We start from the raw sequence: 57,157 nt of genomic DNA on the forward strand, positions 1-57,157 counted from the left end.
TGATATATATGACGAATAATGCCAGGCACCACAACGGTAGCAGCGGCGCCGGTAAAGGCCTGCGCAGCCCGTAATGCCCAAAAAAGATGGATGTCTTGGCAAAATGCCAATGCCAATGAGCACAGCGCAAATAGCCCAAGGCCAATGCGGGCAAGGCGACGACGGCCCATTTGATCGGCTATGGGGCCAAAAAACAGCATACCTAACGCATAACCACCTAAGTACACACTCAGTGAAATTTGCACTTGTGGCATGGTCGCGCCTAAATCAGCGGCAATTTGCACCATCGCCGGCAGATACATATCCACCGCAAGCGGGGTAATAGCAACAATACTGGCTAACAGCGGCAGTAATAAACGCCGACTAGGCGTTCTTATATCGTCTGTGGACATAGAATTCAGTCTTCAATTTGATAGTGTGGAGAAACCAAGGCTGGCTTGATACTTTTAACGTATTGGGGTTCAGCGCAGACGGATAAAACACCTTGGTTTGTTCACTATATCACCCGCTGCCAGTAGGTAACAGCCAAATGTTATTAAGATAATGTTAATTATACAGTTTTATACTTTTGCGTAGAGCTAGGCGAGCCCCATCACACTTTGCTATGCTAACCTCATTCGGTAAATAGGGAACAAATCATGAAACATGCTTTAATCGCGCTGGCGCTTGTCGCCGCGCTTGGTGGATGCAAAACATCGCCCACAGGGCGCACCCAAGTGGCTTTATATTCAGACAGTGAGATGAGCCAACTCGGCGGTGCTAGCTTTGAACAAATGAAAAAAGAACAGAAGATCAACAAAGATCCGGCCACCAATGCCTATGTGCAGTGTGTGGCTGATGCGGTGATCACCGTTCTACCGCAGCAATACGCGCAACAAGAGTGGGAAGTGGTGGTGTTTGATGAACCCTCGGCGAATGCCTTCGCATTACCAGGTGGCTACATTGGTGTACACACCGGGCTATTAGATGTGGCGCAGAATCAAGATCAACTCGCGACGGTGTTGGGTCATGAGGTGGGGCACGTGATTGCTGAGCATTCAAATGAACGCGTTTCGCAAAGCCAACTACTGCAAACGGGTATGCAGTTAGGTGCCGTGGCACTGGATATGAGCGAGGTGAGCTATCGCAATGAGATTATGCAGGCCTTGGGTCTAGGAGCCCAATTTGGGGTGGTGTTGCCCTTTAGTCGTACTCATGAAAGCGAAGCCGATGAAATTGGTCTTGAGTTGATGGCCAAAGCAGGCTTTGAGCCCCAACAGTCAGTGGCATTGTGGCAGAATATGGCCAAGCAAGGTGGCGCTCGTCAGCCAGAGTTTTTATCGACCCACCCGGCGCCATCAAGTCGCATTACGCAGTTGCAAAAGCAAATGACCAATGCACAAAGCTTGTATAGCAGTGCTCAAAAACAAGGCAAGCGCCCGCAATGCCGTTAGTCGCTCGGTAAGCACTTAAATGCTCAGCGCCTATAAAAAACTTAAGCAAAGGCCGCCAGTATTTATCCCACTGTTACTGGCGCTTGTGCTTATCATTGATAGTTTGATTAGCGCGCCGGTATTTGCCATACAGTGGCACAGTCCCATGCTGATGTATCGTATCGGTGTGGTGTTTAGCTCGGTTAAGTTAGTACTGGCTGGTGGTTTGAGCGCACATTTGTGGTGGGCGATAGAAAAGCGCAGCTACAGGCCTTTGGCTACTATCGCCGCGCAAGCGGTCATGCTAATGAGTGCCTTACATGGCATTTTACTGCTTGTGGGTATGCAGAGTGTGATCGATAAATCAAAGCACTATGAGCAGATTGGCCCTTATATCTTGGCGCAACAGCACAATGATAACGAGCCTGGCTACATGCAGGTGCTCTATGTATATTGCCCTAAAGCACTGGGTTTTTACCGCTTAACAGAGGTTCAGCGCCAGCCCGGGCCTCCTGCGATGTTGTTAGTCAAGCGAGATAAACAATGGTTTGTGCAAGGCACTGACCATGCACTGCCACCACCTGGAGAAATCTGTGGCCAATAATTACTTAGTGACACTATTGATAGCCGTGGCGAGTTATAGCGGCTTTAGCGATGCCAAGGGCAGTGATAGCGCTTTGCATCTAGACCCTAGTTTGCCAACAAGCTTAGCGCTGGCTTTTGCCAACGATAACAATATTGAGCCGGATATCAGTGCTTTCAAAGTATTAAATGTGGTGCCTATGAGCAGTCGCTCTGGGCGTCGTGTGGCGATGCTGACCATTGAAAACACCGAAAGCGGCCAACGCAGTTTGAATCATCAGCAGGTCATGGGGCTTTTTGCAGATGGTATGCGGCGCTCACCAGAGGCTTTTAAGCAATTATTTACGGGGCGACAACGTTTGTCTATTACCGTTGATTTTGCGCAGTATGACCACCCGCTGCTTCAGGTGTATACACGTAACGAATAGCCAGTGTGAAACGCAGTATGATGCTTACAGCACGCTTGGTAAGGAAGAGGTAAGCGAGCGCTTACCTCTACAATAAATCAGCGCTAAGCGCGGCTGATAAACTTGCTCTCAGCGGTGTTAATTTTAATCTTATCGCCGCTGGAAATGTGTTCAGGCACTTGTACTACCAGCCCTGTACTCAAGGTTGCCGGTTTGGTGCGTGCACTGGCCGACGCCCCTTTAATGGATGGTGAGGTGTCTTCAATCACTAATTCAACGCTAGTTGGTAGGTCTATGGACACTGGGCGTCCTTCAACTAACACCACCTGTAAACCTTTGGTCGACTCGTCAATAAACAGTAGCTGTTCAGCAATGCTGTCTTTGTTGAGATGATAGGGGGTGTAGTCCTCTTCATCCATAAACACATGCTCATCACCGTCAACATACGAAAACATTGCAGCACGACGCTGTAAATCGGCAAAATTAAGCATGTCTTCGGCTTTGAACGTTTCATCCACCTTGGTGCCATCAACCACATCATACATACGCATGCGGTATAGGCTTCCACCGGCACGGCCTTGAGGCACAGAGCGCTCAATGTCGCGTACAATCATCACCCGACCTTGATACTCAATAGCCGCGTGTTTTTTTATCTCACTTGCCTTGGGCATTATTATTATTCCTCGATTATCTAAGAGCTGTAAGTTACCTGATCAAAAGGTCCAAGCCAAGTGAATTTGCGGAACCGACTCAGAGGTATTGGTGCCCAGTTTATTGTGCCAATATTGCCATTCGATACCTAGCATCAAGGTGCGTTCTTTGGCGTTAAGCGCGTGGCCCAAATCCCACTGCAGGATCGGTTGTGCTAATACCCAGTTTTGTACTTTTTCGCCAAACTCGTTAGTGCGGCCATCAATGTACTCAACGTGGCCGGTAAAGTAGAACTTTTGCTCGCCGAGGCTAAAAGGTGCGCCCCAGGCAATATCCAGCATCCAACTGTCGCTTTCGGTTGGCGCGCCACCGGCACTAACGCCATCGCTATCATCAATATAAGCCGTGACTAAGGTAGAGAAAAAGTCAAAGCCATCCACCTGCCAGTCGAGTTTCACCCCGGGTAGGTATTTCAGCGCCTTGGCATCGCCTGCGGCATTAAAGCCCATCACAAAACCGACATCCTTGAGAGGGCCGGCACTGATATTTTCGCCAGAGATTTTTGATAGGCTGAAATTCGAGTACCACTCACCGTAGAAATCACTGTCTTGGTAGCCATCATCAAGGTCATCATGAATAACATCGATAAAAAAGAAGTTATCGCCGTAATCGTAAGCCGACGCGTGTTGCAAAGACACGACGCTGGTATCTGCTTTTTGGCCTGAGAAAGGATTTTTAAAGTCGCCATAATTCACGTGCAGTTGAGTCTGACTCCAATTGGCCGCGACCGCTGGCATACTCAGCAAGCTACAGCCTGTCAATGCACAGGCGACAAGGTTACGTGTATTGATTTTCATAACAAGATGTTTCTAAAAGGAAAGTCAACGCAATTATAGCAGATGATGGCGAACAACCACCATCTGCATGGCGTTGATTTAACCGCGATGGCGCCGCAGTATGATGGTAATAATTGCCGTGACAGCCAAGATGAAGCAGTAATAAGCCGAGGTTGATACCTGCCATGGACTAATGCTAAACGTTGCACCTAGTAACAGAGCTTGGGCGCCGTAAGGCAATGAGCCTTGTAGTACACAGGCGAAAATATCCAGTAAGCTGGCCGAGCGTTTTGCTGCAATGTCGCCATCGTCTGCGAGCTTTTTAGCCACTGGGCCTGCGACAATAATGGAGACCGTGTTATTGGCAATACACAAATTCGATGTCATCACCAGCAGCGCAATACCAATTTGGTCAGCCACCTTGCGGTTGAAACGGGCAATGATTTTGGTCAACGCTTGAATTTTATTGGCAAGGTAATCCAGCCCCCCACCTCGGCGAATAAACTCCGACAGGCCACCGATGAACATGGATAACAAGAAAATCTCTTGCATGTCACTGAAACCCTGATAAACGTCTTTTACAAAGGCGGAGCCTTGGTAGTCGCCTGTAAAGCCCATTATTGCTGCGAAGATTATGCCGCTAAAGAGCACTACAAAGACATTCAGTCCCATCACCGCAAGCACAAGAATAAAGAAATACGGCAACACTAAGAGCCAGTCAAACTCCGCTACTTCTACCTGTTGTGGCGGTGGTGTGAGCATGACCAATAATGTAATAGTTAAAATGGCGGCAGGCAGGGCGATTTTTAAATTCTCACGGAATTTGTCTTTCATCTCGCAGCCTTGGGTGCGTGTAGCCGCAATGGTGGTATCAGATATGATCGATAAGTTATCGCCAAACATGGCCCCGGAGACGATAGTACCCGCCATAAGTGCAGGGTCGATGCCTGTTTTCGCCGAGACGGCAAGGGCGATTGGGCCGATGGCGCCAATGGTGCCCATAGACGTGCCCATAGCCGTCGATACTATCGCGGCTATTAGGAACAGCCCAGGTAATAGCATACTTGCAGGAATAAAAGACAGGCCGGCATTGACCACAGCATCAACGCCGCCAGTGGCTCCAGCAACAGCGGAAAATGCGCCAGCCAATAGATAAATCAAACACATGGTGATGATGTTGCTATGCCCAGCACCACGAATAAAGGTTTCCACCGAGGCATTAATACTTTGTTTTGTTATCAAAAAGGCGATAACGATGGCTGGTAGAATCGCGACTGGGGCAGGGAGTTGGTAAAACGCATAATCGACACCTTGCGATTGCAAATACAATCCAGTGCCCAAAAATAGCGCGACAAAAATAAGCAGTGGAAGCAACGACAGTTTTGCCGTTGTTGCGTTGTAAGTAGGCTGCATGAATACCTCAAAAAATGATCGCCAACAGCCAAAAGTTCTTCTTTTAGCTGTATTTCTTTCGCATGATTTGTCCATCAACCCCTGCGTGCGCCCGCAAGCCAAAGACCAAATCGGCGCGTAATTTTGGGCAGTTTATACGTATGGACGGCTAAAGTCTACGACGTTCATTGTGGTTGTTGTTATTTTACTCAGTAGTAACACAAAAAATTAACATTATCGAGCGCTTAGCCATAATTAGCGGGCTTACCCTGGGCCTAAAATGAAATCGCTCACGACATGGCCGCAGGGCATTGTTTTGAATCTTTCTCACTCGCGCACCCTGTGCATCTGCGTTAGCATAGAGGCTATCAGTATTTCATTGATTGAAGGAAAATATATGTCTGCTCGTGTAGGGGTACTCGGTGCCAATGGCCGAATGGGGCAAGTGTTATTAGCTGCAACCAATAATGATGGTGACACGCAGCTCGCAGGCGCTTATGTACGCGCGCACTCACAACTGCTCGGTGTCAACGTCAACACTGTAGTTAAAGACTTAAACGAACACGCTGAGGGCTTAGCTTTTAGCGCCTTCGATGAGCAAAGTCAGTGTGACGTGCTGATTGATTTCACCCTTCCTGCTGGCATGCTGGCTCACCTTGATATCGCCGTTGCTAAAGGCACGCCGATGGTGATTGGTACCACCGGGCTTGATGAGCAACAAATGCAGCGTTTGTATGATGCCAGCGAGCATATCCCCATTGTTTTTGCCCGTAACTTTAGCGTCGGTATTAATTTATTACTTAATTTGGTGCAAACGGCAGCGCAGAAAATGGGTGATGACGCCGACATAGAGGTTTTCGAAGCTCACCACCGCCATAAGATTGATGCGCCATCAGGGACCGCATTAGCCCTTGGTGAAGCCATTGCCGAAGCCAAACAATGGCAACATGATGACGTCGCTGTGTATGACCGCTCACAAAGTGAGCAGGCCAAATCTCAAAAGGAAATTGGCTATTCGGTGCTACGAGGTGGCGATATAGTTGGTGAACATACGGCTTACTTTGCATTAATGGGTGAAAGGCTTGAATTAACACACAAAGCAAGCTCAAGAATGACGTTCGCGCAAGGAGCAGTGAGGGCTGCGAAGTGGGTGCAAAATAAGCAACCTGGCTTTTATACTATGCAAGATGTGCTCGAACTATAGAACTTTAAGGGTGTTTTTACGAGTTTCGGGAGCTTTTCATTGAATAGGTGCTGTTTTTTATATTTACAAACTTTTAATTAGATCTTTCTCCGACTCTCGTGTAGAATATCGTCAATTTGCCAAAATTTCATAATGCGTATAACCAAGCGCTGCAAACGGGTAGTAAATCGGTCATTTTTACTCCCGTTTTTTACTGTTAGGAGGTTAACTTGACTAAATCCGCTCTGTTAGTCCTAGAAGACGGCACAGTGTTTCGCGGTACTGCGATCGGCGCTGACGGCATGTCAGTGGGTGAAGTAGTATTCAACACGTCGATGACTGGTTACCAAGAAATCTTGACTGATCCGTCATATGCCGAACAAATCGTTACCCTGACTTACCCGCATATCGGGAACACGGGTACTAACAGCGAAGACGAAGAAGCGGCACGTATCTGGGCTAAAGGCCTAGTTATCCGCGATTTGCCACTGCTAGCGAGTAATTTCCGCAACCAACAATCGCTCGACGAGTACCTAAAAGAACGTAACATTTTAGGCATCGCCGATATCGATACCCGTAAGTTGACTCGTATCCTTCGCGATAAAGGGGCGCAAAACGGGTGTATCATCGCGGGCGATGAGGTTGATGAGAATAAAGCCCTGGAAGCGGCGCAAGCCTTCCCTGGGTTGAAAGGCATGGATTTAGCCAAAGAAGTCTGTACCAGCGAGCCATTCGAGTGGCGCGAAACGAGCTGGACACTGGGCGAGGGCTTTAAAACCCTAAGCGCTGAGGATGAAAAGTTTCATGTGGTTGCCTACGACTTTGGCGTTAAGCGCAACATTCTCAGGATGTTGGTGGATAGAGGCTGTAAGCTCACGGTGGTGCCGGCACAAACCTCGGCAGAAGAGGTGTTAAAGCTTAATCCCGATGGCATTTTCCTCTCTAACGGCCCCGGCGATCCAGAACCTTGTACTTACGCCATTGACGCCATTAAAACCTTCCTTGATAAAAACATCCCTATTTTCGGCATTTGCCTTGGTCACCAACTATTAGCACTGGCTTCAGGTGCAAGCACTGCAAAAATGAAATTTGGCCACCACGGTGGTAACCACCCGGTAAAAGACCTTGACCGTGGTGTAGTGATGATCACTGCGCAAAACCATGGCTTCGCGGCGGATGAAGCAAGCTTGCCAGAGAACCTTAGAGCGACACATAAATCGTTGTTTGATGGCACCTTACAAGGTATCCACCGCACCGATAAGCCTGCGTTTAGTTTCCAAGGCCACCCAGAAGCTAGCCCAGGCCCCCATGACGCAGCCCCGTTGTTCGATCACTTTATCGAACTGATGCAAGCGCAATCTAACTAATTTAAGACCGGAGTAATAATGCCAAAACGTACTGACATAAAAAGCATTCTTATCTTAGGCGCAGGCCCGATCGTTATCGGTCAAGCTTGCGAATTTGACTACTCGGGTGCTCAAGCCTGTAAAGCGCTTAAAGAGGAGGGTTACCGGGTAATCCTTGTTAACTCTAACCCTGCTACGATTATGACCGACCCAGAAATGGCCGATGCCACCTACATCGAGCCTATTCACTGGGAAGTAGTAGAGAAAATCATCGCCAAAGAGAAGCCCGATGCGGTGCTGCCAACCATGGGCGGACAAACCGCATTGAACTGTGCACTCGAGCTGGATAAGCATGGCGTGCTTGCTAAGTATGACGTTGAGCTTATCGGTGCCACGGCGGATGCCATTGATAAAGCGGAAAACCGCGAACGCTTTGACGCTGCGATGAAAAATATTGGCCTTGAGTGTCCGCGTGCGGAAATTGCGCGCTCTATGGATGAAGCCCACGATGTGCTTTCGCGCATTGGCTTTCCATGTATTATTCGCCCGTCATTTACCATGGGCGGCACCGGCGGCGGTGTGGCTTACAACATGGAAGAGTTCGACGAAATCTGTACGCGAGGTCTTGACCTATCGCCGACCAATGAGCTGTTGATTGACGAAAGCTTACTGGGCTGGAAAGAGTACGAAATGGAAGTTGTGCGGGACAAAAATGATAACTGCATCATTGTCTGCTCAATTGAAAACTTCGACCCTATGGGCGTACACACCGGTGACTCAATCACTGTAGCGCCGGCACAAACACTGACCGACAAAGAATACCAAATCATGCGTAACGCCTCGATGGCGGTACTGCGTGAAATCGGCGTAGAAACCGGTGGCTCTAACGTACAATTCGGCGTTAATCCAGATAACGGCCGCGTGGTCATTATTGAAATGAACCCTCGAGTGTCACGCTCATCGGCATTGGCTTCAAAAGCGACTGGTTTTCCGATTGCAAAAATCGCTGCCAAATTGGCTGTGGGTTATACCCTGGACGAGCTGCAAAATGATATCACCGGTGGCAAAACTCCGGCGTCATTCGAGCCGTCTATTGACTACGTTGTTACGAAAATTCCACGCTTTAACTTTGAAAAGTTTGCCGGCTCTAATGACCGCCTAACCACACAGATGAAGTCGGTGGGTGAGGTAATGGCTATTGGTCGTAATCAGCAAGAGTCACTGCACAAGGCACTACGTGGATTAGAAGTAGGCGCGACTGGCTTTAACCCGGTATTGCCTATTGGTGAAAAAGGCGCGATTGAGAAAATCACTCGCGAGCTACGTGAGCCGGGCGCTGAGCGTATCTGGTACATCGCCGATGCGATGCGCCATGGTATGAGCGTGGAAGATGTATTTAATTTAACTAAGATTGACCGCTGGTATCTGGTGCAAATTGAAGACATCATCAAAGACGAAGAAAAAGTCAAAGAAGGCGGTCTAGCAGGTCTTACTGGCGACTTCTTACGCGCTTTAAAACGTAAAGGTTTTGCCGATGCGCGTATTGCTGAGCTTGCCGGTGTGTCGGAAAAAGAAATCCGTAAAAAGCGTCAGCAGCTGAATATTCTGCCCGTATACAAGCGCGTGGATACCTGTGCAGCTGAGTTTAGCTCAGACACTGCCTACATGTACTCAAGCTATGATGAAGAGTGTGAAGCGGCGCCTTCAGACAAAGACAAAATCATGGTTATCGGTGGCGGTCCAAACCGCATCGGTCAAGGTATCGAGTTTGACTATTGTTGTGTGCACGCAGCACTGGCGATGCGCGAAGACGGTTATGAGACCATCATGGTGAACTGTAACCCTGAGACAGTGTCAACAGACTACGACACCTCAGATCGCCTATACTTCGAGCCAATCACCCTTGAAGATGTTCTGGAAATTGCCCGTGTTGAAAAGCCAAAAGGCGTTATCGTGCAATACGGTGGACAAACGCCATTGAAACTGGCGCGCGCTCTAGAAGCGAACGGTGTACCAATCATTGGTACTTCACCGGATGCCATTGACCGTGCAGAAGACCGTGAGCGTTTCCAGCAAATGGTTGAGCGTTTGAACCTGCTGCAACCTGAAAATGCCACCGTCACGTCGCAAGAAGAGGCGATTGCCAAATCAAAAGAAATTGGCTTCCCGCTGGTGGTTCGCCCCTCTTATGTACTGGGTGGTCGAGCGATGGAAATCGTTTATGATGAAGACGACCTACGCCGCTACATGAATGAAGCGGTATCGGTGTCTAATGAAGCCCCAGTGCTTTTGGACCACTTCCTTGATGATGCCATTGAGGTTGACGTAGACGCAGTGTGTGATGGTGAAACCGTTATTATCGGCGGTATTATGGAGCACATCGAGCAAGCAGGGGTACACTCTGGTGACTCGGCATGTTCTCTACCTGCCCATACACTGAGCCAAGACATTCAAGATGTTATGCGTGAGCAAGTGCGCAACATGGCGCTTGAGCTGGGCGTAATTGGTCTTATGAATACTCAGTTCGCGGTTAAAGACGGTGAAGTGTACCTGATTGAAGTGAACCCTCGTGCCGCGCGTACAATTCCGTTCGTATCAAAGGCGACGGGCGTGCCATTAGCTAAGGTAGCGGCGCGTTGTATGGCTGGTCAAAGCCTAGCGAGCCAAGGCATCAGCAAAGAGACCATTCCACCTTATTACAGTGTTAAAGAGGTGGTGTTACCCTTTGCTAAATTCCAAGGTGTTGACCCAATTCGTGGCCCAGAGATGCGTTCTACCGGTGAAGTGATGGGCGTTGGTGATACTTTCGCCGAAGCCTTTGCAAAAGCGCAGCTTGGAGCAGGTAATGCTTTACCACGCGGTGGTCGCGCGTTACTATCAGTACGTAATGGTGACAAAGCGCGAGCTATCGAGCTTGCTAAAACCATGACTGAACTAGGCTTTGAACTAGACGCAACCTCAGGGACAGCGCAAGCGCTTGAAGATGCGGGCATCGCAGTTCGCCGTGTAAACAAGGTATTTGAGGGCCGTCCTCATATCCTTGACCGCATTAAAAACGGCGAGTACAGCTACATCGTAAACACCACCGAAGGTCGCCAAGCGATTGAGGATTCCAAAGTGTTACGTCGTGGCGCCTTGATGCACAAGACAAACTACACCACCACCTTGAATGCTGCGTTTGCCAACTGTACGGCTAACTCAGCAGACGATCGTGGCCACGTAGCGTCAGTTCAAGAGTTACACCAACGAGTAAACTAAGCGCTTGGCCGCAGTGTTGCTGCGGCCTACCGTAAGTGGGAAAACTATGCAAAAAATTCCAATGACCGCACGCGGTGCAGAGCTATTGCGTGAAGAGTTAAACGAATTAAAGACAGTAACGCGTCCAAAGATCATCGCTGATATCGCCGAAGCGCGTGAACACGGAGATTTGAAAGAGAACGCTGAGTATCACGCTGCCCGTGAGCAGCAGGGGTTCTGTGAAGGTCGTATTCAAGAAATTGAAGCGAAACTGTCGAATGCGCAAATTATCGACGTCACTAAAATGCCGAACAATGGCAAAGTGATTTTCGGCACCACGGTCACCATATTAAATGTGGATACCGACGAAGAAGTACGTTATCGCATTGTTGGTGACGACGAAGCGGATATTAAAAATAACCTGATTTCGGTTAATTCACCCATTGCTCGCGGTCTTGTCGGCAAACAGCTCGACGACAGCGTAAACATTGAAACACCTAATGGTGCGGTGGAATACGAAATTATCGAAGTTGAATACCTCTAAGCGAGCGTATTCATTCTAAAAAGCCCGCGCCTTGACGCGGGCTTTTTTATGGCAGTGATGCACTTGCGCAGGGAAACCGTGTACTGCGCATCATAGCCTGCGCAAATGACTCAACAAGGAAGCTCCCATGCGTTACCCTGCACCGTTAAAACCCGGTGATACTATCGCCGTTCCCGCGATCTCCTCAGGTGTCGATGCGCCTTTTTGGCCACGTTTGGATTATGTACTGGAGGGCCTCAAGCAACGCGGCTTTCAAGTACGAGAGGGCGACTCGCTACGAAAACAAGGGTTAGTGAGCGCCTCTCCTGAAGCGCGCGCCAATGAGCTGATGACACTGCTATTGGATGAGACGGTGGCTGCAATTATGCCGCCTTGGGGTGGGGATTTCGCTTTAGATTTATTGCCCCACGTGGATTTTGATGCCTTAGCCAATGCCGCACCTAAGTGGTTAACAGGGTTTTCCGATATCAGCACCATTAGTGCCGTATTAAGCTATCGCTGCCATTGGGCAACCATGCACTGTGCTAATTTAATGCAATTAGGCATCAATGACCGCAGTGCTCAGGTTGAGCAAGTATTTACGGCGCTGAACTTGAGCTTAGGCCAGCAATTGCAACAACGCAGTAGCCAATATTATCAGGCGACACACCCCAACTACCGCACGCATCCCAAAGCCGTTTTTAAGGGAGATACGCCAACTCACACGCGTATGTTATCAGGGTCGCACTCAGCGCAGTTTGCTGGACGTTTAATCGGTGGCTGCGCCGATACATTGTTTCCTTTGTTATGCAGCTCGCTGTTAGACCTAAAGCAGTGGCGAACACATTACAGTCAAGGTGTGATTTTGTATTTGGAAAATGCCGAGCTGAGCCCGTCACAATTTGCTCGGGGCTTATTGGCGGTGCGCGCCACTGGAGGATTAGAGAATCTCAGTGGCATTATTCTCGGGCGCTCATTGTGCCTAGAGCAGGGAGATTTTAGCTACTATGATGCCCTCGATTACGCCCTCCAAGGAGTGGCGTGTCCGGTTGTTCTCGATGCTGATATTGGTCATGTTGCGCCCAACTGGGTCATGGTGTCCATTTCCCCGTTAATGACACAGTTCTAAATTAGAATCTTCCAGTTTTGCTCGGTAAGCAGCCGGTGGCAGGTTTCCGAGACTTTCATGGGTTCTTTCTTCGTTATAATCCAATCGCCAGAACCAAGCCATATCTCGCACTTGGCTGAGATTCTCAAACAAGTAGGCATCAAGAAACTCTCTGCGGAATGAACCGTTAAAGCGTTCAACAAAGCCATTTTGCTGCGGCTTGCCAGGCTGGATATACATCAGCTCAATGTGATTGGCCTCGCACCAATCAGTCAGGGTGGCCGATATTAACTCTGGGCCATTATCTACGCGCAGCTGATTCGGTAATCCGCGCTCAGCCTTAAGCTGCTCTAACACGCGTACGACACGGCTAGCGGGCAACGAGGTATCCACTTCAATTGCAAGGCACTCTCGCGTTCCTTCGTCCACCACATTTAACGTTCTGAATCGTTTACCGCAATACAATGTGTCATGCATAAAATCGAGCGCCCATTGGTGATTGGCTTGCTCCTGCACTTCTAAGGGCTGAACAATTCGCTTGGGTAGCACACGTTTCGTTCTTCGTTTTAGGTTCAGCCCCATCTGGCAATACACGCGATAAACGCGCTTATGGTTGAAGGGAAAGCCTTTGAAGCGCATTCGGCCAAAACACTTCCAGAAGCCTGCTCGTGGCGACTTCTCAAGCTCGGCATTGATAGCATCAATGACAGCAGCATCTGCTTTACGCCAGTCTCGTTCAGGGCGATAAAAGGTCGAACGGCCAATGCCAACAAACAGACAAGCCCTTACGATACTTAGCCCCGCACCAACCATTACGCTGACGCATTCTCGTTTATCCGCTGTCACCAACCCTTTTTTGCGAAAAGCTCCTTAATCGCATGATTTTCCAAACTAACATCTGCAAACATCTTTTTAAGCTTGGCATTTTCCTCTTCAAGCTCCTTCAACCGTTTGACGTCAGAGGCTTCCATCCCACCGTATTTGGACTTCCAGTTGTAATAGGTTGCACTACTGATACCGTGCTGACGGCACACTTCCTCAACCTTCCTACCCGCATCGACTTCTTTTAATACTGCGATGATCTGAGATTCTGTATAGCGTGATTTTTTCATAGTCGTCTCCTGCATTAATCATTACAGAAAACTCTAATTATGTCTGTCTCAGTTTATGGGAAGTGGACAATGGTTAATGGTGCCGATACTGAGTGTGAATTTAAACAGGGTGAACTTAGCCTAGTGCAGCACTATCGCTAACAGCGCGATATACAAAGGTTGATATATAATTTTTAAGGAGTTAATAAATGCAAAAGGACAAAGCGATGGCGCAGTGGTGTTTAGAGGAGCAACGCCGTCAACAACAACACTTAGCCACGTTTAATAATTTGCGCCCTACATGGAAAAGCTGGGTGGCGCGTTTGCTTAGCAATTTGCTGGTGGTACTGCTATTACAAGCCATGTACCCAGAGGTGCTGAGCGAACCAGTACTCTATGTGCTGGTGATTTTGATATTCGCTCAGGGCTTTGACATGCACAATCAACACAAGCGCATTAATAAACGTATCGATGCGCTGTATTCACTGTTGTCGCACAAGGATTAAACTTTATATCGGTAATTTCATTTTGCACTAATACAATGGAAATAGGCTGGCTGGATGGTCAGCTTAGTACAAGAAGCGCACGGTAGTAACGCTTGCTGTGAACGCCAAAAAATAGCAGGCTAAACTCAGCAACGGAACAGCGCAAACCAAGCGCTTTCGTCCATTTTAAGGCGCTTATTAGGTGCGCCAGTGTTGATTATTTTAACGACGCATTTATTGATGAAAGTATGCCCGGTAAATATGTTTGGTCAATGCCAAACTCATATTTCAAACAAGAACCATATGCGGCTTCTTCAAATACGTGCCCAGTTACTGCTATATGACCTTTACCATCTCCCGCTAATCTGACAGTAAACTGATCTTCAAGAGGAAAAAGTGTTGCGACCCCTTTAAGCTTTTGAGTAAGTACGGTTAAAGAGCTTTGAAATGATTGCAACGCATATAAATCTAAATAGGCTCTTCCGCTATAAATCCATTCACTCGCACATTAACAGCAGCCTGCGCCATGCCATCAGAGGAAAACTCTGAGTTTAGCTTTATGCTAATATGTTCATTTCACTGCTGCCAATTAATATCATGCGCACCTAACGCTTGGTCAATGGGTAAAAATAGTTTGGCAGTTTTATCACTTTTAATCTCTGTTAGTTCTTATCAGAGCGCGGATTTGGATTATATGTAGCTGAATAAATAACAGACACTATTTTCCATCCATCTATGGTTTTGATCAGATCCCACGTTTCATCACCCCAGTTCATTTTATAATCCCCGATATGAAAACTGTACTTAAAGTATACCGAAGCAATTTCACCATCTGATTTTATAGTTAGATCCCAATACTTCTCTTCAATATTCTCTTCGGATGAAGCAATCCAGCCAATAAAGCCAAGGTGAGTCGCATATATAATCCCGTCGTTACTTGGTAGGTTTCCTTTTCTCTTTTCTGGGTTTACTCCAAGCCATGGTACGTTATTGCTATAAAAAAGGTTAGTAAAAGACTGCTCATCTTTATTCTTGATAGCCAACATAAACTCATCAACAACCTCAACTATCTGCTTATGACTATGTTTAGGGCTCTCGCTTGCATATAGAAAAGAGTGAAAACACACTAATAATAAAATTAATAATCTTTGGACTTTCATACAACTCCCTTTGTTAAAATTAACGCCTTAATAAGCGGCGAAAAATAGCAGGCTAAACTAAGCGAAGAATGAGCGCAAGCCTGCTGTTTTGCGTCCATTGTTTGATTAATTTGTTATATTCCCCAAACACAGACTTCAAATTGAGGGCTTTGGTTTTCGTTGAACTCAAAGATAACTCCAAAATCCAGTGACTCTCCGACCCAGGACAAATTTCTAAAACCACCATTTTCGCAAGCTAGTAATTGCATGATACCAAATAAGTTTTATTTAAAACCTTTGGCACTCATTTGATAATGCATTCCTTGAAAATCAAAACTTAGCCAACCTGTATAATGGTCAGGAATTTTCAATTTTTTGATATCTATTATCGTAGATGGGAAATCGAGATATTCAGTTCGACTCCAGCTAACTACACTCTCACGACTAGGCTTAAATTCACCGTTATTCCAACTAGAAAGAGTTAAATTTCTAACTGCCTCTTTCCTATCTGTTCTTGGGACAGACTCAAAAAATGCGCGCATCAAAGGGTCTAAACTAGAGACGAGTTTCTCATGCTCTTTCCTACAGCTAAATTCATGTATCTTCTGTTCGAGTTTGCTCATATCTATAAGGGAATATAACACCCCAATTAGGGGCACAAATACGTAGGCTAAAATCCTGAGCGAAGCGATGGGAGCCTACGTGTTTGTGTCCCAGCGAGCGCAGTGAGCGACTATATTGGTTTGTTATCTCTCACAACAGCCCAACCAGTGTACAACAGTATCTAATTGTGCAAAGTCTGAGTCTGAAAGTTGGCCAGCTCTCAGATTGTTTATTGCAGTCAGCATATTTTCTTTCCCGAACTGCTCTCTGAGGTAAAACACGACTTCTTCTGCACTTACATCCCAGTGTGGTAGAAGGCGAAAAATAGCTTCTTCGCACCGCTCTGTTGCCTTGGGGTTTATTTTCAATAGAAGGCGACCAGTAAACGTTTGAACTTTGAGCCGATCTTCTCTCATTTGAACTGCGAAAACACCCATGAGGCCTTTATAACGTTCGTGTTTGGGAGAAGAGGTGATGGCATTATACAAATACTTCAATTCGGGGCTTTTTCCCAGTCCGTGTTTTACTGCAAACTCAATTGTCGCTTTTGTGATTTCTGCTGAGTCCATAACATCCGTGAGAGATAACGCTTTACTCAGCAGCGCCGAGCATGGAGCGATTTTGTGTTAATGTTTGAGCGAAGCGAGCAACACAAAATTGCGGAATGCTGGGCGTCTGGCTGTAGTAACTTGTTATATGCCATCTTCAACCCACTTAGCTCTAAATGTCCGATCTCCCATTCTCAAGATCACGTCACTACTACCCCATCTGTTGGCAGCAATGAAAATTTCATGAACTGGTTCAGTAGGTGAGAGATCTTTGTCAGGGTAAATGGATACTTTTAATGAATCTTCTGAAACATTAGAGGGTGTTTCGCATTCAGATTCACATTGCTCTATAGTAGCTAGTGAACGCCCGATACAAGCGACCTTGTGTCCCGACTTTTCCAATTCAAATGCATTAAGATCATGAGCAGAACTCAAATCTACCTCATCTTCCCAATCACTAAAGGATTTAATGTTATCGAATTTCAACAAAGCTGATTCCTTCAGGGCATATAACAAATTATTAGTGAGACCTTGCAAGGTACACAACCTTGTAAGGTAGGAGGTGATCTATGTATAGATACACTAATAAAACTTAAAAAATAGTTAAATCACACACTAATCGAAATAGCCACACCTCACAACAGGAAGGCTTAGTTTCTCCTCAAGGTATCCCAAAACTTAGAAGGGTGATTGAAATCGCAGATTTTGGCAGTGGAAAACCTATAACGCATAAGCGGAGGGCGAGAGCCTGCACTCTTCGCGATGCAATAGTTGAACCGAACACTTTAATGCCGTGGCAGGTATTAACTTCCTAAAGGTTGGTTGTTTTATCATCAACTGTGGTAGCATTGAGATAGTCAACTAAGGTCAAGGGAATGATATGTTTTCAATACGCTTTTTAACGATAGTCATCTTTTTATCGTGCATTAACACCTATGCGTCAACTAAAAGCTCACAAGATCAGATTCAGCTCAATCACCCAAACTTCAAAGCTCCTTTAAAGTTTAATGTTGCCTTGCCGTCCGGTTATAGCAAAAACAAAGAGAAGTCTTACATATTAATGTTTGATTTCCATCCCAATGCAGATACATACCTAAGAGGTATGCATGATTGGCTCAGTCATAATGGTGAATGGCCGTGGTTACAAACAATTATTGTAACTCCAGCTCCAGGAAATAGAGCTGGGATGCTTTTTGATCCATCAGGAGAAACGACACCATTATTAGACTTTTTTGAAGCCCAGCTTCTTCCTGAAATAGATGAGAGATATAGAACCAATGGTTTTAAAATAATGAGTGGGTTTAGAGTTAACGGAACAATTACTCTATCGGCTCTAATAAACAAACCCGATATGTTCGATGCGTATATAGCCATAAGCCCAGAAATTAAAGATGACTACGCAAAAATACTGTCTACGACACAACCAAAGTTAGCGAAAATAAAAGGTGAGCCTAAGTTCCTATTATTCAGTCACGGCACGACCATAAAAGAGGAGCATCAAGCAGCGTCTTATTACCAGCTAAAAGAAATATTAGAATCACATGCTCCCAAAGCACTGGATTGGCATTACAAGCATTTTGATGAAAATTACTTTATGTCTCTTCCACTCTTGTCTGTAATAGTTGCAGTAGAAAAGATGTTCAATGATATTAATAATGGTCTAGCTCCTGAGTCTGATATATCTCAGCAAGGTATTGCTTCCATAGTTCAGCATTATGATTATTTATCGAAACAAAAGTATGGGTTTGACGTCTCTCCAAAAAGGTCGATTAACAATTTAGGTTTTTACTTGCTGGAAAGAGCACCAGAGGAAGGGCTCAAGATTTTTGCAGAAATGGTTAGACGCTATCCATTGGATGCATATAGTCACCACAATTTAGCTAGAGCTTATGCGAAAATGGGCGACTATGATACCGCAGTTAAGCATCAAGAAGATGCAGTCAAAATAGCAGACACCATGCTCACATGGCATAAAAAAAGGCATCGTAGGTTTTTAGAAAAATTTATAGCTAAAGCAAGTAATTGAAAAACCTTATACATACAATAGTAGAATATAAGCCACCATCAACGCTGAGCAAATAATATACAAAAAGAAAATTTCTTGCAGATAAACTTGAAAACAAACCCTAAGCCACAAGAGCCTGAAAAAATAAAGCCCCGCGAGTGCGAGGCTTTATTGATGAGCTATTTAGAATTCTTCAGATGGGTTTGGGGCTTCATCAAATGCATTGGCGCTGACCCTTGTAGCCAAAAACTCATCTAATCCAGAGATTTTAGCTAAGAGTTCCTGATCGTTGTTTTTTGAAAACTGTATAACGTAGTCATAAATCAAACCATCGTTACTTGCGTTCTCATGAACGTCATACTCAAGTTCTTCTAGCTCATCATCAGATATACCTAACTCCGTTGCCAATGGACTAATGGAAGTATCAAGGTTATTCGAAGTGTCATATTTTAATTCTGGATCGACCCAGTCGTCGTTAACTTTTCCACCAGCAACCACATCGAACTCATAGAACCCGCGCTTGCCAGCAATTCGAGGCAAACTAATTTGCACTTGAAAATCTATGGTATCACCAGAGAATGGCTTATCTTCTAAAGATTCGCCTTCGAGCTTAGAGGAAGCAATAATTAACAATTCATCTTGTTTATCTTCAATGCTTTCAATTTCATACCAAGGCTGGTTCCAAAACTCCGCATTGGTTTCGGCCATTACGCCTGACAATTGGTCGTCAATTAAATCTTGGCAATTTACTAATAATGTTTCTAAACAATAGGTCTCGAAAGAATCACTTAACCATACATCCGCCCCTATATGTTGACCGTTGGTTAGAAATGAAACCAGTTCCTTTGCAATATCTACGGAATTTGGCAAATTTTCCGGCAAATTGTTAAGCTTCTTTCGCCTTAACTCGATTAACTCCACATCAGGAATAAAAATGTATGCTTCTTCCAAATCATCTAGCGGATATTTTCTTTCAGCGAGTAACGCAGCATGGCTTTTATAACCAAAAAACGCAGCAACTAGCTGTATCGCGTGGCTGGCTTTAAGTTTCTCACCAGTAAGGACGTTAAAAGATTGGCGCAGGTGATCTGCACAAAGTTTTGATAATTGAGTACTCATGAGAGTGCTCTCCTTCATAAACTATGCTGGACTTTCAATATGTAGTGGAGAGTGTTTAATCACTACACTTGCCAGCAGGTTTATAAAAAAGTGCTCTGCATAAGTGGCATGGTAGTTAATTCGCTGTCTTTTTGGTCACTCTCAGCCATGGCGTTCAGCTCCATTAATAACAATAAGTCATTTTCATTCTGAACGCCACAGTTAATTCAAATAAGTAGTAAAACAAAAAAAGCCCCGCGATGCGGGGCTTTATGGTTGGGTTAGTAACAATGCTTAATTATGTTGTGCAGCCGGTTTATCACTTACTCCGGTGCCTGGCTCAGGGCGAGAGAACCATTTGCGCATCAGACGCTTGGCATCTTCCAGTGCCACATATTGGCAAGGAATGAGTACCAAGGTGATCACCGTTGCAAAGAGCACCCCGAAAGCCAAGGAAACCGCCATAGGGATCACAATCTGTGCCTGCAAGCTGGTTTCAGTGATAATCGGAATAAGGCCGATAAAGGTGGTGATTGAGGTAAGCAAAATAGCGCGAAAGCGCTTGCAACCTGCTTCGACCACCGCATCTTTTATAGAGATGCCCTGGGCACGCGCTTTGTTGACAAAGTCCACCATGACCAGCGAGTCGTTAACCACCACACCGGCCACGGCGATGATGCCAAAGAATGACAGGCTACTCATGGTCATGCCCATAAATACATGGCCATAAACCGCGCCGACCACGCCAAAGGGGATCACCGACATGATCAACAAGGGCTGGGTGTAAGAGCGCAAAGGAATCGCCAATAACGCAAAGATAATCATCAGCGATAGCACTAAATCGCGGATTTGCTCGGCAACGCTTTCCATTTCCTCTTGCACGCGTCCAGCAACCTTGCTTTGTACGCCGGGATAGTTCTTCAATAAGGCTGGCAGATACTCATCACGGATCTCTCGGGCAATGGTAAAAGGTTCAGCTTGATTGGGGTCTACCGCAGCCCACACGTTAACCGTGCGCTTGGCGTTTTCGCGACGGATGCGGTTAACACCGTCGACCAGCGTCACCTCAGCTACTTCTGCCAGCGGCACTTCTGCGCCAGCAGGCGTGATAATGCGCACATCATTGATTTCACTGATGGAGTTTCGCTGTTCAATGGGGTAGCGGATCATCACTTTTAACTCTTCGCCATCGCGAAGAATGCGCTGCGCCTCTAAACCGTAAAAGCTAAAGTTCACCTGCGATGCAACATCGGCCAAGGTCAGCCCTAAGCTGTAGGCAATAGGTTTTAAATCCAGCTGTACTTCTTCGGTGGCGCTTTGCATGGAGTCATTGATATCACCCACACCGGCCATGGTGGCAAGTTTATCTTTGAGTTTGGCGGCCACTTCTTTCAATTGTTCGTTATCTCGACCCTCTAAACGGAAGCTGATATCGCCATCATCACGACCGCCGCCATTCATGATGCTATCGTCGATGGTCATTGATTTCAGTCCCGGCAGTGGCGGCATATTTTCACGCCACAGAGCACTGAGTGCAAAGGTATCCATAGGACGCAAATGCGGTTCTACTAATACCATCATCAAGCGAGCGTTAGTGCGTCCTTGCATGTTGACAGAAATATCGCGGATCATTGGCTGGCCGTATTGCTGTTCAATTTGCTTTTCAACATCGAGCACCACTTGCTCAATTTTGCGAGCCGTAGCCAAGGTTGCGCTCTCTGAACTGGCGAGATTCATTTCGATATTAATGCCAGGGAAATCATGGGGGATTTTTGGGTTGGCGATAAACTTAATGAGTCCACCGGCGAATAGCCCCGCACTGACAATTAAAATACCCAAAAAGCCCACAATGACGGTGTAACGGTAGTGAATGCACCAGGTAACCGCAGGGCGGTATAGTGATTCAATCACGTACTTTAACCCCGCATCAAAGCGACTGCGTAAGCGATGCAACGGGTTGCGTGGGTTAACCGGGCGGTTTTTCATCGCCGCCAAGTGCGCTGGAAGGATCAGTTTTGATTCCACCAAGGAGAACAGTAAGCAGAGGATAATAACGCCGCCTATGGCCTTACTGAATGCTGCGCCAGGGCCGGAAGCGAGTGTTTGCGGTAAAAAAGCGGCCACGGTGGTGAGCACACCAAAGGTGGCGGGCACCGCGACGCGTTTTACGCCGCGTACGACGTTATCTAAACTCTGGCCATGCTTTTCTATCTCCGCATGGGCCGACTCGCCCACCACAATGGCATCGTCTACAACGATCCCCAGAACCAGAATAAAAGCGAACAGTGAGGCAAGGTTAATGGTGATGTCTAGCCCCACGGGCATCATCAGGAAAGCGCCGAGAAAGGACACCGGTAACCCCATCATCACCCAAAAGGCCAACCGAATGCGCAGGAACATGGCTAGCATCAGCATGACTAACACACCGCCCCAAATCATATTCTCGATCATCATATCGAGACGCCCTTCGAGGTAGTAGGTTAAATCGACCATAGGCGTTAATTTAACACCTGCGGGTAATTCGGTTTCTTTGCGCTTGAGGTAGTCATCCATTACCGCAGCAACGCGGGTGATATCTTGATCTTTGGAGGCTGCCACCTCGAACATCAGCGAGTTTTTACCATTGTATTTCGAATATTGTAGGCCTTCTTCAAAGCCGTCTTGAATGGTGGCCACATCCCCGAGAAAGACTTGTGCACCATCTTCAAGGGTAATTAATGGCAGCTTCTCAAATTCATTACCGCGATAGGCTTGTTTTTCCACGCGCATGGATATGTAGCCGTTATCGGAGCGGATTTGTCCGGCAGACATATTGGCCGAGAAGTTACGCACCGCCGTGGCGATATCGCGGAAGGTAAGGCCATATTCGCGCAGCTTATCGGGGCTGACTTCAATGCTTATCTCGTAATCCAAGCCGGAGTTAAATTCGACTAAGTTCACTAGCGGCAGACTGAGCATTTCATCATGCAGCTTATTCCCGAGCTCCTTAAGCTGATAATTACTCATATCGCCGTAGAGAGCCAAAATCATGACTTCCTGAGTAAACTTTTGCCGGCGAATATTAGGGCGCTCCATCTCCGCAGGGAAACTGGAAATTGCATCGACCTGCATTTTTACTTCATCGAGCACTTCTTGCGGGTCGTAAGACTCTTCGACCTCAATCCAGCTTTGTGAGTAGCCACGATTAGAGTAGGTGATCAAACGTTTGATCCCCTCCAAGCCCTGTAAAGACTCCTCAACCTTGATGGTGATCCCTTCTTCAACCTCTTGAGGGGCCGCACCGGGATAAACCGCCTGAATACTTAACCAGTTATTCTCAAACTGTGGGAACATTTGTTTGCGAATAGATAGGGCGCTAAGGATACCGCCAACAATGATGAATACCATCAATAAGTTGGCTGCCACCGGATTACGCGCAAACCAAGCGATTAAGCCTTTTTCTCTTTGCTGCGTCATCACTTAGTCCTCTTTCAGTGCCAATTGCGTGTGTGGCTTCTGGGTTGGCTCATCATTTAAGCGCAGCGCCATGCCCTCAGTAGGGTATTCAAGCGCTGAGGTAATGAGTTGCTCTCCGGTAGTCAAACCGGTGTCAACATAAGCCATACCGTCTTGTTCGCGAATAACATTAAGGGCACTGAATTCCAAAGTATTGTCGTTATTCAACAGTGCGACGCGATTTTCTTTGATTAAGTGGCTGGGGATTATTGCCGCATTTCGCAGTTGTTTGCCAGTAATAGTCGCATTGGTGTAGGCACCAAAACGCAGCGGTACGCTGTGTTGGTAAGGGGTGTTTACATAGGCGACCAGATAGGTCATGCGTGAACGTTTATCAACCACGCCTTCATTACGCACTATGGTGCCTTGCCAAGTCACCGCTTTGCCAGCAATATCGCTTTGCAAACTGACTTTCGCGCCGACGCCGCCGTCGACAAGATACTGCATATCGTGATTGGCAACCGGTAAACGCACTTTGGCAATGTCGGTGGCATCGACTTGACCCAGTTTACTACCTGGGCTGACAACACTACCTAAACTAATATTTTTTGCTGTTACTAAGGCATCAAAGGGGGCACGAATCGAGGTGCGCTCTAAATTGCGTTTGGCGCGTTTCACTTGCGCTTGTGCAGCTCTAAAGTTGGCGAGCTTTTCTGCCAGTTGCGGTTTGCGTAAATACAGCTCTGAGGGGATCACCTCATTGGCATTGTCTTTAATACGCTGCCATTCAGCTTTAGCCACATGTGCCTGTGCCTGTTCAATTTCTAGTGCTGATTGAGCTTGAGCTAGACCTGCCTGCGCCTCAATGAGCGCCGCTTCATAATCATTCGGGTCAATACGCAGCAGTTCATCGCCTTTGGCAACAAAGCCACCTTTTACAAATTGCTCAGAAACAGAGACTACCTGACCGCTTACTTGCGCCACAAGCTCCGTTTGCTCTTGCGCCATAACCTCGCCATACGAATGCACTTTTAATGTTACGTCCGTTAATTCCACTGGCGTTACCTCAACCAGAGGGGCGATATCCTGTTGTGCTTTTTGTGGTGGCGGCGACTTCATGGCGCTGAGGGCGACAAACACCCCAATGGCGCCTGCCAATACTCCTAGCGGCAAAAATATTTGTTTTTTACTAGCCACAGTGTTGCTCCCGTATATTTCGATGACAGCTTAATACTATCGTGAATGATGTTTACAGGTATGTGGAAGATGTAACAAACCATGAATTATGTGTCAGCAGCGCGAAAATAATAGGCGGCAACTTCAATGCAACGCTGTTTATTCCAGCGTTGACATCCGTTTATAGTCAACGACGACTGCGTTATGAGCATGCAGACTTTCTTGATGTTCAACCTTAAACCAATAACCGAGTAGCCTGGGTTTGTGCTGCAACGCCTGTTTTATACGCCGGGCGGCGTCTTCACAAAACAGCAGGTTTTCGGCATTGAGCTTGGCAAAGGCTTGCTCGTCCTCTCTTTTCACTGCGGTTTGCACGGCGGTGGCAATGACGGCCTCGAACTCGGTGATAAGATCACTGATATAGCCCAAGGTATGACCTTGCATCTGCATGTGAATATAGGCGAATGAACGCTGACTGTGCGGCGTGGCGATAGAGCCTTGTTCGCTACTTAGCCAGTTGAGCAATGTGTTCTTGTCGATGGCATCGTCTGTAAACTCGCAGGCAATAACGTCGCTCAGAGCTTGGCGCGATAATGCAGCGGAGCAAGGGCAGGTGCTGGAATAAGGAATAGACAAGCCGAGCTCAATAGTAAACTGGCCTTGCTGATATTCACAATGTAGCGTCACCGGGTAGCCTTGGTACCCGCTCTTATCGCTGATTAAGGCTTTTTTCTCGAGTATAAGGTCAAAACTCAACTGCAGCTTGGCACTGTGGCTTAGCCCTTGCTGTGAACTGATAAGCTCGCGAAGCAGATGCTCTAAGCGATGGGGTGTCATCGCTTTGTTGCTCAAATGCTGGTTCAGTATTTGATAAAGCCGTGACATATGAATCCCTTTTGCCTGCTTACTATCTAGGCTGACAAAAACATCCGCTTGTGCATGAGTTTGCTGTACCTGCGAGCTGGAAATTGGAATGTGTATGGGTAGGGCAATGTGCTCCATCCCGACCCATTTCAGCGTTAAAGCGGTATCTGCTGGTTGCACTGCAGTAATATCAGGTAAATGGCCCATTTTTTCCTCATTTGGTTAGTCGGTGTGGGGGTTATTAAATGCAGCTATACAGGGCTAAAAAATGCCATCGAGAGTCAGTAATAACCGTGGTTGCTGATCATGTTGTGGGGGTGAGCGATGCACCAATGCGCTGTGCTCACCGTCAGGCCAAAGTTGTCCTTTGAGCAGTGCCACATCACCTGCTTGTAATTGATGAATATGCTCAGCATGGCGATACAGCCCTGATTTTTCGTCACTGAGCCCTTGATTGCCGCTGCCAAGCTTACTGTAGTCTGCATCGGCGTGGGCTAGCCACTGCGACCCCGGGCCTTGGTAAGTGGCCACTAAGCGCACGGGCACGCGGTCAACATGAAACCGAGGGCACATGGCTTGGCTAAGCACTTTTAGCCGTAAACCAACGTGTTCACAGTCAAGCAAACAGCTGAACATATCCACTAATGTGGAGATATCGCTGAACAAGGCCTGATAATCTTGGTGGTTATCAAAGTTACTTTGCAAGGTGTGAAGTACTGACTTTGCACTCACCGTCGAAGTCAATGCGAGATTTGGCTGCGCCTGAATAAGGGTTTGGATTTGCCCGCGTATCGTTGTTGCGAGTGCGCGCTTCCAAATGACGATGTTATGAGCTGGCTGGTAAATTGAAGGTAATACATCAACATTGCTTGACGCTCTCGCTGTTTTTGGCTGATGCACGGGGGCGCATCAGGGGCATGGGACGGTGTTACTTGCATAGCATCTCTCGTTATTCGCGGTTTGTTATAACATATCATTTATGTTGTGCTCTGCATAGACAGGGTCATGGCTCGAAGCGGGCTATGGTATACTGCGAATTTGTATCATGAAGAGGTGAGCGATAGATGGATTGCCGTTTAGGGTGTGGCGCTTGCTGCATCGCACCGAGTATTTCCAGCGCCATTCCGGGTATGCCGAACGGCAAGAAAGCGGGAGAGCGTTGTGTTCAACTGGATACTAACAACTTATGTAAGTTGTTTAACCAACCTTCGCGGCCCGCTGTATGCAGTCAGTTTAGTGCCACCACGGATGTGTGTGGTCGCACTGATGCCCAAGCAATGTGGCGCATCACCCAATTGGAGGCGCTCACGTAAAGCGCCTCTGTTTGAGCTTTACTGAGCTTGAGGAGGGAAGTTGCTGAGAATATCTGCCACTGATTCACGTACCACTTCGGTGCGCTCAATCGGGGTTTGATTCTTTTTCAGGCGTCCCTCTTTAGCTGCCCGCCACACTAACTGGTTTGAAGACCTATCAACGACATCAATGACTAACGTACCTACCTCATACTCACGCGTGGTGGTTTGCACGTTGTAACCAATGCCCCAATAGTCCCAGCGAGCGCCGTAACCTGTAGAAAACGTATCGACATCGACCTTGGTATCAACGGATGCATGGTAATTAATTAACACATCTGCTTGTTGTGGGGATACCAGTTCCATGCCCTTGGCGCGAAGCTCATCATTGACCGCTTGTTGCACGCGGCGTTCCATTAGCTCACTAATTTGATAATTATTAGTGCCTTTGGTGAGGCTGGCATTGGGGATCCATGCGAAGGTTTTATATTGCGAGAAATCGACCGATTTGTCGTAGTCAAAATCCGGGTGCGAAGCACAGGCGCCCAGTAATAGTACCAAACCGGCTAGCAGAAGGTTTTTCATTGAATGCTCCTTAGTTGGGCAAAGTGTAAGTCCTACGAATAACATAACACAGGTTCTTAGAAAGCGAGAACTGCGTAGTCTGTTAGTTTTTTACCGCAGCCGTTAGTTCCCCGTAAAGAGAAAATTCGAATTTATTTAAAGCTAATTATATTTTTCTGTGGTAGTCTTTAACTTGCCTTGAGTTAAGGCGTGTAATGTGACGGTTTTGTGCGGCCAATGCTGTAAGAGTGACTATTTAGCTAGTGTGCCCTTAGTACTGTACCTGACCCATCGGCGGCGACACTGGCTCAGGGAGGATAGTGCCTAATTTTAGGCGATTGATACAAATTGACTTACAGGAAAACTAAGTATGTCAGCAGAAGCACAAGGTAAAGTAAAGTTTTTCAACGAAGCAAAAGGCTTTGGCTTTATCGAACAAGAAAATGGTCCAGACGTGTTTGTTCACTTCAGTGCCATTAACGGTAACGGTTTTCGTACTCTTAACGAAGGCCAGCAGGTAACTTTCGGCATCAAACAAGGCCAAAAGGGACCAGAAGCGGAAAATGTAACACCCGTTTAATGCTTATTTGCTCACGCCTGTGAGCGAGTAATTGGTGAAGTCGAATCGGCTTCACTTTTCCCCCTCAAATTACACCTTCTTTGTCATATTAATTTAAAATAAGCCCTCCCAGCGTATAGTGCCTTTTTATTTTTGATATATTATCAATCTTCAATTATTATTTAATCTCCATGTTCAACAATTAAAAGAGACCATAGTGAGAGAGATCAGAGCCTTTGCCAAAACGGCATCGATGAATGAGTTAGAGAAAGCAATTAATATTCTGAATACTGCGCTCGAAAGTCAGCAACAGCAGGAAAAAGCGAAACAGGAAGTTCTCGAACTGATGAAGGAAAAAGGGCTCAGTGTGGATGATATTGTTGACTCGAAACAGGACAAGCGAACTAAGGTTGAACCTAAGTATCGTCGCGAGTTTGAAGGAAAAGTAGTTGAATGGTCAGGCCGTGGTAAGCGTCCGAAAGCATTTCAAGATGTTGACCTAACTAAATACCTCGCAAAATAATAACCTCCAAGGCCCGGTTTCGGGCCTTTTACTTACTTGGGTGTTAGTTGTGTTTACACTCCGAGATTACCAACAAAAAGCCGTTGATAGCACCTTAGCCCACTTTCGCCGCTCAGATAGTGCAGCCGTGATCGTACTTCCCACTGGAAGTGGCAAAAGTGTAGTTATTGCTGAGCTTGCGCGCCTTGCGCGATTCCCTATTTTGGTGCTGACTCATGTTAAAGAATTAGTACAGCAAAATGCCGAAAAATATAAAGCATTAGGATTAACACCAGGGATCTTTTCTGCAGGTCTTAATGAGAAAGAGTTAAACCAGCAAGTCACCTTTGCCAGTATTCAATCTCTCGCTAAAAGTAGAGATAAGCTAAAAAGGCAATACTCACTTATTATAGTCGATGAGTGTCACCGTATTAGTGACGATGAAAACAGTCAGTATTCACAGCTTATTCAGCATTTAAAAAAAGCAAATAGCAGATTGAAAGTGTTAGGCCTAACCGCGACCCCATATCGCTTAACATCAGGATGGATATATCACCGCCACTATCATGGCTTTGTACGTGGCTCGGCAGACGCGCCATTTAGCGAGTGTATATATGAATTACCGCTGCGTTATTTAATCAATAAAGGCTATTTAACCCCGCCGAATTGCGTTGATGCTGCAGTGCAAAATTATGACTTTAATTCACTGGCATCCGGCCCCTCAGGTATACCCAGTGAAGGCGATATGAATACACTATTGCAATCGAGTACCCGGGCAACAAAAAGTATTGTCAATGATATTCAAGCGCAAGCAGATGCTAGACAGGGAGTAATGATATTTGCTGCCACAGTCAAACATGCTTATGAAATAGCTGACTATTTGAGTAGTGAGTCAGTAGCGGTTATAACTGGTCAGACACCGGCGGCTGAGCGTGATGAAATTATCCTTAGGTTTAAACGCAAAGAGCTAAAATACCTTGTTAATGTATCGGTATTAACCACGGGCTTCGATGCTCCACATGTGGATTTCATCGCCATTTTAAGGCCCACCGAGTCGGTTGGCTTATATCAGCAAATTGTGGGTCGAGGGTTGCGTTTGTGCGAAGGGAAAAAAGACTGCCTCGTGATCGATTATGCTGCCAATGGCTTTGACTTATTTTATCCAGAAGTGGGAGCGAAGCGCCCCGACCCGTTGAGTGAGCCGGTGCAAGTATTATGTCCGGGATGTGGCTTTGCCAATATTTTTTGGGGAAAAACGGATGCCAGTGGTCAAGTTATTGAGCATCATGGTCGGCGCTGTCAGGGGCTGCTTGATGATGGTGAGCAAGCGCAGCAGTGTGATTATCGCTTTAAATTTAAAGAATGCCCACAGTGCGGCAGCGAAAATGACATTGCTGCGCGCGAATGCAGTGCCTGCCAACATCAGCTGGTTGACCCAGATGATAAACTGCGAAAAGCACTTAATTTAAAAGAAGCCATGGTACTGCGCTGTAGTGGCTTAAGTTGTCAAATTACTCAGCCAAGCAAACTCAAAGTTACTTACTTTGATGAAGATGGGGCCAGTGTCGATGAGAGCTATGACTTTAATAATGCCAAGGTAGTGGCTCGATTTAATCGCTTTTACGCTAAGCGGCACACCGTTAGCGGAGTCACAACCTGGCACCATGCTCAGCAGGTGGTTGACCATCAGCACTGCCTGCAAGCACCTGATTTTGTGGTGGCGCGAAAGTCGAAACGATATGGGTGGCAGGTGAGTGACAAACTCTTTGACTATGAGGGCGCTTTTCGCAAGGCAAACGCCCTGTATTAGGGCGTGTGAAATGCTCCTGTACGGAATGCTTTAAGCCATTAGCCCCCAGCCGTCACCATAACCATTGTGCTTATCAGCTAGACTTTCCAAATAGGCTTCGGTATCCATGATCACATCATGTTGCGGCACCATTTTGATACTTACTTTGACTTCAAATACGCCAGTGTCCGGGCAAGTTCCCAATTGTGAATCGGCGCTTAGTTCGGAACTTTTCAGTGCTTCTTGGTAACTAATAGCGTGTTCTTGCTTTTCAAATAGAATAAAGAAGTCCAATGTATGAAAGCCTGTCAAGTCCACACCTTCATCGTGTATTTGCTGTAACATGTGTCCGGTGTCGTCGTCGGGAAATTGCATACCTTGTCTCGTTTTTTTAAGAATCGATAAATTGTCTATTATCTTGTAAGAAATAAAAAGCCTTGAAGGCAAATTTTATTTATTCAGTGGGTGCGCGAAGTCAGTGGCATTTGTTAAACTGATGGACCCACTTTGGGACGTATGAGTGATCTGACCATTCATTGTTGCAGTATTCTTAGATCATGGAGTTCTAGTCGTTTGATTTTCTGCCGCTTTTTTATTCTTCTATCTATTTTAATATGGCCTGCTGTCACTGCACATGCTGCTGTGCAACAAGCAACAACCATTACTGGCTACAGCATTAACGGGTTATCAGGAGAGTTAGAAGAAAATGTTGCGCTTTATTTAGTGCAATTAAAAGGCGAGGTCCCCTCCAGGCAATTACAGCGCTATGCAAGCGCACAAGTTAAAGCGAGTATGCGCGCACTGGGGTATTACCATAGCGAAGTAGAACTCAGCTTAGAGCGCAGCGAAGGCAAAGCGCAAGTAATTGCGAACATCATACCCGGCAAAGCGACGCGCATCGCTAGATTGGATTATCAATTTAGTGGTCCCGGAGAAGACGATCAGCAGCTTAAGGCGGTGCTTGATAGCTTACCTCTGCAGCAAGGGCAGGTTGTGCACCATGGCCAATATGATAGTGCTAAATCAGCCATAGATAGGCAATTGTTAGAGCTTGGCTACTTTGACGCCAAGTGGCAACAATCTAAGTTGGCAATTAATCGCTCTCAACACAGTGCAGAGGTGGTGCTGCATGTGCAAACGGGCCCACGTTATGATTATGGGCCGATTAACATCAGCTCTGATACACCAGCAAGCAACTATATTTATTCTCTGGCGCATTTTAAAACTGGCCAGCCCTACCGTGCTACTAAGGTGTCAGAATTCAATCTTGCGTTATCGCAAACGCCTTACTTTAGCAGCGTCCGCGTTTATGCTGATATTCCTGCTCGGACTAATGGCGAGGTGCCGATTCGTGTGGAAGTCTTGCATAAACCACAAGACAGCTTTGAAGTCGGGGGCGGCTATTCAACGGACTTAGGCCCCAAAGCCAGATTCAAATGGTCTCGTCCTTGGATCACCGAAGACGGTCACTATCTTGAGAGTAACCTGAATATTTCCAAACGTCAGCAAGACATCAGTTTTGCCTACACCGTGCCGGTGGACGACCCCAATGACGATATCTGGCGCTTTAGTCTGGGCTACAAGCTTGAGGATAATGTCGATACGGATATCTTCTCGAAAACACTGACTGGCTTAGTGCAAAGACAGTGGAAAGTGGGAAAAGATTGGATACGCACCGCATTTTTGCGCCGAGAGTATGAAGAGTTTCGCATTGGTGAGCAGCATCAGCGCACTAAGATGTTGCTACCCGGAGTGAGCTTTGCCCGCAAGCAAAGTAAAGGAGGCACCACGCCGTTTTGGGGTGAGCAATGGTTAATCAGCACCGAAGTGGGCACTGAGCACTTGGCTTCGACCACCGATATAGTCAGAGTACAGCTACAGTATGCGTGGTTAAACACTTATTGGCAGCGCCATATGTTTTTTACCCGGGTCAATCTGGGTGCTATTTACGTGGATGATATTAATGACGTGCCGGTTTCTATGCGCTTCTTTGCCGGCGGCGATCAGAGTATTCGCGGCTATAAATATGAGTCTATCTCGCCTGAGCGTAATGGCTATAATATTGGTGGTAAATACCTAGCCACCGGCACCTTGGAGTATAATTATCAGTTTGCTGAGAATTGGCGGGCGGCGCTATTCGTTGATGCTGGAACCGCCACCAATGACTTCTCTGAATCATGGTCGGTTGGCACCGGCTTCGGGGTGCGTTATTTAACCCCAGTGGGCCCCATCCGTATTGATCACGCGTGGGCATTATCCACACCTAATAACACCACTCGTTTGAGCATTACTGTGGGGCCGGAATTATGAGCAAAGGGTATAAGCGTATTCTCCGTTGGTGTGGCGGCCTTGTGGGCACTATTTTAGTGACCTTATTTTGTTTGTTATTTACTGAGGTAGGTAACAAGGGTATTGCCTATGTAGCCAATCATAGCGTTGACGGGTTGCGCATTTCGCTCAAAGAGGGGCGGTTTTTATATGATGACCCATTTGATATCTCTTTTACCAGCGAGCAGATAAGCATCGATGCTGAGGCTGTGCGTATTGACTGGCAGTTATTGGGTTGTGCTGGGCTGTGCTTTCGCCAAGTTGGGGCTGAGTCGCTGACGGTGCAAGTAGCCGATCAGCAAAACGACAAGGCGGCAGCGACTGATGCAATGCCGCCGGCCAGCGAGCCAATATCACTGCCGACTATCACCATCAAAAGTCTATTTTTAGGACAAGCCAACTTCCGTGCTGCGGGCCTTAGCGTGTCAGCACGGGATTTTAAATCAGCGCTTGAGGCGCATCAACGAGACGTTAAGGTGCAGCCGTTGCGTCTGCGCTCGCTTGAACTTACTTTACCTGAGAGTGAGCAGCAGCCTTCCTCAGCACCACTTGAGGCGCTGCCACCGTTACCGCCTATCGCTTTTGATTTAGGCATCAATGCGCAGCTTAAAAGTGCACAGGTTGCTGACATTATTATCACTCAAGGGCAGCAAAGCCATCGTATCAGCGATTTAAAAGTGGCTGTGGCACTGCAACAACAGCAGTTGAGCGTTTCACAACTATCAGCCGCCTACCAATTGCCTGCTGATATCGCGACAAACGAAGGGGATACACTTGAGGCCCAAGCTCAGGGTCAATTCTCTTTTGCTGATGGCAACCCTTTAACACTGTCGCTGCAACTAGCTGCCATGGGCGAGCGCAGCGAGCTTTCATTCACGGGCAGTTTAGATGAACTTAATGTCCAGGCGCGTAATCAAGGCAAATATACCTTCGAATTAGACGCACAGGCACAATTACGAAAGCAAAATTGGCCTTTTGAGTTGGCGTTTTCACACGCACCTTGGCAGCTTGAGGTGCAGGGCCAGCCGTTACAGGTAGAACGCACCAACATTAATGCATCGGGTACTTTAGATAACTACCGCTTAGATGTTGATGCATTGACACAGCTAGCAGCATACCCACAAGTGAGCACTTCTTTACAGGCTCAAGGAAGCCTTAGCGGCATCAACGCTGCGCCGTTGCAATTGCGAGCGAATGATAGCCACGTTGAGGTAACAACATCAATAGCCTGGCGCGATGGTATTAGCGCTGATTTTTCTGCGCAGCTAACTAATTTGCACAGTGAGTACTTATTAGACACCGTGCGCAGCGATCTATCGGGCCAGCTGCAAGGCCGAGTGAGTGTTGAATCACCCCGGCAGTGGTGGGTGGAGCTTAAACCGTCGTCATTATCAGGCACGATAAACGAGCAACCGCTCACATTTAATGCCGAACTGAATATTGATAGCGATCTCAGTGGCGATATTCATGCTTTTAGTGTGCGCCAAGGGGAGAATACATTGGTTATCAATGGCCGCATTGATGAGCAGTGGCAACTAGCCGGCGAATTAAACTTGTCATCATCATCGCCACTTTATCAAGGTTATTCAGGGCAGGGACACGCTCAGTTTAGTATCGAAGGGCAACGTTTATCTCCTAAGCTGCAATTGCAATTGCAACTAGCGACTCTGCAAGGTGAGGGATTGCGAGTGAGCGACGCAACATTAGATATTACAGGGCAATATCAACAAGCCGACTTAGAATATGACCTGGATGCAGAAGTAGCTAATGTTAGCCTTGATGGCCAAGTTATCAAGGGCATTCAAGTACAGTCTCAGGGCTCACAACATCACCAACAAAACTATATTCGTGCTGGATTAGCTCAAGGGCAAGCGCAGTTGGCGTTTCAGTCTGAACTGCAACAGCAGCAATTGAGCTTGGCAATTACCGAGTTGGAATTGCGCGGCGACGAGTATCAGGTCGCACTGGAGCAAAGTACCGAGTTGGACATTGATCTGGCCCAGCAGAGCGTGCGCACTAAGCCCTTTTGTTTAAAGGGCAATGCCATGCACTTATGCATAGAGCCCAGTGATATCAGCGCCAAGCAGGGATACGTCAATGCTAAGCTTGACTACTTTCACTTACAGTCTCTTACCACTTTGCTCGGACCCAACCTGGGTATAGAGGGGCAAGCGCAAGGACATGCGCAGTTGGTATGGCAAGATAACCAAGCAATGCAGATTGATGCTGAGTTCCATACCCAGCAATTACAAGGGTTGTATAGAAACCAAGGGCAGTTGCAGCGATTGCCTGTGGAAACCTTAATGATAAAGCTAAGCAGTGATGCAAAAAATGCCAATGCTAAGCTAAGCATAGACTCCTCAGTGGTTGGCAGTATTGACGCTGATTTAGCCGTAGAGGATATCACTCAAGCGCAACAACTCTCTGGAGAGGTGCACCTAACAGATACCGACATCAGTAAATTCGCTCACTTTGTGCCTGATGTGAGGAAGTTAGCGGGCAAGTTAAGTGCTAATCTAACTCTCAGCGGCACGTTAGCGCAGCCCTACCTTAATGGTGAGCTCAAGGCGCATGAATTGGCAATTGAAGGGGACGCACTGCCGGTAGCACTTGCTAACTCTCGTCTCGAAGCTGAACTCGATGGTGAGAGTATGACCTTGGAGGGGGAATTGCTCACCCCTGATGGTGGCAAGCTTGCTATTGACGGCTCAGGTGTGTGGCTCAGTGATAATCCGGCACTTACCATTTCGCTCTCGGGCGAGCGCTTTATGGTGGTACCGCAGCAAGGGGTCAATGTCGCGATTTCTCCGGATTTAACCATAGATATTAGCGCCCAAAGTGTGCAAGTTGATGGTCGTGTTGATGTTCCTTACGGACGTATCAAAATCAAAGAGTTGCCTAAAGGAGCGGTACAGGTCAGTGATGATGAAATCATTGTGGATGCACCACAAAAGCAGCAAAGTGCGCCATTCGCTTATCAAGTGCAGTTAGATGTGGGCGTACATGACGATGTGTATATAGACTCGTTTGGCCTAAAGTCCTACATCATGGGCGACTTGAAACTAACCGCGAGTAATGAAAGTCCGCCATTGGCAAGTGGCGAGTTAAAACTGGTGGATGGTAAATACCGTGCATTTGGCCAAGATTTAGTGATCCGTACAGGGCAAATTGGGTTCAGTGGTGCGCTTGATAAACCTTACTTAAATGTGCGCGCGATCCGTAATCCAGACACCACCGCCAACGGTGTGATAGCGGGTATCGAGTTAATCGGAAATGTTGAACAGCCGAAATTAAACGTGTTCTCGGAGCCGGCCATGGATCGTTCACAAGCGCTTTCTTACGTGCTTAACGGTCAGCCTCTTGGGGATGGTGATACGAACACCGATGCCATGCTAACGCAGATTCTTCTAGCCCAAGGTCTCAATCGCAGTGAGGGATTTGTATCGCGAGTAGGGGAAACATTTGGCCTCAGCGATATAACCTTAAATTCAAAAGGCAGTGGTGATGATACTAAGGTTGAAATTGCTGGCTATATCGCGCCGGGGATCCAAGTAAAATACAGTGTTGGTGTATTCGAGTCTATCAGTGAAGTGGCTGTGCGCTACCAAATACTGCAAAAACTATATATAGAGGTAACCAGCGGGCTTTATGATACCTTAGATATATTGTATCGGTTTGATGTGGACTAACGCGTGTTTAAATGCTGGCTATGGGCATTGTCTTTATTACTGGTGATATGCGAGTGTGGTGCGCAGCAGTCGGTGACGATGCGTGTCGCACAGGCCGATCATCCTTATATGCAGGCGTTATTTACTAAACTAGCTGAGCGCATTGAGTGTTTGCACCAAAAGCAGGTCACATACCAGTATGTTGACCATCTGCCATCACAGCAACGAGCGATTCAACTGTTGGGGGATGAGCACGGTATTGATTTATTCTGGGGTGTGACTTCGCAGCAGCGAGAGCAACAAGGGTGGGCGATTTTAATCCCGATAGCCAAAGGCTTACTGGGTTATCGCATTGCGCTAGTGCGCTCTGATAATCCCGATATCCTGGCGCAAAAAAAGTATATAAGCGATTTTTCATCATTACGAGTGGGTCTAAGTGAAGATTGGCCGGATGCCAACGTGTTCAGCCGTAACGGTTTCACGGTGGATGCATTTTCTAAATCATCGTCTCATTACGATATGCTGAGAAAAGGCCGCTTCGACTTTCTGCCTGAGGAGCTCACAGCATTTGACCCCCAATCACTGCCTGAGGGGCTTGTATACGACAAACACAATGTCTTTTATTACCCGTCGGTGGTGTACTTGTTTGTTGCAAAAGGAGATAAACAGCGCCACCAATTGCTGAGCTCGGCGCTGCGAAGCTTATTTTCAGATGGCACCATAGAGCGCTTACTGCACACCCATTTAGTCCCTAATATTGATGCGGCGGGACTGGCAACACGCAATTATATTCGCTTGACCAATCCGTTATTACCCGCCTCAGCACCGTTACATATTTCCCATTATTGGTATAATAATAAACAAGGAACTCGCCAATGATCACACGCCTACTAATAGTTGTGAGCCTAGTTTTAAGCGCGACTACCAGTGCAGACGACAATCCCTCTCCTACAATCATTATTGATAACGCCGATGCCAGCGAATGGCGAGCCGTTACTGATGAAAACTTAATGATGATTACCTTAGCGACAGGGATAGTGTATCTGGAGGTAAATCCAGAGCTGGCGCCGGCGCATGTTGAGCGCTTGCGCTCACTAGCTGGCCAAGGCTTCTATCGTGGGCTAAGTATGTATCGTTTTGTCGAAGGCTTTGTTGCCCAAGGCGGCGCTGGAGACAAAGACACGGATGTGCCGGCGCTGAAAAACGAGTTTGTCAGTCACAGCGAAACAACGCGGCCGTTAGATATCGTCATCAATGAAGATGATGGTTACAGCGCGCGCAGTGGCTTTATTAATGGCTTTGCCGTCGGCCAAAATAAGCAGGGCACACAAACGTGGCAAATTCATTGTCCTGGCGCATTAGGTATGGCGCGGGGCAATGGAGTCGACAGCGCAACCAGTGAATTTTTTGTAGTGCTTGGTCAGGCACCGCGTTACTTGGATAAGAACATTAGCGTATTTGGTCGCGTACTTGCGGGCATGGCCCATATACAGCAGCTGCAGCGCTCGCCAAAGCCGGGACAGCCTTTTAACCCGATTGTTGATATCCAATTTGCCGATCAACTGCCTGCTAAGCAGCGCCCGGTAATTAAAGTAATGCGCACCGACTCACACAGCTTTGCAGCGCTCGTTGCAGCGCGTAAAAATCGCCCCGAGGCGTGGTTTGTGACCACGCCTGATTATATTGATACCTGCGCCATGAATGTACCGACGATTATTGGCGGTTAATGCGCACGTCAAATAAGGTTTTATCGCTGTGCGTGGCGCGGTAAGGGTTAATATCCAGGCCGCCACGGCGAGTGTAGCGGGCATAGACCTCTAGGGACTGCATGGGCGCACAGGCCATAATATCGGTAAAAATGCGCTCCACACACTGCTCGTGAAACTCGTTGTGGCTGCGAAATGAAATCAGGTAACGCAGCAGCGACTCATGACAAAGAGCGGGGCCTTGGTAGCGTATAACCACGCTCGCCCAATCGGGTTGTGAGGTGATCAAGCAATTAGACTTCAATAAGTGACTATGCAGGGTTTGTTCAACTTGCTGCGCATCCTCGGCTAGGCGCAGTAAGCTTGGTGTCAGCTCATAGGTATCGACGGTGATATCGAGCTCATCGATGCACTGACCTGGTAATGCGGTGGCTGCGAAGTGCTGATAATCCTCAGGGCCATACAGTGTTACTTGCACGTCACTTTGGGTCGCCGCACTTAAGTCTTTGGCCATGGTTTGCTGCACTGCTTGCATGCTTTCAAAACGGCTTTGATTGAAGCTATTTAAGTACAACTTAAACGATTTAGACTCAATAATATCCGGGCTTTGACAAGGGAAGGTAAAGGTGGCCACCGCGACCTGTGGTTTGCCTTTAGGGTTAAGCCACGATAACTCGTAACCGGTCCAAATATCCTCCCCTTTAAAGGGCAGGGCACGCTCATCTATTTGCAAATCATCACGATTAAGCTTGCGTGCTATGGGATAAAGTAGGGATGGATCGTAGCTGTCTTTATACTCAGTTGCCTTGCCGAGTAGGCTGGCTTTTAACTCTGGGGCGTTGCTGTAATCTGTCATGCTGTGCTATTTGGCGTTACAATATGGCGTAATTATACCTAAATTATTTGAGGCATGCATGAGCGTAAGCACAGAACTTCGGCGCTGTTTACAGGCACACATTAGCAACGAGCAACAACAGTATGGCCGTAACCCGCTGGCGTTTTTCGACCCGGACTCGCCAAGCCCTGCAGCCATTGCCGGCACTGAACAACAGCAGCAAGTTCAATGGCAAATTCATGAGCGTACCCCCAGTGCTGACTTAAATGAATTGGCAGCAGCCCTGGAAGTGCCTTTCCCACAACAACTGAGCGAATTATTTGGCAGCTACTACAGTGGTAATCTGCCGGCGAGCATCGACGGTCATGGCGTGGAGCTCCTTTTACCTTGGAACGAGGACGACTTTGTACGCTTACAGCAAAATATAACCGGTCATGTATTAATGAAACGCCGGTTAAAGCAGCAAGACACCGTGTTTATTGGGCTGACTGAGCAGGATGATTTGTTGCTGAGCGTGCGATTGAACGATGGTGCAGTCTGCTTAGAATATGTCGGTAAAGAACCGCACCATGTTTTGGCGGATGATATCAGCTCGTTGTTACAGCAATTAGACGTGCTGTAAACACTATTGGTGATCCCAGGAAATATTAGATACCAACTGACATTGTTCACAGCGAAAGTCGAACAATCCAAACCATGGCTCTGCTAGATGCCAATGACCATCGCAGCTTGGGCAGCGACGTTGTTGCTCGGCTGTCAGGCTCTCGCCACCGACACGGTACAAGTAATAGTAGACTGGCTTTTTGGTTAGATAACGGATCCGCTTTGCCAAGTCCAAGCCGCGACGAGTCAGGTCGCTATCAAAGGCGCTGATCTCATGCAGCGCCGCAAATTCGCAGCGTGTTGCACCATTAATTTGGATTTGATCGCATGCCTGCCAGTCTTCTTGCCATTTTATCAGTGTCTTGTAATCGCCGTTGGCGATAGCAGGAATGTGATACAGCGGCACCGGTAAAAAATCATCACCACAATACAACGGGCTGCACGTATGCAAATAGGTGGTGTAAAGAATGTAACTGCTCGGTGCAGCGCAGTTATCTGCACTATTGGCGTGAATATCTTGCCCTATAACCTTGACCTTGGGCGCTAACAACCCGGCATCGTTTAGTTTATCGAGCGCAAACTTCACAAACGGACTGTGGTTGAGCGGGTGCAATGAGTCCTCTTCTGGGCACATTACCCGAGTCACGAAGAAGCCTTCTTTCAATACGGTTGGAAATTCATCGCCGATGATTTGGCCATTGGCTCGAAGCGCCACCACCGTCTGATTTATCGCCTGTTCGGCAGCGCTGAGTTGGGTATCTTGGTAACAGTCAAAAGTGAGGTCTACAACAAACATTCGCTATTTTGAGTTCTCGAGCAAAGCGAGTAGTTTATCAAGTTTTTCCTCAATGCGATCAAGTTGTGTCGACTTTTGTTCATTATTCGGCAATTGTGGCTCTATGACCATATTTTTGAATGCCTCGGGGTTATTTTTATATTGGCTTACAGCGGCAATAATCATTGGCATCGGCACGGGCTCTTTGAGCATCGCTTTGGTCATTGCTACGGTAGGTGTTTTGTTTTGTGCTAATAAGGCTTTGATGGCGTCAAAAACCACAGGGTTCATACAAATGGATTCCTTCTTTTTAATCGCTGAACAGTATAAAGCAAAGGGCCGCAAGAGCCCTAATTTTGAATGTTCAATATTAACGAAGAAAGTATGAACCACACCTGTCTTGGGCGAGCTTTATCGCTGTATTAATGCCTTAGCTGGGCGTCTAACTCGTCAATTAATTCGCACCAATCCGCATCTTGTTCCAAAGATTCTGTAATAAAGTGGCGCTGCGCCTGTGACCAAAACGGCGCATCAGCGAGTTTGAGCTCAGGGCTTAATTTGTGGTCAGTCACAAATTGTTCAATTTGCTCATCGCTGCTGGGCAGGCCGAGCTGTTGAAAAAGGGTCGTCATCGTATGTTTTGAGGTATCCATATAATGTTTCCATTGTGCTCATAAAAGGCTATGGTTAACTATAGAACAACAACGATAACAAGGAAATACCATGCTCGGCGACTATAAAGTTAGGTATCTTACTCCGGAAGATTTGAATGTGGCTGCGAGCCTGATTTATCAGGCTTATCATGACGACCCGCTAATGCGAGAAATATTCAGCGCCGAGAGCAGTAAAACCCAAGAGTATGAAAAAAAGTTACGCGCGCTCATCCGTGAAGAGCTACACAGTTTTTGGCAGGCCAAGCAACCATTAGTTGGCTTGTATGTTGATGATGCTCTGCGTGCCATTGCTTGTGTATTTCAATCTGACGCCAGCATGCAGGCGGATCGCTATTGGCACTGGCGACTGAAACTGATGCTCAGTGCTGGTTATTTGACGACTCAGCAGCTCATTGAAAAGGAAAAGACCATTCGCAACGCCTTAAAAACGATGGGGCGCTACTTATTTTTAGCCTTTATTGCGGTGGATCCCCACTATCAACGCCAAGGTTATGGTCACTACCTCCTTAAAGGCCTTGATAATCTTGTTGAGGAAGATAACGAAACGCAAGGACTTGCTGTGTTTGTTACGCAGTCTCAGCATCAAACTTTCTTTGCTAACCACGGTTTTGAGACCATGCAAACATTGCAATTTAGCAAAGTCAGTGGAGAGTTGTTATTCAAAAAAAGCCCACATTGCGTTTAATGGAAATTTCAATGTGAGAGATTTCTCACATTGGTGTGGGTTTAACGATGAATATGTACCTACCTTTAGCTCTATAACAAGTTTAACCTATTGATTTATATAGGCTGCTTCATTGTTTCTACATTATTGCAATAAAACTTTTTGCAAAGCACTTGCTGCATCTTTTTGGCTTTTCTCTAAACTTATCATTGTCAGGACGACAACAGTGCAGGATGCACTTGGCTAAGGAACGGATGTAGGCCAACCACGCAAAGTAATGCAGGAATAGTAATGGAATAGACGGTAACGGACGCCGTTAAAGGACAGGAGCACAGGACGTGCAGGGAAGGCGGGATGCCTAGGAATGGCCAAGGAGGCAAGAGGAACACTTCAGGATGAAGCAAGGAACAAAGCACAGGGTGTGCATCGGTTAGATAGGGTAATCGAGCAAGGAAAGCAAAAGGGACGACCTTAAGGTCAGCGGTGATGGATACCGCGCAAGGATGATGCAGATTAGGGCGTGACTTACAGTCACGCCTTAGTTTTTTTTAGATTCTGTGCGGTGGGATATCGGCCTTACGTAAACGTTCATTCTCCATCCACAACTCTCCCTCGTACAAGGTTTCGCCGTCACTGGAAAACTCAAACATAAAGCGGCTGCGGATCCCAAGCTTACCATTACTTAAAATCGCTAAACGCCACTGTTTGCAAGCAACACTAACAAATTGCACGCCTAATTGTTCAGCTTGACGCTGAGCATGTAACCGCGCAGTTTCTGCCACTTTACGGCGATACCAAAACAACGCTATCACGCCACCACACAGCAGCAGAATCCATAAGGTTTTCACGACGAAAATAACCCACCAATTGCACGAGAAAGCGCATCAGAACGCTGCTCAGACCGTAATATAGCTAATACATGAGGGCGCAACATTGGGATTGCAACTAAGTCGGCAAAAATACTGGCGAACAATGGCTGCTCAGTGTCTATTCTACAGCAGTGCTCTAAGAACTGTGCTAAGGTTTGCGGTGCTTCTAAATAAGCCCAAAGTCGCCCAGCGATGACCTGGCATATGTCAGCATCCTGGCCGTAATCACTGTTCATTACCTGCCCCAGCGCTTGTTCAACCAGCCCCACTGCGCGTGCACTGCTGATGGCGCGAAGCGCATCAATAAGTAGCGCTTTATCCTGATGTTGAATCGCTTGATTGATACTTGTGAGTAGGGTTTGCGCTGCTTCAGTACCTAGCTCACTATTTTCTAGCTGGGCAGCGAGAGGTTGGCGTACTTGTGCAGGTAACTGCGACCATGCTTGGCACAGCAGGGCTTCATTATCTTGATGGTCAATGCGCGCAGCAAAATCGGCAAGGCCTTGCACAGCGACGCTTTGCCAGTCTTGCCAGCCCAACTTACCACTAAAATATAGCTGTGCATGCTCATAGTACTGAGATGCGCTTTGCCGTAACTCTACTTTGATACGGGCATTGAAAGCGGCACGCTTATTGGCATTGGGAGTAAATACATAAGGGTTATTATCGAGTTTGCTTTGCTCACCCTCAGCCCCGGTTAACGATGTGCCAATGGCTTCTAGCACCATATTGGCAAAATGGTCACGACTCGCTGCTACCAGCTTACTTTGCTCATCCAACGGCATTTTCAAAAACCACACATAAGGCTCACTCGATGCTTTTGGGTCCCAAAACTGAATCGCCAGTAGCGCATGCTGTGCCAGTGGATATGGATAAGGAATAGTTGTCGACTCAATATCAGCAAAGGTTGCTTTATCTATTTTTTGCACCCGACGACCAATGTCAAATACACGCCATGTGGTGCCGGCGGCATCTAATAATTGTGCCAGTGTGGCGATGTTGTCGCTCATACGCGGCTCCTGGAAAATAAAATTCCGCAAATTATAGGCATATTGCGTCATCAACCCAAGAGAAATGCTAATATAGCGTTTTTGAAGTTACCGCAATAACCGTGTTATGTCGTATTCCATCACTCAATTGCTCACGCAGTTGCAAGGTGAATTAGCTAATGCAGGCTTATGGCAAGATAAGCCCGTTGCTGAGCATTTATTGCAATCCAGCCAACCTTTTTGTGTTGATACCTTGAGGTTCGAACAATGGTTGCAGTTCGTCTTTATTCCCAAAATGCGTGCCCTAATACACGCAAGACATCCTCTGCCTTCGGCTATAGCCTTAACACCCATGGCTGAGGTCTATTGGTCAGGGCGGTATGCGCAATTGCACACAGTGCTTAAGCGCATAGATATTACTCTCGGAGGGGGAGAGTGAACGACTTAACAGATTCGGTAAATGTTGCACCAGTAAAGCCGCTCGATATTCTATATCGTGATGAGCACTACATCGCTATTAATAAACCGTCGGGACTACTGGTTCATCGCTCTTTTTTGGATAAGCATGAAACCCAATTTGCAATGCAAATGCTGCGCGATCAAATCGGTCAACATGTGTATCCACTGCATCGCTTAGACAGGCCCACATCCGGTGTATTATTGTTTGCGCTTAGCAGTGCCGCCGCCAATCGTGCAGGACAGCTGTTCAGTGAAGGAGGGATGCGCAAACGTTATCTTGCGTTAGTCAGAGGTTTTGCCCCTGAGCAGCAATGTATCGACAGGCCGCTAAAGGAAAAACTAGATAAAATTGCCGATAAATACGCGCAACAAGACAAGCCAGCACAATCAGCGCGCACTGATATACGTTGCTTGTTGCAAGTAAGCCTGCCTATCGCCTTAGGAAAGTTTCCCAGTGTTCGTTATTCGCTGGTGGAGTGTTGGCCTAAAACAGGGCGTAAGCATCAGATACGTCGCCATATGAAGGGCATTAACCACCCTTTGATTAACGATGTAAACCACGGTGATAATACGCAAAATCACTTTTTTGCCGAGCACTTCGAGGTTTCGCGGCTAATGCTGTTTGCAACCGATGTGTACTTTGGGCATCCTTACAGCGAAGAATTGATTCACATTAATGCACCACTAGGTGAACACGCACTCGCCGTTTTCGAGCGCCTCGGGTGGCCGGTGTGTGAGCAAGCTTATTATGCGAAGGAGTTTTAAATGGCCAAGATTAATATTTTTTACGGCAGTGTCTATGGCGGTGCGGAGCGTCTAGCCGACAGTGCCGAGGAGCAGCTACAAAAGCACGGCCATGAAGCCACAGTGATCGATAACCCGCAAGTGGAAGATGTTAGTAACAGCGAATATATATTAGTGATCACATCGACCACAGGGCAAGGGGATATTCCCGATAACCTCATGCCACTGTTCGCGGCTTTACAAAGCCAGTTTCCTTTATTAGGTGGCACCCCGTTTGCGGTCATTGCCATGGGGGATAGCAGTTATGGCGATACTTTTTGTGGTGCGGGTAAGCAAGTTGAAGAGCTGTTGATGGAGCTGCAAGGTAAGCCGCTGCTGCCACGCTTAGATATTGATGCCCTAGAGGACTTTGATCCCGAGCCGGTGGCGCAACCTTGGTTGGCTCAGTTTGCTGGTGCAATAACCAAGTAGCATGATGCCTTAAGACAAAAAAAGCGCTCTATATGAGCGCTTTTTTTAGCCGCGTTTTACAGCCACAATGAGTTTGAGCTTTTGCCCAGGGTAGAGGTATTTTTTACCGTTTAAGTTATTCCATTTGCGAATGTCGCCAACGCGCAGCCCGAATTGCTTAGCAATGCGTGATAATGAGTCACCACGACGAACCTTGTAGGTAATGGTGCGGTTGGTCGTTTGCGGTAATGCTTGGCCTGTGGATTGGCGAATTTTTAGTTTTTGCCCTAGCCGTAACATGGCGTTGTTACCCAGATTATTCCAGGCTTTTAGCTGTGCTACGGTGACGTTGTACTCACGGCTGAGATCCCACAGCGTATCGCCGGACTTTACGGTATGGCTGCGTGTTAGTGATGTCGTACCATTGACCGCTAAACGTACTTTTTCTGGTAAGTGCGAGGCCGCCTTGTCAGATAAAGGCACCATTAGCGTTTGCCCTGCGCGTATGGTGCTTGACTCCAATGCGTTTAAAGTGCGAATAGCGCCAACACTGGTATTAAACTTTTTAGCGATCACCGATAAGCTATCGCCCGCAGCCACTTCATACTGTTGCCAACGTAAGCGGTCTTGCAACTTCGCTGACGCTAATTGTTGTTTGAATGGCGTGATGCTATCAAGCGGCAATAGTAGGTGATGTGGCCCCTGTGGATCGGTGGCCCAGCGGTTGAATGCCGGGTTGAGGCGATATAATTCGGAAAGCGAAATACCTGCCATTTCTGCTGCTAAAGCTAAGTCAATCTGTGAGCCAACATCGACACGATCAATCACTTGGGCATTAACTATTTTGTTCCACTTAATGCCAAACTCATCATGGCGTTTAAGTAGGTCTGCCAGTGCCAATAGTTTTGGCACATAGGCGGTGGTTTCCCGTGGCAGATCAAGTGACCAGAAATCGGTAGGCAGGTGCTTACGACGGTTTTTCTTAATGGCTCGCATGACTCGCCCTTCACCGGAATTATAGGCAGCAATTGCGTTTAGCCAGTCGCCTTCAAGGGTTTTATGCAAATAAGAAAGATAATCCAACGCGGCGCGGGTTGATTCGGCAATATCGCGACGCCCGTCGTACCACCAGTTTTGTTTTAAGCCAAAGCGTTTGCCCGTTTGCGGCATAAATTGCCAGATGCCACTGGCACTGCGGTGAGAATAACCGTAAGGGTCGAAAGCACTCTCGACAATCGGCAGCAGCGCAATCTCCATCGGCATTTTACGCTTTTCGACTTCCTCAACAATGTAATATAAATAGGGCTCGGCACGTTTGGCAATGCGATCCATATAAGCTTGATGGCGCGCATAGTAATTACGCTCAGCAACCACAGGACGATTTTGCGGAACTTCTATTGAGAGCTGATAGCGGATCCGCTCCCAGACATCGTCAAATACAGGTGCTTCTTCTAGCTGTTCAACTACCTCATCGCCGCCTAGGGTGTCGATTGTTAGCGCATCGCTTATCTCTTGCGGGGACGCAGTATTGCTAGGGAGTTTAGTGATTGGAACATCCCTAGAGGTGGTTTGGCAACCACTTAAAAACGCAGATAACACCGCTGCGATGAGTATATGTTTATTCATGAACTGTTAATCTTTGGGCAAAACTGCGGCGCATACTAGCAAAAATTGATGAGATCCTACAAATTTTGCGCAATTGTACCGCAGTTAGAGACTCAGAAATTGTCCTTCCAAGCACGAAGACCTGCAAAGATTGCACTGGGTTCACCGCTGGTAGCCGGGCGATATGCCGTAGGGAGTGCTTGTGGCGATATTTTATCGGCACGAAGGAAAGGGTTGATGCGTTTTTCCTGGCCGATAGTGCTAGGGAGGGTCATCTGTTTTTGCTCTCGTAATGCATTGACTTTGTTTGTGTAGCGCTGCACCTCTGCATCCTCAGGTTGAGCTGCTGAGGCAAATGCCATGTTTGCCTGAGTATATTCGTGCGTGCAATACACCAAGGTCTCGTCGCTCAGGGTAAGGAAGGTTTGCATTGATTGCCACATTTGCTCTGGCGTGCCTTCGAATAGGCGGCCACATCCTCCACTGAACAATGTATCCCCACAAAAGACCAACTGCTCATTGATATAGCTGATATGATCAAGGGTATGCCCCGGGGTGGCACGCACTAAGAAATTGAGCCCAAATACGTCAATGCTATCGCCATCTGCGAGCGTGTGCTCGATGCCCGTAAATGGGCTATTCTGTGGTCCGTACACCGGCGCCTCTGGGTAGGCTTGTTTCAGTGCGGCGACACCTGTTGTGTGATCCCAATGGTGATGAGTAACTAGTATCCCCGCCAGCTGGTAGTCATGCTGTTCGAGGTAGCGCATTACGGGTTCAGCATCCCCTGGATCGACTACATAAACGTGAGGTTTGGTGGGGTGCACCAGGGCCCAAATATAATTATCATTAAAGGCGTTGATTGCGTCGACTTGCACCATAGCGAATAGCTCTATATCGTTAACTTATGCCCCTTAGTATAACGAGCTAAATCTGTGAAACCAGCACTAAGCTTTCAACAACATCCTGCGCCCTATACCTGGCAGCAGTTTCCTCATGGTGACTACTTACAAAATGACGTAGAACGTAAGATGCAGCCGTGGTTAGAGCGCATGTTCGGTTATCACCTGTTAAAAATAGGCGATCTGAGCGTACAGCTAGATACGTCCGCGAGCCCCATAAAGCATCAAGTTGGGGTGGCAGCGCGTTCACAACAAGCTGGCGTACTTGCCGAAGTAGATGAGCTCCCTTTCTATGAAGGCAGTGTGGATGCGTGTATTCTGAGCCTGTGTTTAGAATATAACAGCGACCCCCATCATATTTTGCGTGAGGCCCATCGCACACTGATCGCCGGTGGTTACATTGTTATTACCGGCTTTAATCCGTTTAGCTTTTGTGGCGCTGCTAGCTTGATCCCATTTAGCCGTCAAAAACTGCCTTGGAGCGGGCGCTTCTTTACTCCTTCCCGAGTCAAAGACTGGCTCGACCTATTGGGCTTTGAGCTGATAGCTGATGAGCGCTTTTTACATGCTTCATTGGCACGAGGCTCGCGTTTATCGCGCTTTGCCCGCTGGCGCAGTTTTTGCCGTCAATATTTAAAACCCATGGGCAGTGTGTATATGCTGGTGGCACGTAAGCGGGTGACACCCCTGACCCCCATTAAGCCTAAATGGCACGCACGGCCAAGTTTTAAACCTGCTATTAAAGGCGTTGAGGTGAGTCGGCGGCAACGACGCGCGCACCCTGAAGATTAAACGGCACAGCTTTATCCATTAACTTAGGCTTATTGAGGGTGGCATCACGTTGCTGACGCTGTGCGATAAACTGCGGTGCTGATTGTTGCAAATGCACGTTTTGTTCACGCTGACAGCCAGTGGTGCTGTGGTAGTCTAAAGCTCGCCCCTCAGGTTGATAGTCGTGACACACCCACACCTTAGTGTCACTGGGTAGAGATAACAACTTTTGGATTGAATGGTAGAGCTGTTCAGCACTGCCTTTAGGAAAGTCACAGCGAGCGCTCCCAGAATCGGGCATAAACAAGGTATCGCCAATAAACACATGGCCATCAACGTAAATGCTAATGCCATCTGGGGTGTGTCCAGGTGTTGCAAGGACCTTGAGCTCATAATCACCTAAGGGCAGGCGGTCGTCATCATTGACCAGCTTGTCAAATTGCTCACCATTGGTGGCACAGGATAACTGATATATCGGCTTAAGTGTTTGCTGTACATCGCTGATATATTGACTGACCACCGTTTGCCCACCACATTGCTCACCAACGTAGTTACATGCGCTGAAGTGGTCGGCGTGTACATGTGTTTCAATGAGCCATTTAAGTGTTAATTGATGGCGCTCAAGGTAGCGGATAATGATATCAGCACTGGCAAAACTCAGTGTGTCTGTTGCCGCATCGTAATCAGCGACCGCATCAATCAACGCTGCATGTCGCGTGGTTGGACAAAACAGCACATAACTTAACGTGTGACTAGGAGAATGATAAAAAGGCACCACGGTGAGAGACATAGTTAATCCGTTTTAGGTATATGATATAACCAAAACTTATATTATATGTCTGCGTCTGTAAAGAGGGACAAGGTGGGTGCCTCAACACCGTCAATCTGTTGGTTGATAGCCGGTGTCTGCTAACAACGGTGCGCTGGTTGCAGCGGTGCGTGCGAGCTCATCGACAATGTCATTTTCTTTATGTCCGCTGTGGCCTTTAACCCAGCGCCAATCGATGGTGTGGCGTTGGCAAGCCTCGTCAAGGCGCTGCCATAAATCAACATTTTTAACCGGTTGCTTGCTGGCGGTACGCCAGCCGCGTTTTTTCCAATTCGCTAACCAGCTTTCTATGCCTTGTTTTACATATTGGCTGTCGGTAGTAAGGACAATGTCACAGGGGCGGGTGAGCGATTCCAAAGCGACAATTGCAGCGAGTAATTCCATGCGGTTATTGGTCGTGGTTTGATACCCCTGACTTAGCGTTTTTTCGTGCTTTCCGTAACGCATAAGAACACCGTATCCCCCAGGACCAGGATTCCCCAAACACGAGCCATCGGTATAAATTTCTACGCTTTTTTGCACGCTTTACCTTGTTATTATGTACAATGAACGAAGCAGCAAAGATAGCAAATATGAGCGTAAACTGATATGGCGCAAAGACAAATAGTGCTTGATACCGAAACTACAGGCATTAGCCCGAAAGAGGGGCACCGCATTATTGAGATTGGTTGTGTGGAGTTGATCAACCGCCGACTAACCGGTAACAATTTTCATGTTTACATTAATCCCCAGCGCGACATCGAAGACGAGGCCATCGACGTGCACGGGATCACCAACGAGTTTTTGCAAGATAAACCGCTATACCACCAAATAGCCGACGAGTTTCTTGACTATATCCGTGGTGCAGAACTCGTTATTCACAATGCCCCGTTCGATGTGGGCTTTATGGACCACGAATTTGCCATGCTGAATCGAGGCTACCCTAATACTGAGCAGGTGTGCCAAGTACTCGACACTTTAACCATGGCCCGGGAAATGCATCCCGGACAAAAGAATAACCTCGATGCGCTTTGCCGCCGTTATGATATTGATAATGCAAAGCGAACGTTGCACGGCGCATTGCTGGATTCTGAGATTCTTGCTGACGTCTACTTAGCGATGACCGGCGGTCAGAAGAAACTTAATTTGGCGCAACATAATGAACAGCAAAACCAAGGCGACGATGGTGACATCATTCGTTTAAACCCAGATAGACCTGCCTTAACGGTGCTGCGTGCTGACGAACAAGAGTTGGCGGCACATGAGCAGCGTCTAGACTTGGTAGAGAAAGAGGGCGGTCATTGTTTGTGGCGCACTCAGTAGAGATAAAAGGTGAAAAGGGTGGTGATGGCAAAATTAATTTTCATCAGTATGGTGCTGCTACTTGGTGTCGGTGTCAGTGCGCCAGCACTGGGCGATGAGCAGGAAAAGCTGACCGTATTGGCCGAGGGCAATGAAATCCCGCTGTTGGATAACCGCTTTCGGATTGACCACGATGTTGACAAGATTACGCTGCTCTTTTTTCGCCGCCAAGGCTCACCCGCCGTTGTGTTGGTGCGCCCAGATGGCAGTAAAATTTATGCCACCCACTCACTCAATGACGACAACCTACAGTGGCATGACGAACTCGGCTATGACTTAATCGTGCTCAACAAACCGATGCCAGGGCCATGGCAAGTGGTTGGGCAAATCTTGCCGGACAGCCGTATTATGGTTATCGGCGATATCTCTCTTCAAGTTGATGAACTTCCCCCTCTGCTTTTTCGTGGCGAAATTATTAAGCTGACGGGGAAGGTGTTAAATGATGGTGAGCAGGTGAAAATTGGCCGCTTCCGTGATGTCATTAACATGCAAGTTGATTTCGTTAGTACTAATAATAATGAATACAGTAACTTTGGTGCCCGCACAGAGCATGTTGCCAACTTTAAAGATGATGGCCGAGGTTTTGATGAGCGCCCGGGTGATGCGATTTTCACGGGGGAGTTTCGTCTTGATTTTGCCGCCGGGCAGTGGCGGCCAGAGATAGCCCTGACCACGCCCATCATCCAACGTAAAGTGGTGCAAGAGCCAGTGGTGGTCAAAGAGCCGCCGCTCACCTATGAGCTTCATGAGGGAGCCAAAGGCGAAAGCCACGAGTTACACATTACCCTCGATGAGCAGCTACTCGATCCGCAATCGGTGTTGCTCCAAGGAAAGATCTTTTATCCCAATAACGATGAACAAGCCTTTTCATTGCCAGCTGAGCAAGATAACACGCGCGTGATCACCATTAGCAATTACGAATGGGGGCGTTATTCGCTGCAAATAGAGCTATACGGCACGAACAGTAATGGCCGTGAGTTTATGGCGGCCCTGCCTGATTATGAATTTGCCATTGCTCGGCCCATAGAAAAGGTCGAAGAAATAGCGCCCCCGGTGAGCCAAGGGCCTACCGAATTGGCAGAGCAAAGTGATCAGCCAAGTGCGATGAGTAATGCGTTATTCTACAGCTTAGTGGTGTTGGGGAATGTGTTTATTTTGCTCGCTGGATGGGCAGCCATTCGCGTGTTGGTGCAAAAAAAGCCACTTTTAGGCAATATTAATTTATTGTTCTGGAAGAAAAAAAGTGCCCAAAGTGATGAGCAAGAAACAAACAGCTCTGAAGCTAACTCAGATAAAAATGGCTCAAAAAGTGATAAATCAGGTGAAATTTTAAACCTTTCGATGTCAGATGACTAAAAAAGCCCTAAAAATTCAAAAAAACTATTGACTCACCAAGGGGTGATTCGTATCATTCACGCCGCTGTCAGGGCAGAGCTTCTGGCAGTTTGGATATCGCGGAGTGGTAGTTCAGTTGGTTAGAATACCGGCCTGTCACGCCGGGGGTCGCGGGTTCGAGTCCCGTCCACTCCGCCAGTTATCCAGTGTTTGCTTACTCGTTGGAGTGGTAGTTCAGTTGGTTAGAATACCGGCCTGTCACGCCGGGGGTCGCGGGTTCGAGTCCCGTCCACTCCGCCAGTTAAGTAAACAGCCTTATTCCGTCGCGGAGTGGTAGTTCAGTTGGTTAGAATACCGGCCTGTCACGCCGGGGGTCGCGGGTTCGAGTCCCGTCCACTCCGCCATTCGGAATAGAAAAAATATAAATCTCTGCGGAGTGGTAGTTCAGTTGGTTAGAATACCGGCCTGTCACGCCGGGGGTCGCGGGTTCGAGTCCCGTCCACTCCGCCATCTTTATATTTTTTAGTACATTGCTTTATTCAGCGCTTGTTGCGGAGTGGTAGTTCAGTTGGTTAGAATACCGGCCTGTCACGCCGGGGGTCGCGGGTTCGAGTCCCGTCCACTCCGCCAATGTCTGAATAAACCCTATGTACACACATCGTCACTGCGGAGTGGTAGTTCAGTTGGTTAGAATACCGGCCTGTCACGCCGGGGGTCGCGGGTTCGAGTCCCGTCCACTCCGCCATTTAGACGATGCACTCATACCACTGCGGAGTGGTAGTTCAGTTGGTTAGAATACCGGCCTGTCACGCCGGGGGTCGCGGGTTCGAGTCCCGTCCACTCCGCCACTGAGTGTGCTCACTCAGTATTTCCAGATACATTCTTGTTATTCCTTTATCTATTCCCTTTTAATACCCGCTGTGGGTGCTGCTTCTATTTACCTGTAATTAGCCTAGATAGGCGGGTGCTGTGTTTTCTAGCTATAAGGGCGCTTGCAAAGAACGACGCTACATATGTAGGCGGTGCGTGAAGGCAGTTAACAGGGAGAGTGTGTGGCCAGCATGCACTGGCCACAGCAGTATTATTGACCTCTTAAATATTTATCAAGAAAAGACAGGTACGCATTGGCCGCTGTAATGCGGTTTTCACGCTTACTAAAGCCGTGGCCCTCGTCGGGGAAGAGTACATACTCAACTGGCACCCCGTTGGCTTTCACTGCGGCAACGAGCTCATCGCTTTCAACCTGTAGAACTCGGGGATCATTGGCTCCTTGTACCACTAATAACGGTTTTTTGATGTTATCTGCGTGGAACAACGGTGAAATACGACGATGACGCTCTTCATCGGTGGCCGGATCGCCCATCTCATCGTAGAGTGCCTTTTTGTAGCTCTCCCACCAAGGTGGAATGGATTTTAGTGTCCGCACCCAGTTAGTGACACCAAAGATATTAATACCCACTTCAAATTCGTCGGGGGCGAAGGCGAGTGCTGCCGCCGTAATATAGCCACCGTAACTGCCGCCGATAATGCCAATCTTATCGTTATCGACCCAATCCAGTGTTTGTAAGTGCTTTTTGCCGTAGATAATATCTTGTAAGTCTTCTTCACCGTGCTTTTTGTCATCGAGGTGAAAGAAGGTTTTGCCATAGCCGGCACTGCCACGGTTATTCACTGCAAAAACCGCGTAACCTTGGTTCACTAAGAACTGTCGCATAGCATTATAACCCGTGCGGCTTTGGCCACCTGGGCCACCGTGCACCCAGACTAAAGCAGGAACTTTATTCGTGGCTGAAGCCTGCTTAGGCTTGTACAAAATGCCGGGAATGGTGAGTCCATCAAAGCTTTTAAAGCGGACCACTTCGCTGCTCACGAGGTTTTCTTCAGCAATGTTTGCACTCAGGGTGTTGGTGAGACGCTGCGCTTGGTCGCTGCCAATGCGCCATACATATAGATTGCGTGGGCTGGTATCTGAGCTTAAATAAAATGACATGATTTGTTCATCATCACTAAATTCGACGCCACTGAGCGTGCCCTTAGGCAGTGTCGATGGCAATGCCAGCTCTTGGTTTGTCTTGGTGTCTAAAATCGTTACCTGGGTGCTGGCATCGGCATTGACGGCGCTGACGCGGTACCGCCCAGACTTTGAGTACTCCATAAAGCTGACATCCCAGTCGGCGTCCAAAGCAAGTTCATGCTCTTGTGTAGCCAAGTTATAGCGCCACATTTGGCGAAACTCGCCTTTGGCATTCGTAGTGTAATACAGTGATTGCCCATCAACACTGAAACTCCAAGCGCTATACTTGGCTGGTTGCTCGTGAGCGCTGAGAAGCTTAGGGCCTTCACCTGATGCAGTATCCAGTAGATAAAAATCACTATCACGGTTATCGTGGTGCTTAGTTAGCGCAATATATCGGCCATCTGGGCTGATGGCACTGACATCGAGCCCTGTTTCGTTGGTATAAACACGCTGAGACTCATAACTGTTGCTATCGAATTTGTATAAGTCCATAAACTTGGCGTCACGCTGGTTGCTCAGCACATAAAAATGTTGCCCGTCTTGGCTAAAGCCTGCAAATGCCGCGCGGGTCTCTTCGCCGGGCGTTAAGTCGGTGATCTCGCCTTGCTGATCGCGAACAAACACGTGCGTGCGCTCGTTACCACCGCTATCTCGGCTAAACAGAATTCGGTCGTCCTTGGGGAAAAATGCCAGTGCATAAGTGCTGTCTTTGGCGTCGGTCAGCTGTGTGCGAGCGCCGGTTTTAATGTCGACCTCATAGAGGTTAAACACCCCATTCTCATCACTGCTCAGTAGCAGTTTATCACCACTATGGTTGATGCTATTGCCCCTTAAACTCACGGTATCGTAGAAGGTCTCGGCGCTGTAAGTTTGGAACTGGCTTTGCGTTTGTACACTTTGTAGCTCGTTAGAAGAGCTCTGCTGGCATCCAGCTAGAGAGAGCGCGATGGCGCCTGCTAGGGCGCTGGCAATAAAATGCTTCGCTATCATAAATATATATCCTGTTAGTTTTTTAGGTATTGTTATTTTCGCTTTTAGTGTTCGGGTTCACGCTGGGAAAAGCAAGGCTAGGGAGGGGCTTTTTTAGGTGCAAATTGTTAGCAAATTTTGCAACAGCCATAAAAAAGCCAGCATATGCTGGCTTGGTGTCGTGGAAAAGTGCAATTGTGCACAAATTATTAAGCAGCAGACGCCTTTTTGTTTGGTCGTCTGCGCGCCGCTTTACCCGCGAGTAGGTCGGCGGGATCAAAGTCATCAACGTTGATCACATTCAAACGTTGCTGCTCGACATCGCGCAATTGATGGGCTTCTTGCTCACTGAGCACGCCTTCATCAAGGCCCATTTGTGCAACCTTATCAAGCTGAGTGAAAGGCAGCTTTTTGCCCGTCGCGCGGCATACCTTATCGAACAGCGGCTCCACAGCAAGAATGTTGCGTAGTGTCTGCTCTTGTTTACCGAGTAGGCTGTGTGGGCCATCGGTTAAGAAGATATGCTGTGACAAGCGCTCACGAGTCTCGTTAGGCGTTTGCAGTAGCTGGGCAATAACATGCTCTTGCTTATCGGTTGGCTTGCGCACTGGGCGGCCCCAAGGGAACAAAATAACCTTAAGCACACCGCGCAAAAACACTGAGGGCATGTTATTGATTAAATCAGCCAGCGCACGCTGACAGCGATACAAGTATTCCTGACAGGCCCATTTAACTAATGGCAAATCTTCTTTGCGGCGGCCTTCGTCGTTGTAGCGTTTCAAAGTCGCTGAGACTAAGTACAGGTAACTTAGCATGTCACCAAGGCGTGCAGAGATGCGCTCTTTGCGTTTTAGTGAGCCACCAAACACCGCCATACAAATATCAGACATCAGCGCCAAAGAGGCACTGAAACGCGCCGCATCGCGATAAAACTCTGTGGTTTCATCTTTATAAGGCACGCTGGTAAAACGCGCTCCGGTTAATGCTAGCCACTTCGTACGTACCAAGTTAGAAATGGTGTAGCCGATATGGCCCATTAGAGCATTGTCGAATACATCCAAAGCTTCATTGCTGTCTTCGATGCTACAGGCATTCAGCTCGGTTAACACAAACGGGTGACAGCGAATCGCGCCTTGACCGTAAATAATCATGTTACGAGTGAGGATGTTGGCGCCTTCTACGGTGATCGCAATAGGGGCACCTTGATAACCTCGGCCAAGGTAGTTATTTGGCCCTAGGCAAATGCCCTTACCGCCATGAACATCCATAGCATGCATGGTGGACTCACGCATTTGCTCGGTCAGGTGATATTTCAAAATGGCTGAAATGACAGATGGCTTTTCACCTAAATCAACCGCGCCGGTAGACATACTGACCGCCGCATCACTGGCATAGGCGTAACCGCCCAGTTTCGCCATAGCTTCTTCAACACCTTCCATTTTGCCAATGGGTAGGCGGAATTGGCGGCGAATACGGCTGTAAGCACCGGTGGCAACAGCAAGCGATTTAATGCCGCCCGTTGAATTTGAGGGTAGGGTAATAGCACGACCAACCGACAAACACTCAACCAGCATACGCCAGCCTTGACCAGCCATTTTTGGACCACCAATGATGTAGTCTAGTGGCACGAAAACGTCTTCGCCTTGGGTTGGGCCATTTTGGAACGGCACATTCAAAGGGAAGTGGCGACGGCCAATTTTTACGCCTTCCATATCGGTTGGAATAAGCGCACAGGTAATGCCGAGCTCTTCTTCATCGCCCAGCAAGCCGTCTGGATCACGTAGCTTAAAAGCAAGACCAAGCACTGTCGCAACCGGTGCCAGTGTGATGTAGCGCTTGTTCCAAGTTAAGCGAATACCAGTCACTTCTTCGCCGTTAAATTCACCCTTACAGACCACACCAAAATCAGGAATGGCACTGGCATCAGAACCCGCTTCGGGAGAGGTCAGTGCGAAGCATGGGATCTCATCACCTTTAGCCAAACGAGGGAGGTAATGGTCTTTTTGCTCTTTGGTACCATAGTGCTGGAGCAGCTCGCCTGGGCCTAATGAGTTAGGGACACCGACAATTGACGATAACAAGGTCGACTTACTGGTGAGCTTTTGCAGCACACATGATTGGGCGTAAGCTGAGAACTCTAAACCACCAAATTCTTTTTTGATGATCATGGCGAAGAACTTATTGTCCTTCAGATATTGCCAAACCTCTTCCGGTAAATCGGTAAGCTCGTGGGTTGCTTCCCAATCGCTAAACATACCGCACACTTCTTCCACGGGTCCATCAAGGAAAGCCTGCTCTTCAGCGCTCAGCTTTGGAATGGGGTACTGGTGTAGTTTATTCCAGTTAGGACGACCACAAAAAAGATCCGCTTCCCACCATGTAGTACCAGCATCAATGGCTGACTTTTCGGTATCTGACATCGTCGGGGTGACTTTTTTGAAAGCCGCAAAAAGAGGTTTTACGAGGTATTGCTGTCGAACTGTCGTTACAGACAGAGGCACGGCAATAACTAAAAAGATAAGCCAGCTAATGATACCAAAACCACCGGCAATGGTGCCGACAATCATTGTTGCAACGGCAAGACCGAGGCAGGTATTAAAACTGGCGCGATGGTAACTGGCGTAAGACAGCACCACAATAAGCGCAAGTATAAAAAAAGAAGTGTCATAATCTGATTCCTTGTTAGAGGTCTGACCACTAGCAGCTAGATTAGCGTTACTCAATTAGGGTTGCAAGCCCTCTTGGACTAATTATAGGGTGCTTGCACCTTTTATCACTGATAAATTTTGCAGTGTTT

General features: G+C 47.5%; 56 protein-coding genes and 7 tRNA genes (1 of these 63 running past the window's edge). 34 read left to right on the forward strand and 29 right to left on the reverse strand.

What is annotated here, in order from left to right:
* On the reverse strand, nt 1–392 hold the 5' end (the start) of the coding sequence (locus PRUTH_RS03070) for a multidrug effflux MFS transporter (protein ID WP_045980318.1). The gene continues 802 nt to the left of window position 1, outside the view; only the first 392 of its 1,194 coding nucleotides appear in the window; it begins with the start codon at nt 390–392; the stop codon falls past the left edge of the window.
* 246 nt (nt 393–638) lie between these two features.
* Between PRUTH_RS03070 and PRUTH_RS03075 the strand changes: the two genes are divergently transcribed.
* From PRUTH_RS03075 to PRUTH_RS03085, 3 genes are read left to right on the forward strand one after another with little or no spacing between them, the layout of a single operon-like run.
* Entirely contained in the window at nt 639–1,433 is a 795-nt protein-coding gene (locus PRUTH_RS03075) for a M48 family metallopeptidase (RefSeq protein ID WP_045980319.1), read from the forward strand.
* Between the two features lie 19 nt (nt 1,434–1,452).
* The gene (locus PRUTH_RS03080; RefSeq protein WP_045980320.1) at nt 1,453–2,016 is read left to right on the forward strand and encodes a hypothetical protein; all 564 of its coding nucleotides are present in this window, start codon (nt 1,453–1,455) and stop codon (nt 2,014–2,016) included.
* Nucleotides 2,006–2,422, forward strand: a complete 417-nt coding sequence (locus PRUTH_RS03085; RefSeq protein WP_052698287.1) for a hypothetical protein — start codon at nt 2,006–2,008, stop codon at nt 2,420–2,422. Before PRUTH_RS03080 ends, PRUTH_RS03085 begins: the two co-directional genes overlap by 11 nt.
* A gap of 83 nt (nt 2,423–2,505) precedes the next feature.
* Here the strand turns inward: PRUTH_RS03085 and efpL are convergent, their stop codons facing one another.
* From efpL to PRUTH_RS03100, 3 genes are all read right to left on the reverse strand, one after another.
* Nucleotides 2,506–3,072, reverse strand: coding sequence for an elongation factor P-like protein EfpL (gene efpL, locus PRUTH_RS03090; protein WP_045980321.1), 567 nt, complete (start codon nt 3,070–3,072; stop codon nt 2,506–2,508).
* Between the two features lie 42 nt (nt 3,073–3,114).
* Nucleotides 3,115–3,909, reverse strand: coding sequence for a nucleoside-binding protein (locus PRUTH_RS03095; RefSeq protein WP_151172494.1), 795 nt, complete (start codon nt 3,907–3,909; stop codon nt 3,115–3,117).
* Nucleotides 3,910–3,987: 78 nt separating this feature from the next.
* Nucleotides 3,988–5,301: a Na+/H+ antiporter NhaC family protein gene (locus PRUTH_RS03100; protein WP_045980323.1), complete on the reverse strand. Its 1,314-nt coding sequence runs from the start codon at nt 5,299–5,301 to the stop codon at nt 3,988–3,990.
* Between PRUTH_RS03100 and PRUTH_RS19250 the strand changes: the two genes are divergently transcribed.
* The 6 genes from PRUTH_RS19250 (at nt 5,300) to PRUTH_RS03125 (ending at nt 12,698) form a co-directional block, all read left to right on the forward strand.
* Nucleotides 5,300–5,422, forward strand: a complete 123-nt coding sequence (locus tag PRUTH_RS19250) for a hypothetical protein (RefSeq protein WP_257221008.1) — start codon at nt 5,300–5,302, stop codon at nt 5,420–5,422. The two genes, PRUTH_RS03100 and PRUTH_RS19250, sit on opposite strands and share 2 nt — an antisense overlap.
* A 255-nt stretch (nt 5,423–5,677) precedes the next feature.
* Nucleotides 5,678–6,484: a 4-hydroxy-tetrahydrodipicolinate reductase gene (dapB, locus tag PRUTH_RS03105; protein ID WP_151172495.1), complete on the forward strand. Its 807-nt coding sequence runs from the start codon at nt 5,678–5,680 to the stop codon at nt 6,482–6,484.
* A gap of 209 nt (nt 6,485–6,693) precedes the next feature.
* Nucleotides 6,694–7,830, forward strand: a complete 1,137-nt coding sequence (gene carA / locus PRUTH_RS03110) for a glutamine-hydrolyzing carbamoyl-phosphate synthase small subunit (protein ID WP_151172496.1) — start codon at nt 6,694–6,696, stop codon at nt 7,828–7,830.
* A gap of 18 nt (nt 7,831–7,848) precedes the next feature.
* Entirely contained in the window at nt 7,849–11,067 is a 3,219-nt protein-coding gene (carB, locus tag PRUTH_RS03115; RefSeq protein ID WP_022946184.1) for a carbamoyl-phosphate synthase large subunit, read from the forward strand.
* A gap of 46 nt (nt 11,068–11,113) precedes the next feature.
* Nucleotides 11,114–11,590, forward strand: coding sequence for a transcription elongation factor GreA (gene greA, locus PRUTH_RS03120; RefSeq protein WP_022946185.1), 477 nt, complete (start codon nt 11,114–11,116; stop codon nt 11,588–11,590).
* Between the two features lie 127 nt (nt 11,591–11,717).
* Nucleotides 11,718–12,698 carry a S66 family peptidase gene (locus PRUTH_RS03125; RefSeq protein ID WP_151172497.1) on the forward strand — a complete coding sequence of 327 codons (981 nt, stop codon included), beginning with the start codon at nt 11,718–11,720 and terminating at the stop codon, nt 12,696–12,698.
* Here the strand turns inward: PRUTH_RS03125 and PRUTH_RS03130 are convergent.
* Nucleotides 12,681–13,789, reverse strand: a protein-coding gene (locus tag PRUTH_RS03130; protein ID WP_151172498.1) for an IS3 family transposase whose coding sequence is annotated in 2 segments (ribosomal slippage) — nt 12,681–13,540 and nt 13,540–13,789 — 1,110 coding nt in all. Because the reading frame shifts where the segments join, the coding sequence is not laid out codon by codon here. The two genes, PRUTH_RS03125 and PRUTH_RS03130, sit on opposite strands and share 18 nt — an antisense overlap.
* A 188-nt stretch (nt 13,790–13,977) precedes the next feature.
* Here PRUTH_RS03130 and PRUTH_RS03135 point away from each other — a divergent pair.
* A complete protein-coding gene (locus PRUTH_RS03135; RefSeq protein WP_151172499.1) occupies nt 13,978–14,274 on the forward strand; it encodes a hypothetical protein in 297 nt (98 codons plus the stop codon).
* A gap of 196 nt (nt 14,275–14,470) precedes the next feature.
* On the opposite strand, the gene PRUTH_RS19415 is transcribed toward PRUTH_RS03135, so the two are convergent.
* The 5 genes from PRUTH_RS19415 to PRUTH_RS03155 all read right to left on the reverse strand — a co-directional run bounded on the left by PRUTH_RS19415 (nt 14,471) and on the right by PRUTH_RS03155 (nt 17,032).
* Nucleotides 14,471–14,746, reverse strand: a complete 276-nt coding sequence (locus PRUTH_RS19415) for a WapI family immunity protein (RefSeq protein ID WP_442792798.1) — start codon at nt 14,744–14,746, stop codon at nt 14,471–14,473.
* Nucleotides 14,747–14,915: 169 nt separating this feature from the next.
* Nucleotides 14,916–15,413 carry a hypothetical protein gene (locus tag PRUTH_RS03140; protein WP_130148346.1) on the reverse strand — a complete coding sequence of 166 codons (498 nt, stop codon included), beginning with the start codon at nt 15,411–15,413 and terminating at the stop codon, nt 14,916–14,918.
* A 263-nt stretch (nt 15,414–15,676) separates the two neighbouring features.
* Nucleotides 15,677–15,934 carry a hypothetical protein gene (locus PRUTH_RS19255; protein ID WP_257221009.1) on the reverse strand — a complete coding sequence of 86 codons (258 nt, stop codon included), beginning with the start codon at nt 15,932–15,934 and terminating at the stop codon, nt 15,677–15,679.
* A gap of 204 nt (nt 15,935–16,138) precedes the next feature.
* Complete coding sequence (locus tag PRUTH_RS03150) at nt 16,139–16,564, reverse strand: hypothetical protein (RefSeq protein WP_151172500.1); 426 nt, start codon at nt 16,562–16,564, stop codon at nt 16,139–16,141.
* Nucleotides 16,565–16,687: 123 nt separating this feature from the next.
* Nucleotides 16,688–17,032, reverse strand: a complete 345-nt coding sequence (locus PRUTH_RS03155; RefSeq protein WP_151172501.1) for a hypothetical protein — start codon at nt 17,030–17,032, stop codon at nt 16,688–16,690.
* Nucleotides 17,033–17,423: 391 nt separating this feature from the next.
* Between PRUTH_RS03155 and PRUTH_RS03160 the strand changes: the two genes are divergently transcribed.
* Nucleotides 17,424–18,569: a tetratricopeptide repeat protein gene (locus tag PRUTH_RS03160; RefSeq protein ID WP_151172502.1), complete on the forward strand. Its 1,146-nt coding sequence runs from the start codon at nt 17,424–17,426 to the stop codon at nt 18,567–18,569.
* A gap of 162 nt (nt 18,570–18,731) precedes the next feature.
* On the opposite strand, the gene PRUTH_RS03165 is transcribed toward PRUTH_RS03160, so the two are convergent.
* The 5 genes from PRUTH_RS03165 to PRUTH_RS03185 all read right to left on the reverse strand — a co-directional run bounded on the left by PRUTH_RS03165 (nt 18,732) and on the right by PRUTH_RS03185 (nt 26,021).
* Nucleotides 18,732–19,667 (reverse strand): hypothetical protein, encoded by a 936-nt coding sequence (locus tag PRUTH_RS03165; RefSeq protein ID WP_151172503.1) that lies wholly within the window; start codon nt 19,665–19,667, stop codon nt 18,732–18,734.
* 273 nt (nt 19,668–19,940) lie between these two features.
* Nucleotides 19,941–23,102, reverse strand: a complete 3,162-nt coding sequence (locus PRUTH_RS03170; RefSeq protein WP_151172504.1) for an efflux RND transporter permease subunit — start codon at nt 23,100–23,102, stop codon at nt 19,941–19,943.
* Nucleotides 23,103–23,105: 3 nt separating this feature from the next.
* The gene (locus PRUTH_RS03175; protein ID WP_138509079.1) at nt 23,106–24,278 is read right to left on the reverse strand and encodes an efflux RND transporter periplasmic adaptor subunit; all 1,173 of its coding nucleotides are present in this window, start codon (nt 24,276–24,278) and stop codon (nt 23,106–23,108) included.
* 138 nt (nt 24,279–24,416) lie between these two features.
* Complete coding sequence (gene folE2 / locus PRUTH_RS03180) at nt 24,417–25,328, reverse strand: GTP cyclohydrolase FolE2 (RefSeq protein WP_151172505.1); 912 nt, start codon at nt 25,326–25,328, stop codon at nt 24,417–24,419.
* 54 nt (nt 25,329–25,382) lie between these two features.
* Nucleotides 25,383–26,021 carry a DUF1826 domain-containing protein gene (locus tag PRUTH_RS03185; protein WP_151172506.1) on the reverse strand — a complete coding sequence of 213 codons (639 nt, stop codon included), beginning with the start codon at nt 26,019–26,021 and terminating at the stop codon, nt 25,383–25,385.
* A gap of 164 nt (nt 26,022–26,185) precedes the next feature.
* Between PRUTH_RS03185 and PRUTH_RS03190 the strand changes: the two genes are divergently transcribed.
* Entirely contained in the window at nt 26,186–26,434 is a 249-nt protein-coding gene (locus tag PRUTH_RS03190) for a YkgJ family cysteine cluster protein (protein WP_022946194.1), read from the forward strand.
* An 18-nt stretch (nt 26,435–26,452) separates the two neighbouring features.
* On the opposite strand, the gene PRUTH_RS03195 is transcribed toward PRUTH_RS03190, so the two are convergent.
* Nucleotides 26,453–26,998, reverse strand: a complete 546-nt coding sequence (locus PRUTH_RS03195; RefSeq protein WP_022946195.1) for a DUF4136 domain-containing protein — start codon at nt 26,996–26,998, stop codon at nt 26,453–26,455.
* 349 nt (nt 26,999–27,347) lie between these two features.
* On the opposite strand from PRUTH_RS03195, the gene PRUTH_RS03200 reads away from it, so the two are divergent.
* The 3 genes from PRUTH_RS03200 to radD all read left to right on the forward strand — a co-directional run bounded on the left by PRUTH_RS03200 (nt 27,348) and on the right by radD (nt 29,848).
* Nucleotides 27,348–27,557, forward strand: coding sequence for a cold-shock protein (locus tag PRUTH_RS03200; protein ID WP_022946196.1), 210 nt, complete (start codon nt 27,348–27,350; stop codon nt 27,555–27,557).
* 196 nt (nt 27,558–27,753) lie between these two features.
* A complete protein-coding gene (locus tag PRUTH_RS03205) occupies nt 27,754–28,059 on the forward strand; it encodes an H-NS family histone-like protein (protein WP_022946197.1) in 306 nt (101 codons plus the stop codon).
* A gap of 49 nt (nt 28,060–28,108) precedes the next feature.
* Nucleotides 28,109–29,848: a DNA repair helicase RadD gene (gene radD, locus PRUTH_RS03210; protein ID WP_151172507.1), complete on the forward strand. Its 1,740-nt coding sequence runs from the start codon at nt 28,109–28,111 to the stop codon at nt 29,846–29,848.
* Nucleotides 29,849–29,878: 30 nt separating this feature from the next.
* On the opposite strand, the gene PRUTH_RS03215 is transcribed toward radD, so the two are convergent.
* Nucleotides 29,879–30,202 carry a ribonuclease E inhibitor RraB gene (locus PRUTH_RS03215; RefSeq protein ID WP_045980333.1) on the reverse strand — a complete coding sequence of 108 codons (324 nt, stop codon included), beginning with the start codon at nt 30,200–30,202 and terminating at the stop codon, nt 29,879–29,881.
* A gap of 201 nt (nt 30,203–30,403) precedes the next feature.
* On the opposite strand from PRUTH_RS03215, the gene PRUTH_RS03220 reads away from it, so the two are divergent.
* The 4 genes from PRUTH_RS03220 to PRUTH_RS03235 are packed head-to-tail and all read left to right on the forward strand — an operon-like array spanning nt 30,404 to nt 37,550.
* Nucleotides 30,404–32,137: an autotransporter assembly complex protein TamA gene (locus tag PRUTH_RS03220; RefSeq protein ID WP_053911553.1), complete on the forward strand. Its 1,734-nt coding sequence runs from the start codon at nt 30,404–30,406 to the stop codon at nt 32,135–32,137.
* A complete protein-coding gene (gene tamB / locus PRUTH_RS03225) occupies nt 32,134–35,844 on the forward strand; it encodes an autotransporter assembly complex protein TamB (protein WP_151172508.1) in 3,711 nt (1,236 codons plus the stop codon). Before PRUTH_RS03220 ends, tamB begins: the two co-directional genes overlap by 4 nt.
* Before the next feature lie 3 nt (nt 35,845–35,847).
* Nucleotides 35,848–36,702: a transporter substrate-binding domain-containing protein gene (locus tag PRUTH_RS03230; protein ID WP_151172509.1), complete on the forward strand. Its 855-nt coding sequence runs from the start codon at nt 35,848–35,850 to the stop codon at nt 36,700–36,702.
* Nucleotides 36,699–37,550 carry a peptidylprolyl isomerase gene (locus tag PRUTH_RS03235; protein ID WP_151172510.1) on the forward strand — a complete coding sequence of 284 codons (852 nt, stop codon included), beginning with the start codon at nt 36,699–36,701 and terminating at the stop codon, nt 37,548–37,550. The genes PRUTH_RS03230 and PRUTH_RS03235 overlap by 4 nt, the downstream gene beginning before the upstream one ends.
* Here PRUTH_RS03235 and queF read toward each other — a convergent pair.
* Nucleotides 37,537–38,385, reverse strand: coding sequence for an NADPH-dependent 7-cyano-7-deazaguanine reductase QueF (queF, locus tag PRUTH_RS03240; RefSeq protein WP_151172511.1), 849 nt, complete (start codon nt 38,383–38,385; stop codon nt 37,537–37,539). The genes PRUTH_RS03235 and queF overlap by 14 nt on opposite strands.
* Before the next feature lie 58 nt (nt 38,386–38,443).
* Between queF and syd the strand changes: the two genes are divergently transcribed.
* The gene (syd, locus tag PRUTH_RS03245; RefSeq protein WP_045980349.1) at nt 38,444–38,986 is read left to right on the forward strand and encodes a SecY-interacting protein; all 543 of its coding nucleotides are present in this window, start codon (nt 38,444–38,446) and stop codon (nt 38,984–38,986) included.
* Nucleotides 38,987–38,989: 3 nt separating this feature from the next.
* On the opposite strand, the gene PRUTH_RS03250 is transcribed toward syd, so the two are convergent.
* From PRUTH_RS03250 to PRUTH_RS03260, 3 genes are all read right to left on the reverse strand, one after another.
* Nucleotides 38,990–39,763, reverse strand: coding sequence for a Zn-ribbon-containing protein (locus tag PRUTH_RS03250; RefSeq protein ID WP_022946702.1), 774 nt, complete (start codon nt 39,761–39,763; stop codon nt 38,990–38,992).
* Between the two features lie 3 nt (nt 39,764–39,766).
* On the reverse strand, nt 39,767–40,033 hold the full coding sequence (locus PRUTH_RS03255) for a restriction endonuclease subunit S domain-containing protein (RefSeq protein ID WP_022946703.1): 267 nt from the start codon (nt 40,031–40,033) through the stop codon (nt 39,767–39,769).
* Nucleotides 40,034–40,164: 131 nt separating this feature from the next.
* The gene (locus PRUTH_RS03260) at nt 40,165–40,395 is read right to left on the reverse strand and encodes a DUF2789 domain-containing protein (protein WP_022946704.1); all 231 of its coding nucleotides are present in this window, start codon (nt 40,393–40,395) and stop codon (nt 40,165–40,167) included.
* Between the two features lie 70 nt (nt 40,396–40,465).
* Here PRUTH_RS03260 and PRUTH_RS03265 point away from each other — a divergent pair, with 70 nt between their 5' ends.
* On the forward strand, nt 40,466–41,101 hold the full coding sequence (locus PRUTH_RS03265; protein ID WP_022946705.1) for a GNAT family N-acetyltransferase: 636 nt from the start codon (nt 40,466–40,468) through the stop codon (nt 41,099–41,101).
* 527 nt (nt 41,102–41,628) lie between these two features.
* Here the strand turns inward: PRUTH_RS03265 and PRUTH_RS03270 are convergent.
* Complete coding sequence (locus PRUTH_RS03270; RefSeq protein ID WP_022946706.1) at nt 41,629–41,928, reverse strand: DUF3301 domain-containing protein; 300 nt, start codon at nt 41,926–41,928, stop codon at nt 41,629–41,631.
* On the reverse strand, nt 41,925–42,959 hold the full coding sequence (locus tag PRUTH_RS03275) for a DUF3549 family protein (protein WP_151172512.1): 1,035 nt from the start codon (nt 42,957–42,959) through the stop codon (nt 41,925–41,927). The genes PRUTH_RS03270 and PRUTH_RS03275 overlap by 4 nt, the downstream gene beginning before the upstream one ends.
* A 106-nt stretch (nt 42,960–43,065) precedes the next feature.
* On the opposite strand from PRUTH_RS03275, the gene PRUTH_RS03280 reads away from it, so the two are divergent.
* From PRUTH_RS03280 to PRUTH_RS03290, 3 genes are read left to right on the forward strand one after another with little or no spacing between them, the layout of a single operon-like run.
* Entirely contained in the window at nt 43,066–43,377 is a 312-nt protein-coding gene (locus tag PRUTH_RS03280; protein WP_151172513.1) for a YqcC family protein, read from the forward strand.
* Nucleotides 43,374–44,162, forward strand: a complete 789-nt coding sequence (gene truC, locus PRUTH_RS03285) for a tRNA pseudouridine(65) synthase TruC (protein ID WP_151172514.1) — start codon at nt 43,374–43,376, stop codon at nt 44,160–44,162. Before PRUTH_RS03280 ends, truC begins: the two co-directional genes overlap by 4 nt.
* Nucleotides 44,163–44,612, forward strand: a complete 450-nt coding sequence (locus tag PRUTH_RS03290; RefSeq protein WP_022946710.1) for a flavodoxin — start codon at nt 44,163–44,165, stop codon at nt 44,610–44,612.
* Between the two features lie 45 nt (nt 44,613–44,657).
* On the opposite strand, the gene PRUTH_RS03295 is transcribed toward PRUTH_RS03290, so the two are convergent.
* Together PRUTH_RS03295 and gloB are read right to left on the reverse strand one after the other, a co-directional pair.
* Nucleotides 44,658–46,217 carry a LysM peptidoglycan-binding domain-containing protein gene (locus tag PRUTH_RS03295; RefSeq protein WP_022946711.1) on the reverse strand — a complete coding sequence of 520 codons (1,560 nt, stop codon included), beginning with the start codon at nt 46,215–46,217 and terminating at the stop codon, nt 44,658–44,660.
* 92 nt (nt 46,218–46,309) lie between these two features.
* The gene (gloB, locus tag PRUTH_RS03300) at nt 46,310–47,077 is read right to left on the reverse strand and encodes a hydroxyacylglutathione hydrolase (protein WP_151172515.1); all 768 of its coding nucleotides are present in this window, start codon (nt 47,075–47,077) and stop codon (nt 46,310–46,312) included.
* A gap of 54 nt (nt 47,078–47,131) precedes the next feature.
* Here gloB and PRUTH_RS03305 point away from each other — a divergent pair, with 54 nt between their 5' ends.
* On the forward strand, nt 47,132–47,890 hold the full coding sequence (locus PRUTH_RS03305; protein ID WP_130148395.1) for a class I SAM-dependent methyltransferase: 759 nt from the start codon (nt 47,132–47,134) through the stop codon (nt 47,888–47,890).
* Here PRUTH_RS03305 and PRUTH_RS03310 read toward each other — a convergent pair.
* Together PRUTH_RS03310 and rnhA are read right to left on the reverse strand one after the other, a co-directional pair.
* Nucleotides 47,838–48,659 (reverse strand): MBL fold metallo-hydrolase, encoded by an 822-nt coding sequence (locus PRUTH_RS03310; RefSeq protein ID WP_151172516.1) that lies wholly within the window; start codon nt 48,657–48,659, stop codon nt 47,838–47,840. The genes PRUTH_RS03305 and PRUTH_RS03310 overlap by 53 nt on opposite strands.
* Before the next feature lie 90 nt (nt 48,660–48,749).
* Nucleotides 48,750–49,220, reverse strand: a complete 471-nt coding sequence (gene rnhA, locus PRUTH_RS03315; RefSeq protein WP_151172517.1) for a ribonuclease HI — start codon at nt 49,218–49,220, stop codon at nt 48,750–48,752.
* A gap of 66 nt (nt 49,221–49,286) precedes the next feature.
* On the opposite strand from rnhA, the gene dnaQ reads away from it, so the two are divergent.
* The 9 genes from dnaQ to PRUTH_RS03360 all read left to right on the forward strand — a co-directional run bounded on the left by dnaQ (nt 49,287) and on the right by PRUTH_RS03360 (nt 52,222).
* Nucleotides 49,287–50,000, forward strand: coding sequence for a DNA polymerase III subunit epsilon (gene dnaQ / locus PRUTH_RS03320; RefSeq protein WP_022946716.1), 714 nt, complete (start codon nt 49,287–49,289; stop codon nt 49,998–50,000).
* Nucleotides 50,001–50,024: 24 nt separating this feature from the next.
* Nucleotides 50,025–51,395, forward strand: coding sequence for a TIGR03503 family protein (locus PRUTH_RS03325; RefSeq protein ID WP_138548978.1), 1,371 nt, complete (start codon nt 50,025–50,027; stop codon nt 51,393–51,395).
* A gap of 100 nt (nt 51,396–51,495) precedes the next feature.
* Nucleotides 51,496–51,572: transfer RNA gene (locus tag PRUTH_RS03330), tRNA-Asp, on the forward strand.
* Nucleotides 51,573–51,597: 25 nt separating this feature from the next.
* Nucleotides 51,598–51,674, forward strand: a tRNA-Asp gene (locus tag PRUTH_RS03335).
* Nucleotides 51,675–51,701: 27 nt separating this feature from the next.
* Nucleotides 51,702–51,778: transfer RNA gene (locus tag PRUTH_RS03340), tRNA-Asp, on the forward strand.
* Nucleotides 51,779–51,807: 29 nt separating this feature from the next.
* Nucleotides 51,808–51,884 (forward strand) — tRNA-Asp (locus PRUTH_RS03345).
* Nucleotides 51,885–51,927: 43 nt separating this feature from the next.
* Nucleotides 51,928–52,004 (forward strand) — tRNA-Asp (locus tag PRUTH_RS03350).
* Nucleotides 52,005–52,042: 38 nt separating this feature from the next.
* Nucleotides 52,043–52,119, forward strand: a tRNA-Asp gene (locus PRUTH_RS03355).
* A 26-nt stretch (nt 52,120–52,145) separates the two neighbouring features.
* A tRNA-Asp gene (locus PRUTH_RS03360) sits at nt 52,146–52,222 on the forward strand.
* Between the two features lie 233 nt (nt 52,223–52,455).
* On the opposite strand, the gene PRUTH_RS03365 is transcribed toward PRUTH_RS03360, so the two are convergent.
* The gene (locus PRUTH_RS03365; protein ID WP_151172518.1) at nt 52,456–54,381 is read right to left on the reverse strand and encodes a S9 family peptidase; all 1,926 of its coding nucleotides are present in this window, start codon (nt 54,379–54,381) and stop codon (nt 52,456–52,458) included.
* A 188-nt stretch (nt 54,382–54,569) separates the two neighbouring features.
* Complete coding sequence (gene fadE / locus PRUTH_RS03370) at nt 54,570–57,083, reverse strand: acyl-CoA dehydrogenase FadE (RefSeq protein WP_151172519.1); 2,514 nt, start codon at nt 57,081–57,083, stop codon at nt 54,570–54,572.
* Nucleotides 57,084–57,157 lie beyond the last annotated feature (74 nt).

The organism is Pseudoalteromonas ruthenica, assembly GCF_008808095.1.
Taxonomy (GTDB): Bacteria; Pseudomonadota; Gammaproteobacteria; order Enterobacterales; family Alteromonadaceae; genus Pseudoalteromonas; species Pseudoalteromonas ruthenica.

What these genes read in the sequence shown, in the direction of transcription:
- PRUTH_RS03150 (WP_151172500.1), bottom strand. Translation starts at nt 16,564, where the DNA reads ATGGACTCAGCAGAAATCACAAAAGCGACAATTGAGTTTGCAGTAAAA.
- PRUTH_RS03280 (WP_151172513.1), top strand. Translation starts at nt 43,066, where the DNA reads ATGTCGTATTCCATCACTCAATTGCTCACGCAGTTGCAAGGTGAATTA.
- PRUTH_RS03100 (WP_045980323.1), bottom strand. Translation starts at nt 5,301, where the DNA reads ATGCAGCCTACTTACAACGCAACAACGGCAAAACTGTCGTTGCTTCCA.
- dnaQ (WP_022946716.1), top strand. Translation starts at nt 49,287, where the DNA reads ATGGCGCAAAGACAAATAGTGCTTGATACCGAAACTACAGGCATTAGC.
- PRUTH_RS03125 (WP_151172497.1), top strand. Translation starts at nt 11,718, where the DNA reads ATGCGTTACCCTGCACCGTTAAAACCCGGTGATACTATCGCCGTTCCC.
- PRUTH_RS19250 (WP_257221008.1), top strand. Translation starts at nt 5,300, where the DNA reads ATGAATACCTCAAAAAATGATCGCCAACAGCCAAAAGTTCTTCTTTTA.
- PRUTH_RS03135 (WP_151172499.1), top strand. Translation starts at nt 13,978, where the DNA reads ATGCAAAAGGACAAAGCGATGGCGCAGTGGTGTTTAGAGGAGCAACGC.
- PRUTH_RS03195 (WP_022946195.1), bottom strand. Translation starts at nt 26,998, where the DNA reads ATGAAAAACCTTCTGCTAGCCGGTTTGGTACTATTACTGGGCGCCTGT.
- efpL (WP_045980321.1), bottom strand. Translation starts at nt 3,072, where the DNA reads ATGCCCAAGGCAAGTGAGATAAAAAAACACGCGGCTATTGAGTATCAA.
- PRUTH_RS03365 (WP_151172518.1), bottom strand. Translation starts at nt 54,381, where the DNA reads ATGATAGCGAAGCATTTTATTGCCAGCGCCCTAGCAGGCGCCATCGCG.
- PRUTH_RS03200 (WP_022946196.1), top strand. Translation starts at nt 27,348, where the DNA reads ATGTCAGCAGAAGCACAAGGTAAAGTAAAGTTTTTCAACGAAGCAAAA.
- PRUTH_RS03235 (WP_151172510.1), top strand. Translation starts at nt 36,699, where the DNA reads ATGATCACACGCCTACTAATAGTTGTGAGCCTAGTTTTAAGCGCGACT.
- queF (WP_151172511.1), bottom strand. Translation starts at nt 38,385, where the DNA reads ATGACAGATTACAGCAACGCCCCAGAGTTAAAAGCCAGCCTACTCGGC.
- PRUTH_RS03295 (WP_022946711.1), bottom strand. Translation starts at nt 46,217, where the DNA reads ATGAATAAACATATACTCATCGCAGCGGTGTTATCTGCGTTTTTAAGT.
- PRUTH_RS03265 (WP_022946705.1), top strand. Translation starts at nt 40,466, where the DNA reads ATGCTCGGCGACTATAAAGTTAGGTATCTTACTCCGGAAGATTTGAAT.
- PRUTH_RS03250 (WP_022946702.1), bottom strand. Translation starts at nt 39,763, where the DNA reads ATGTTTGTTGTAGACCTCACTTTTGACTGTTACCAAGATACCCAACTC.
- folE2 (WP_151172505.1), bottom strand. Translation starts at nt 25,328, where the DNA reads ATGGGCCATTTACCTGATATTACTGCAGTGCAACCAGCAGATACCGCT.
- PRUTH_RS03290 (WP_022946710.1), top strand. Translation starts at nt 44,163, where the DNA reads ATGGCCAAGATTAATATTTTTTACGGCAGTGTCTATGGCGGTGCGGAG.
- PRUTH_RS03275 (WP_151172512.1), bottom strand. Translation starts at nt 42,959, where the DNA reads ATGAGCGACAACATCGCCACACTGGCACAATTATTAGATGCCGCCGGC.
- PRUTH_RS03095 (WP_151172494.1), bottom strand. Translation starts at nt 3,909, where the DNA reads ATGAAAATCAATACACGTAACCTTGTCGCCTGTGCATTGACAGGCTGT.
- PRUTH_RS03165 (WP_151172503.1), bottom strand. Translation starts at nt 19,667, where the DNA reads ATGAGTACTCAATTATCAAAACTTTGTGCAGATCACCTGCGCCAATCT.
- PRUTH_RS03160 (WP_151172502.1), top strand. Translation starts at nt 17,424, where the DNA reads ATGTTTTCAATACGCTTTTTAACGATAGTCATCTTTTTATCGTGCATT.
- PRUTH_RS03080 (WP_045980320.1), top strand. Translation starts at nt 1,453, where the DNA reads ATGCTCAGCGCCTATAAAAAACTTAAGCAAAGGCCGCCAGTATTTATC.
- PRUTH_RS03255 (WP_022946703.1), bottom strand. Translation starts at nt 40,033, where the DNA reads ATGAACCCTGTGGTTTTTGACGCCATCAAAGCCTTATTAGCACAAAAC.
- PRUTH_RS03075 (WP_045980319.1), top strand. Translation starts at nt 639, where the DNA reads ATGAAACATGCTTTAATCGCGCTGGCGCTTGTCGCCGCGCTTGGTGGA.
- PRUTH_RS03140 (WP_130148346.1), bottom strand. Translation starts at nt 15,413, where the DNA reads ATGAAAGTCCAAAGATTATTAATTTTATTATTAGTGTGTTTTCACTCT.
- PRUTH_RS03170 (WP_151172504.1), bottom strand. Translation starts at nt 23,102, where the DNA reads ATGACGCAGCAAAGAGAAAAAGGCTTAATCGCTTGGTTTGCGCGTAAT.
- PRUTH_RS03260 (WP_022946704.1), bottom strand. Translation starts at nt 40,395, where the DNA reads ATGGATACCTCAAAACATACGATGACGACCCTTTTTCAACAGCTCGGC.
- gloB (WP_151172515.1), bottom strand. Translation starts at nt 47,077, where the DNA reads ATGGTGCAAGTCGACGCAATCAACGCCTTTAATGATAATTATATTTGG.
- PRUTH_RS03310 (WP_151172516.1), bottom strand. Translation starts at nt 48,659, where the DNA reads ATGTCTCTCACCGTGGTGCCTTTTTATCATTCTCCTAGTCACACGTTA.
- dapB (WP_151172495.1), top strand. Translation starts at nt 5,678, where the DNA reads ATGTCTGCTCGTGTAGGGGTACTCGGTGCCAATGGCCGAATGGGGCAA.
- PRUTH_RS03190 (WP_022946194.1), top strand. Translation starts at nt 26,186, where the DNA reads ATGGATTGCCGTTTAGGGTGTGGCGCTTGCTGCATCGCACCGAGTATT.
- syd (WP_045980349.1), top strand. Translation starts at nt 38,444, where the DNA reads ATGAGCGTAAGCACAGAACTTCGGCGCTGTTTACAGGCACACATTAGC.
- PRUTH_RS03215 (WP_045980333.1), bottom strand. Translation starts at nt 30,202, where the DNA reads ATGCAATTTCCCGACGACGACACCGGACACATGTTACAGCAAATACAC.
- PRUTH_RS03325 (WP_138548978.1), top strand. Translation starts at nt 50,025, where the DNA reads ATGGCAAAATTAATTTTCATCAGTATGGTGCTGCTACTTGGTGTCGGT.
- tamB (WP_151172508.1), top strand. Translation starts at nt 32,134, where the DNA reads ATGAGCAAAGGGTATAAGCGTATTCTCCGTTGGTGTGGCGGCCTTGTG.
- greA (WP_022946185.1), top strand. Translation starts at nt 11,114, where the DNA reads ATGCAAAAAATTCCAATGACCGCACGCGGTGCAGAGCTATTGCGTGAA.
- PRUTH_RS19255 (WP_257221009.1), bottom strand. Translation starts at nt 15,934, where the DNA reads ATGCGCGCATTTTTTGAGTCTGTCCCAAGAACAGATAGGAAAGAGGCA.
- carB (WP_022946184.1), top strand. Translation starts at nt 7,849, where the DNA reads ATGCCAAAACGTACTGACATAAAAAGCATTCTTATCTTAGGCGCAGGC.